This window comes from Micromonospora sp. DT62 (genome assembly GCF_049847285.1).
Taxonomy (GTDB): domain Bacteria; phylum Actinomycetota; class Actinomycetes; order Mycobacteriales; family Micromonosporaceae; genus Micromonospora; species Micromonospora reichwaldensis.
Genome location: NZ_JBNCOB010000002.1, coordinates 1 through 57671, shown reverse-complemented (window position 1 = coordinate 57671; position 57671 = coordinate 1). Strand labels below are relative to the sequence as shown.

Annotated in this window: 40 protein-coding genes and 2 tRNA genes (1 of these 42 running past the window's edge); 28 read left to right on the top strand and 14 right to left on the bottom strand. The window is 72.0% G+C overall.

What is annotated here, in order from left to right; all coding sequences use genetic code 11:
• A protein-coding gene (pepN, locus tag ACPXCB_RS03750) for an aminopeptidase N (RefSeq protein WP_425872226.1) crosses the window boundary here: on the bottom strand, nt 1-543 show its 5' portion. It extends 2010 nt beyond the left edge of the window; the window shows 543 of its 2553 coding nt (coding positions 1-543); its start codon is at nt 541-543; the stop codon falls past the left edge of the window.
• 214 nt (nt 544-757) lie between these two features.
• Here pepN and ACPXCB_RS03745 point away from each other — a divergent pair, with 214 nt between their 5' ends.
• The 4 genes from ACPXCB_RS03745 (at nt 758) to ACPXCB_RS03730 (ending at nt 3769) form a co-directional block, all read left to right on the top strand.
• The gene (locus ACPXCB_RS03745) at nt 758-1381 is read left to right on the top strand and encodes a disulfide bond formation protein DsbA (protein WP_425872224.1); all 624 of its coding nucleotides are present in this window, start codon (nt 758-760) and stop codon (nt 1379-1381) included.
• A 200-nt stretch (nt 1382-1581) separates the two neighbouring features.
• Nucleotides 1582-1935, top strand: coding sequence for a hypothetical protein (locus tag ACPXCB_RS03740; protein WP_425872222.1), 354 nt, complete (start codon nt 1582-1584; stop codon nt 1933-1935).
• Between the two features lie 93 nt (nt 1936-2028).
• A complete protein-coding gene (locus ACPXCB_RS03735; protein ID WP_425872220.1) occupies nt 2029-3228 on the top strand; it encodes a DUF1015 family protein in 1200 nt (399 codons plus the stop codon).
• Between the two features lie 73 nt (nt 3229-3301).
• Nucleotides 3302-3769, top strand: a complete 468-nt coding sequence (locus ACPXCB_RS03730; protein WP_425872218.1) for a ribose-5-phosphate isomerase — start codon at nt 3302-3304, stop codon at nt 3767-3769.
• 152 nt (nt 3770-3921) lie between these two features.
• On the opposite strand, the gene ACPXCB_RS03725 is transcribed toward ACPXCB_RS03730, so the two are convergent.
• Nucleotides 3922-4242: a hypothetical protein gene (locus ACPXCB_RS03725; protein ID WP_425872216.1), complete on the bottom strand. Its 321-nt coding sequence runs from the start codon at nt 4240-4242 to the stop codon at nt 3922-3924.
• 340 nt (nt 4243-4582) lie between these two features.
• Between ACPXCB_RS03725 and ACPXCB_RS03720 the strand changes: the two genes are divergently transcribed.
• Nucleotides 4583-5128 carry a hypothetical protein gene (locus ACPXCB_RS03720; protein ID WP_425872214.1) on the top strand — a complete coding sequence of 182 codons (546 nt, stop codon included), beginning with the start codon at nt 4583-4585 and terminating at the stop codon, nt 5126-5128.
• Between the two features lie 144 nt (nt 5129-5272).
• Here ACPXCB_RS03720 and ACPXCB_RS03715 read toward each other — a convergent pair whose 3' ends face one another.
• Nucleotides 5273-5539 carry a hypothetical protein gene (locus ACPXCB_RS03715; RefSeq protein WP_425872212.1) on the bottom strand — a complete coding sequence of 89 codons (267 nt, stop codon included), beginning with the start codon at nt 5537-5539 and terminating at the stop codon, nt 5273-5275.
• 192 nt (nt 5540-5731) lie between these two features.
• Here ACPXCB_RS03715 and ACPXCB_RS03710 point away from each other — a divergent pair, with 192 nt between their 5' ends.
• Nucleotides 5732-6529 carry a S1 family peptidase gene (locus ACPXCB_RS03710; protein ID WP_132239275.1) on the top strand — a complete coding sequence of 266 codons (798 nt, stop codon included), beginning with the start codon at nt 5732-5734 and terminating at the stop codon, nt 6527-6529.
• Between the two features lie 390 nt (nt 6530-6919).
• Complete coding sequence (locus ACPXCB_RS03705) at nt 6920-7795, top strand: FG-GAP repeat domain-containing protein (RefSeq protein ID WP_425872862.1); 876 nt, start codon at nt 6920-6922, stop codon at nt 7793-7795.
• 889 nt (nt 7796-8684) lie between these two features.
• Here the strand turns inward: ACPXCB_RS03705 and ACPXCB_RS03700 are convergent.
• Nucleotides 8685-21656: an SDR family NAD(P)-dependent oxidoreductase gene (locus ACPXCB_RS03700; RefSeq protein WP_425872210.1), complete on the bottom strand. Its 12972-nt coding sequence runs from the start codon at nt 21654-21656 to the stop codon at nt 8685-8687.
• A gap of 545 nt (nt 21657-22201) precedes the next feature.
• On the opposite strand from ACPXCB_RS03700, the gene ACPXCB_RS03695 reads away from it, so the two are divergent.
• From ACPXCB_RS03695 to ACPXCB_RS03665, 7 genes are all read left to right on the top strand, one after another.
• Nucleotides 22202-22384: a hypothetical protein gene (locus ACPXCB_RS03695; protein WP_425872208.1), complete on the top strand. Its 183-nt coding sequence runs from the start codon at nt 22202-22204 to the stop codon at nt 22382-22384.
• A 36-nt stretch (nt 22385-22420) separates the two neighbouring features.
• Nucleotides 22421-23989, top strand: coding sequence for a fatty acid--CoA ligase (locus tag ACPXCB_RS03690; protein WP_425872206.1), 1569 nt, complete (start codon nt 22421-22423; stop codon nt 23987-23989).
• A 448-nt stretch (nt 23990-24437) separates the two neighbouring features.
• Entirely contained in the window at nt 24438-27563 is a 3126-nt protein-coding gene (locus ACPXCB_RS03685; RefSeq protein ID WP_425872204.1) for a non-ribosomal peptide synthetase, read from the top strand.
• Nucleotides 27564-27607: 44 nt separating this feature from the next.
• Complete coding sequence (locus ACPXCB_RS03680; protein ID WP_425872202.1) at nt 27608-28591, top strand: aldo/keto reductase; 984 nt, start codon at nt 27608-27610, stop codon at nt 28589-28591.
• A gap of 58 nt (nt 28592-28649) precedes the next feature.
• A complete protein-coding gene (locus ACPXCB_RS03675; RefSeq protein WP_425872200.1) occupies nt 28650-29387 on the top strand; it encodes a hypothetical protein in 738 nt (245 codons plus the stop codon).
• Nucleotides 29384-30241 (top strand): family 3 encapsulin nanocompartment shell protein, encoded by an 858-nt coding sequence (locus ACPXCB_RS03670; protein WP_425872198.1) that lies wholly within the window; start codon nt 29384-29386, stop codon nt 30239-30241. The genes ACPXCB_RS03675 and ACPXCB_RS03670 overlap by 4 nt, the downstream gene beginning before the upstream one ends.
• Before the next feature lie 585 nt (nt 30242-30826).
• Nucleotides 30827-31996 carry an MFS transporter gene (locus ACPXCB_RS03665; protein ID WP_425872196.1) on the top strand — a complete coding sequence of 390 codons (1170 nt, stop codon included), beginning with the start codon at nt 30827-30829 and terminating at the stop codon, nt 31994-31996.
• A 55-nt stretch (nt 31997-32051) separates the two neighbouring features.
• Here ACPXCB_RS03665 and ACPXCB_RS03660 read toward each other — a convergent pair whose 3' ends face one another.
• The 4 genes from ACPXCB_RS03660 to ACPXCB_RS03645 form a co-directional block, all read right to left on the bottom strand.
• A complete protein-coding gene (locus ACPXCB_RS03660) occupies nt 32052-33149 on the bottom strand; it encodes an NAD(P)/FAD-dependent oxidoreductase (RefSeq protein ID WP_425872194.1) in 1098 nt (365 codons plus the stop codon).
• A 204-nt stretch (nt 33150-33353) separates the two neighbouring features.
• Nucleotides 33354-34577 carry a S8 family peptidase gene (locus ACPXCB_RS03655; RefSeq protein ID WP_425872192.1) on the bottom strand — a complete coding sequence of 408 codons (1224 nt, stop codon included), beginning with the start codon at nt 34575-34577 and terminating at the stop codon, nt 33354-33356.
• A gap of 118 nt (nt 34578-34695) precedes the next feature.
• Entirely contained in the window at nt 34696-37803 is a 3108-nt protein-coding gene (locus ACPXCB_RS03650) for an Hsp70 family protein (protein ID WP_425872190.1), read from the bottom strand.
• A gap of 106 nt (nt 37804-37909) precedes the next feature.
• On the bottom strand, nt 37910-38776 hold the full coding sequence (locus ACPXCB_RS03645) for a sigma-70 family RNA polymerase sigma factor (protein ID WP_425872188.1): 867 nt from the start codon (nt 38774-38776) through the stop codon (nt 37910-37912).
• Between the two features lie 146 nt (nt 38777-38922).
• On the opposite strand from ACPXCB_RS03645, the gene ACPXCB_RS03640 reads away from it, so the two are divergent.
• The gene (locus ACPXCB_RS03640) at nt 38923-39387 is read left to right on the top strand and encodes a carboxymuconolactone decarboxylase family protein (protein ID WP_393172040.1); all 465 of its coding nucleotides are present in this window, start codon (nt 38923-38925) and stop codon (nt 39385-39387) included.
• Between the two features lie 69 nt (nt 39388-39456).
• On the opposite strand, the gene ACPXCB_RS03635 is transcribed toward ACPXCB_RS03640, so the two are convergent.
• Complete coding sequence (locus tag ACPXCB_RS03635; protein WP_425872185.1) at nt 39457-39876, bottom strand: ASCH domain-containing protein; 420 nt, start codon at nt 39874-39876, stop codon at nt 39457-39459.
• A 119-nt stretch (nt 39877-39995) separates the two neighbouring features.
• On the opposite strand from ACPXCB_RS03635, the gene ACPXCB_RS03630 reads away from it, so the two are divergent.
• Together ACPXCB_RS03630 and ACPXCB_RS03625 are read left to right on the top strand one after the other, a co-directional pair.
• Nucleotides 39996-41018, top strand: a complete 1023-nt coding sequence (locus tag ACPXCB_RS03630; protein WP_425872183.1) for a S66 peptidase family protein — start codon at nt 39996-39998, stop codon at nt 41016-41018.
• Nucleotides 41019-42032: 1014 nt separating this feature from the next.
• Nucleotides 42033-42230: a hypothetical protein gene (locus ACPXCB_RS03625; RefSeq protein ID WP_425872181.1), complete on the top strand. Its 198-nt coding sequence runs from the start codon at nt 42033-42035 to the stop codon at nt 42228-42230.
• Between the two features lie 92 nt (nt 42231-42322).
• Here ACPXCB_RS03625 and ACPXCB_RS03620 read toward each other — a convergent pair whose 3' ends face one another.
• Nucleotides 42323-43720 carry an IS1380 family transposase gene (locus tag ACPXCB_RS03620; protein WP_425872179.1) on the bottom strand — a complete coding sequence of 466 codons (1398 nt, stop codon included), beginning with the start codon at nt 43718-43720 and terminating at the stop codon, nt 42323-42325.
• An 847-nt stretch (nt 43721-44567) separates the two neighbouring features.
• Here ACPXCB_RS03620 and ACPXCB_RS03615 point away from each other — a divergent pair.
• Together ACPXCB_RS03615 and ACPXCB_RS03610 are read left to right on the top strand one after the other, a co-directional pair.
• Nucleotides 44568-45119 carry a RipA family octameric membrane protein gene (locus ACPXCB_RS03615; protein ID WP_425872177.1) on the top strand — a complete coding sequence of 184 codons (552 nt, stop codon included), beginning with the start codon at nt 44568-44570 and terminating at the stop codon, nt 45117-45119.
• Nucleotides 45120-45355: 236 nt separating this feature from the next.
• On the top strand, nt 45356-47623 hold the full coding sequence (locus ACPXCB_RS03610; protein ID WP_425872175.1) for a P-loop ATPase, Sll1717 family: 2268 nt from the start codon (nt 45356-45358) through the stop codon (nt 47621-47623).
• Between the two features lie 101 nt (nt 47624-47724).
• On the opposite strand, the gene ACPXCB_RS03605 is transcribed toward ACPXCB_RS03610, so the two are convergent.
• Together ACPXCB_RS03605 and ACPXCB_RS03600 are read right to left on the bottom strand one after the other, a co-directional pair.
• The gene (locus ACPXCB_RS03605; RefSeq protein ID WP_425872173.1) at nt 47725-48201 is read right to left on the bottom strand and encodes an NUDIX domain-containing protein; all 477 of its coding nucleotides are present in this window, start codon (nt 48199-48201) and stop codon (nt 47725-47727) included.
• Nucleotides 48202-48225: 24 nt separating this feature from the next.
• Nucleotides 48226-49449: a helix-turn-helix domain-containing protein gene (locus ACPXCB_RS03600; RefSeq protein ID WP_425872171.1), complete on the bottom strand. Its 1224-nt coding sequence runs from the start codon at nt 49447-49449 to the stop codon at nt 48226-48228.
• Between the two features lie 383 nt (nt 49450-49832).
• Here ACPXCB_RS03600 and ACPXCB_RS03595 point away from each other — a divergent pair, with 383 nt between their 5' ends.
• The 3 genes from ACPXCB_RS03595 to ACPXCB_RS03585 all read left to right on the top strand — a co-directional run bounded on the left by ACPXCB_RS03595 (nt 49833) and on the right by ACPXCB_RS03585 (nt 50992).
• The gene (locus tag ACPXCB_RS03595) at nt 49833-50090 is read left to right on the top strand and encodes a hypothetical protein (protein WP_425872169.1); all 258 of its coding nucleotides are present in this window, start codon (nt 49833-49835) and stop codon (nt 50088-50090) included.
• 22 nt (nt 50091-50112) lie between these two features.
• The gene (locus tag ACPXCB_RS03590; RefSeq protein ID WP_425872167.1) at nt 50113-50325 is read left to right on the top strand and encodes a hypothetical protein; all 213 of its coding nucleotides are present in this window, start codon (nt 50113-50115) and stop codon (nt 50323-50325) included.
• Nucleotides 50326-50767: 442 nt separating this feature from the next.
• Nucleotides 50768-50992, top strand: coding sequence for a hypothetical protein (locus ACPXCB_RS03585; protein WP_425872165.1), 225 nt, complete (start codon nt 50768-50770; stop codon nt 50990-50992).
• Nucleotides 50993-51045: 53 nt separating this feature from the next.
• On the opposite strand, the gene ACPXCB_RS03580 is transcribed toward ACPXCB_RS03585, so the two are convergent.
• A tRNA-Gly gene (locus ACPXCB_RS03580) sits at nt 51046-51119 on the bottom strand.
• Between the two features lie 180 nt (nt 51120-51299).
• On the opposite strand from ACPXCB_RS03580, the gene ACPXCB_RS03575 reads away from it, so the two are divergent.
• The 6 genes from ACPXCB_RS03575 (at nt 51300) to ACPXCB_RS03550 (ending at nt 56800) form a co-directional block, all read left to right on the top strand.
• Nucleotides 51300-51373: transfer RNA gene (locus ACPXCB_RS03575), tRNA-Pro, on the top strand.
• A gap of 136 nt (nt 51374-51509) precedes the next feature.
• Nucleotides 51510-52856, top strand: coding sequence for a trigger factor (tig, locus tag ACPXCB_RS03570; RefSeq protein WP_425872163.1), 1347 nt, complete (start codon nt 51510-51512; stop codon nt 52854-52856).
• Between the two features lie 169 nt (nt 52857-53025).
• Entirely contained in the window at nt 53026-53667 is a 642-nt protein-coding gene (locus ACPXCB_RS03565; protein ID WP_091628855.1) for an ATP-dependent Clp protease proteolytic subunit, read from the top strand.
• 10 nt (nt 53668-53677) lie between these two features.
• On the top strand, nt 53678-54340 hold the full coding sequence (locus ACPXCB_RS03560; RefSeq protein ID WP_425872161.1) for an ATP-dependent Clp protease proteolytic subunit: 663 nt from the start codon (nt 53678-53680) through the stop codon (nt 54338-54340).
• Nucleotides 54341-54558: 218 nt separating this feature from the next.
• Complete coding sequence (gene clpX, locus ACPXCB_RS03555) at nt 54559-55854, top strand: ATP-dependent Clp protease ATP-binding subunit ClpX (protein ID WP_425872159.1); 1296 nt, start codon at nt 54559-54561, stop codon at nt 55852-55854.
• Nucleotides 55855-56002: 148 nt separating this feature from the next.
• Nucleotides 56003-56800 (top strand): carbon-nitrogen hydrolase family protein, encoded by a 798-nt coding sequence (locus ACPXCB_RS03550; protein WP_425872156.1) that lies wholly within the window; start codon nt 56003-56005, stop codon nt 56798-56800.
• 3 nt (nt 56801-56803) lie between these two features.
• Here the strand turns inward: ACPXCB_RS03550 and ACPXCB_RS03545 are convergent, their stop codons facing one another.
• The gene (locus tag ACPXCB_RS03545; RefSeq protein ID WP_121399376.1) at nt 56804-57031 is read right to left on the bottom strand and encodes a hypothetical protein; all 228 of its coding nucleotides are present in this window, start codon (nt 57029-57031) and stop codon (nt 56804-56806) included.
• Between the last annotated feature and the right edge of the window lie 640 nt (nt 57032-57671).

Below are 57671 nucleotides of genomic sequence, written 5' to 3'. Positions count from 1 at the left end.
CGTCTTCAGCCCTTCGCCCGCCGCCTCCTCCCGCTCCACCGGCATGTTCGAGACCACCTTCCAGTGGTCAGGGACGGTGGCGTGCCAGGTGTAGACGCTCTTCAGGTCGGGCTGGTCGAAGCAGGCGAAGACCCGCTGGGCGTCGGCCGTCTCGAACTGGCTGTAGAGGTAGGTCTCGCCGTCGACCGGGTCGACGGTGCGGTGCAGGCCCTGCCCGCTGTTCGAGTACGCGAAGTCCGCCTCGACGACGAGCGTGTTCTCGCTGCCCAGTCCCGACAGGGTCAGGCCCTTCTCGGCCGACCAGTCGCCCAGGTCCACCGGAGTCCCGTTCAGCGTCGCGGAACGCACCGAGTCGGCGGCCAGCTCGATGAAGGTGCTCGCGCCGGGTTCCGCGCACCGGAACCGCACCTCGGTCCGCGAACGGAAGGTGCGAGCCTCGGCCGCCGCCCGTACGGCGGACGAGAGGTCCAGACTGATGTCGTATCCGGTCACGTCGAGCAGGCGGGCCCGCTCGGTGGCCTCGACCTGCGTCAGGTTGCGCACTCCCGGCACTTTTCGTCTCCATCCCGTTTCGCCACACGCCTTGGTGGCGCCGTCATCGACCGCTCGTGACGGCCGGATTCGAGTCTTCCATGCACGAACACCCTGTGGTGGGCGAGGTCACGCTCTCATTCCGCTGTGGGTCGATACCCGCTGGGGTGAAGATCGCAGGAGGCGCCGGGAGGCCGGCGCACCCCGTTTTTCGAAGGGACCAGCCGTGAGCGAGCGTGCCGCCGTAGACATGTTCTTCGACCCCCTCTGCCCGTGGGCGTGGATCACCTCCCGTTGGCTGCTGGAGGTGGAGCAGGTCCGGGACGTGGATGTCCGGTTCCGTGTGATGAGCCTCTCGGTGCTCAACGAGGGCCGGGACCTGCCCGAGCAGTACCAGGAGCTGATGCGGACCGGCTGGGGCCCGGTGCGGGTCTGCATCGCGGTCGAGCAGCGGTACGGCCAGGACGCCGTCCGGAAGCTCTACACCGCGCTCGGCACCCGGATCCACCTCGGGCAGGAGAAGCTCACGCGGGAGCTGTTCGTCGCCGCGCTGACCGACGTCGGGCTCGACCCGGAGCTGGCCGACGTGGCCGAGGGCACCGCCCACGACGAGGCGCTGCGGGCCAGCCACGAGGCCGGCATGCGTCCGGTCGGCACCGACGTCGGCACCCCGGTGATCCACGCGCCCGGCCCGGACGGCGGCACGGTCGCGTTCTTCGGCCCGGTGGTCACCCCGGCGCCGAAGGGGGAGGCCGCCGGCCGGCTCTGGGACGGCGTCCTGCTGGTCGCCGGCACCCCCGGCTTCTACGAGCTGAAGCGCTCCCGCGACCGCGACCCCATCTTCGACTGACCCGCTTCAGGCTTCGGCCCCACCGTGGGCACCTCCCGGACCGACCAGGGGGTTCGCGTCGTGAACCCCCTGGTCGGCGACGGGTGACGCGGGGCCCGGGGGAGGGTGGGGCGTCACCGGGGTGGCGGCGGGATCGTTGGCCCGGGTGTCCGCCGCAGCGACCCGCAGGGCCGCACCCGCAGCTCGTGGAGGCAGTTCCGATGGCCAAGCACCGTGTGCCCGGTGACGACCCGTCGACCCGGGAGGGGGTGACCGAGCGCCCGGACACGGCGTACTGGTCGGTCGACGACTCCCGCTGGCCGGCGGTCCGTCCCGACCTTCCCGCCCACATGGTGGACCTGCTCGCCCCGCCGATCGTGGTCGGCGTCGCCCGCGTGCCGGTCACCTCCCGGCTCACCCCGCCGGCCGAGCACCGGCCGGTACCGGCCGCGCCGGGCGGGACCCGGCGGATCGTGCCCGCCGTACCGGGCGTGCCGGGCCGGCGACCGGCGGGCGGCCCCACGCCGGGCGGCCGGCACCGCCGGGCTGGGGGACAGTCCGACCGCACCGCCTGACTCCGACGCGCCGCCCCGGTAGCTCTTTCATCTGGTGGACCACGCGCGGGTCCCGCGCTACCGGGACTCGCGTCGCCGGTAGCGTCTTCGCACATGACGGTCGTGCATCCGATCGCCCGGGCCTGGATCACCACTGGCGGCACCGGCGCGCAGAACTACGACGAGTTCGCCGACGACGCGGAGATCACCGCGATCATCGAGGCGAATCCGCACAGTGCCCTCGGCATCGAGATGCCGCACCGGGCGCCGGAGAGCCTGGGCAAGTCCTTCCTCGACGCCCTGCCGGACGCGGTGACCCGGCTCGCCGAGGCCAAGGCCGACGGCAGCTACACGCCGGCCGCGCAGGTCGTGGTCCTCTACCGGATCAGCGCGCCGGGGGAGGAGAACGCGTACGGGCTCTTCGCCATGGTGGACACCGACCAGATCTCCACCCGGGCCGACGAGCCCGGCCTGGTCATCCGCAACGAGGACGTCTTCATCGCGAAGGTGCGGGAGCGGGTGGCGCTCGCCGAGTCCCTGGGGCACCTGCTGTCGCCCGTACTCCTGCTGCAGACCGGGCGCGGCGACGAGCTGCACGCCGCCCTCGCGGCGGCGACCGACGCGGCCGGCGCGCCGGCGGCGACCGACACCGACCAGGCCGGGCGTACCCACGCCATCTGGCTGCTCGGGCCGGGCCCCCGCCAGGACGAGCTGACCGCCCTGGCGGGCGGCGGGGAGCTGGTCGTGGCCGACGGCAACCACCGCAGCCTGGCCGCGCAGACCGGCGGGCTGCCGCGCTTCCTGTCGGTGATCACGACCCCGGCGTCGGTGGCGATCCAGCCCTACAACCGGCTGGTCAGCGAGCTGACCACCACCGCCGACGACCTGCTCGCCCGGCTGCGCGCCGCCGGCGCGGAGATCAGCCCGATCGACGGCCCGGTCGAGGTTCCGGCGGGCGGCGGCACCGTGCACCTTCGCCTCGCCGGCCGGGGGTACGCGGTCACCCTGCCGCACGTCGGCGACAACCGGCTGGAGAACCTGGACCACGCCCTGGTCGAGCGGCTGCTGCTGCGCGACGCGCTCGGGCTCGACCCGGGCGACAAGCGGATCACCTACGTCGGCGGCGACTACCCGGCGAGCTGGCTGACCGGCGAGGTCGACGCGGGCCGGGCCGAGCTGGCGGTGCTGGTCGCCCCGGTGACGGTGGACGACTTCGTCGCGGTCAACCTGGCGCGGGAGAAGATGCCGCGCAAGAGCACCTGGTTCACCCCGAAGGCCCGCGGCGGCCTGGTGGTCGCCGAGCTGTCCCGCTGACCCCTGTGACGAATCCGCCTCCGGGACGCCGCCCGCGCGTCGTCCCGGAGGCGCGCCTGACAGACTGCCCGGTATGCGCGTCTACCTGGGATCCGACCACGCCGGTTTCGAGTTGAAGGTGCACCTGGTCAACCACCTGACCAAGGAGGGGCACGACGTGGTCGACGTCGGCCCGCACGCCTTCGACCCGGACGACGACTACCCGGCCTTCTGCCTGCACACCGGTGACCAGGTGGTGGCTGACGAGGGCAGCCTCGGGGTGGTCATCGGCGGCTCGGGCAACGGCGAGCAGATCGCCGCGAACAAGGTGGCCGGCGTCCGGGCGGCCCTCGCCTGGAGCATCGACACCGCCCAGCTGGCCCGCGAGCACAACGACGCGAACGTCGTCGCGGTCGGCGCCCGCCAGCACACGCTGGACGAGGCCACCGCCATCGTCGAGGCGTTCCTGACGACCCCGTTCTCGGGGAACGAGCGGCACGCCCGCCGGATCGCCCAGGTGGCCGACTACGAGAGCACCCGCCAGCTCCCCACGCTGCCCTGACCGCCTGACCGCCTGACCGCCTGACCGTCCGGTCGTCCCGGGCGGCCGGGCGAGTTCGCGGGCGGCTGGGCGAGTCTTCGGGTGGTGGGATCGCCATAGCTCCCGGGCGGGCCGTGCCCCCCTGCGGGGCGGTTCCCGCCAGGCTCGGGGGGTCAGCGGCGGGGGAGGTCCTCGCGGGGCGTCCAGTTGCGGCGGATGATCACCACGCGTTCCTCGGCCGCGGCCAGGTCCTCGTCCGTGGGGCGGGAGGCGTCGCGGGCCCGCATCGCGGCGGTCACGCTCACCTGGGAGGAGCCGGGGCCGACGAGACCACGCAGGCCGCGGTCGCCCTCGTCACCCGGGCCGCCCCGGCGGGCACGCGGCGGCTCGGGGCCGTCGTGCACCCCGGCGGTCGCCGCGTTGGGGCCCCCCGTCGCGCCCGCGTCACCGCTCGGGTGCCGTATCCGGCGCCGGCGTCGCTCCGTGTCACCCATCAGCCGACCGTACCGTCCCGGCCCGATCGGCGCTGGCTTGCGCGTCCGTCGCCGGCTACCGGGTCCGCTGCCAGCTTGCGGGTCCGGCACCGGCTTGCGGGTCCGGCGCCGGGCTTGCGCGGCTGGCGCCGGCTCGCGCGTCCGGTGCGTGGCGCGGGGGGTGGCCGGTGACCTCGGTCACGACGCCCCGGTCGTCGGCGGCCGCCGGGTCGGCCGGCCCCCGCCGTGGCCAGCGGATCGGGGCCCGCGCCCGGGTGTGGCCTCGGCGACCGGTTTGCCGGCTGGCTACCCTCGGAACGGACGGCGGCCGGTGGTCGCCGTCGTCCAGGGGAGGGACGAGATGGTCGACCAGACGCAGCCGTGGGCCGAGCGGACCGTCGAGGTGCCGCCGCAGCCCGGTGCCGGGGTGCCGCCGCAGCGCGACGCGTACCAGCGGGGGGTGGCCTCGGTCGGGCAGTCCCGTACGACGCGCACCGAGCCGTTCCCCGTCGTCGAGCACGAGCCGACGGGCACCGGGTGGCCGGACGCGCCGGCCCCGCGCCGGCCGCTGAGCTGGCACGTCGAGCAGTTGAAGCGCGGCGGCGAGTGGAGTGCGGCCGGCGCGCTCTTCGCCTTCGTCTGCTGGGGGATCTGGGCCATCTCGGGCGGCGGGAACCTGGGCGGCCCGTTCCTGATCTTCCTGCTGAGCCTGCTGGTGGCTGCCGGCCTCTTCGCGTTGGCCCGGCTGCTCGGCCGGGTGGTGCTGGAGCGGCAGCTGGGCCGGGTGCGGCGCAGCGCGCGCGGGGCGCACCTGGTGACGGCGGTCTTCCTGGCCGGTCTCGGGATCGCCTACCTCCAGCAGACCGAGTGGGTCGTGTCGGCCTGGAACTGGATCAGCAACAACTGACCGTACGCCCGGGCGGGCCGCCTGCGCCGCCCGCCCGCGCGCCCGGTCGCGGCGTCTCGCGACCTCCGGTCGTTCCACCAGGTCGCCGGCCGCTTACCCGGCCGGCCGCGGTTCATCCGCGCCCGGCCGGAGCTGATCCGCAGCTCAGTGCTTCCCGCCGTGGCCCTCCGCGTCGGCCTTCGGCGAGGCCACCCGGGCCGCCGGGTCCTCGACGCCGGGCTCCCCGCCGTCCGGCGCCACCATTCCGTCGTAGTTGTAGAGCGTGCCGTCCTCGCCGTGCTGCTTCGTGGTCCGGATGTAGCGGTGCATCATGCCGTCGATCTCCACCTCGAGCAGGGCGTCGCCGCCCGTGTCGATGGTGCTGCCGTCCCGGGGTCCGCCAACGAGGTGTGCCTTCTTGTTCGTGTCCATGTCCAGGCCCCGTACCCGGGCGGTCCCGGCGCAAAACGGGCGATGCGCGTCCGGCGCGCCTCCTGGCCGGCTGCGGTATGACCGACGCGGGATGTGCCGAGGCATTGCCATCCATCGATAGATCTCCATAGGCTCCCGCCATCGGTTTCCGGCGCGCCGCCTCGGCCCGCCGCGAGGGTTCGGGAGGCTCCCATGGTCCGTTGGCGCACACTCGTCGGCCGGTTGGCCGCCGCGTTGGTGGCGGTCACCGCCGGCTCGTTCGTCCTGGCCGTTCCGGCCTCCGCCAAGCCCGGGCCCGAGGTGACCCCGTACGTCGTGGGCGGGACGCTGGCCGCCCAGGGCGAGTTCCCCTTCATGGTCCGGCTCTCCATGGGCTGCGGCGGTTCCCTCTACAGCCCCCGCCTGGTGCTGACGGCCGCGCACTGCGTCGGCGGGACCGGTACGAACACCAGCATCACCGCCACCCTCGGCGTCGTGGACCTCCAGTCGTCGAGCCGGATCCAGGTGCGCTCGAACTACGTCTACCGGGCGCCCGGCTACAACGGCAACGGCAAGGACTGGGCCCTGATCCGGCTGGCCACGCCGGTCACCACGCTCCCGACGCTGAAGATCGCCACCAGCACCGCGTACGACAACGGCACCTTCACGGTCGCCGGCTGGGGCGCCACCCGCGAGGGCGGCGCGCAGCAGCGCTACCTGCGCAAGGCCAGCGTGCCGTTCGTCAGCGACGCGACCTGCAACTCCTACTACGGCGGCCAGATCATCGCGAACGAGGAGATCTGCGCCGGCTACGCCAGCGGCGGCATCGACACCTGCCAGGGGGACTCGGGCGGCCCGATGTTCCGGCGCGACGCGAGCAACGCCTGGATCCAGGTCGGGATCGTGAGCTGGGGCAACGGCTGCGCCCGCCCCTCCTACCCCGGCGTCTACACCCAGGTGAGCACCTTCGCCCCGGCGATCGCCTCGGCGGCGGCGAGCCTCGGCGGCTGACCCGGAACCAACCCTCGGGGCCCGGCCGGCTCGTCCGGCCGGGCCCCCGCGCGTGCTACCGGCCGGCCCCTGCCCGGCGTCAGCCCGACGCGACGGTCGGCGTGCGGCGGGCCGCTCGGGCCACGGCCTCGACTTCAAGTGACAGAAAACCAAGGTGGCAGAAATTTGCGTACGCCCCATCTTCGATCGGTCCCCCAATGCCCATGGCCGGCGATGGGGCATGGATTAGTGTCGATAGGTTTAGGTTGCTTTGTCGTATGTCGATCTCGCCTGTCGATCGCGGTCTTGCGGGTGGTGAGGGGTGTGGGTAGGGGTTACCACCCCCAACCCCTGTTCGTAATGATCGGACTGTCGTATTTCGGGTGTGCGGGGAGGTAGTTCGTGGCACGCATGGGCGGGAATGGTCACTGCCGTTCGTTCGACGGGAACGGGAGGATGGACATCATGGCCCGTGACGACGACACGGGTGAACTGCTGGTCTTCCCGCACAGCGGCAGCTTCCGTGGTAGCGAGACATACGACGAGCCCGTGCTGATCAGCACCGGCTTCCATCCGTATCGGAACCACGGGATGGTCCGTCCCATCGACGTCAACGGCAACGGCTACGCCGACGTCATCGGCGTGAGCATGACGCACATGAACGAAACGCACGGGATCTTCCTCTATCCGAACAGGGGTGGACTGAACGGTCTCGACACCCTCGGCGAGCCGATCCGCATCTCCGGCGCCCGCGACGACAAGAAGTGGGAGACCCTCGGCATCGCCGACGTGGACCTGGACGGCTGTGACGACATGTTCGGCCGCGAGCAGGACGCGGGCCACGTCGACGCGTTCTTCAACAAGCGCCAGGTCACGCAGAACGAGACGTACGACCGCACCGCGCACCGCCTGGTGACCGTCGACGTCGAGGACTTCCCACTGGCGATGGCCGACTTCACCGGCACCGGGCGGCCCGACCTGCTGGTCCGCCGCGCCAACGGCGACCTCGACCTGTACGAGTTCGCGCACGACACCTCCGGCGAGGGCCCGTGGTGGCGCGGCGAGGGCCAGTGGTTCACGCTCGGCAAGGGCTGGCAGGAGTTCGCGCACGTCACGGTGACCGACATCGACCTCGACGGCCGGCCGGACCTGCTGGCCGTACGCGCCGACGGCACGCTCGTCGTCCACCTGCACAACGGCAAGTTCGATCCGGAGCGGCCCTCGGCCACGTTCTCCGCGCCCGAGGTGCTCGCGACGGGTTGGCAGAAGTACTCGGTGGTGAGCTGACGTAGGCCGCCCGCTGGAGGCCGGCCGCCCGCTGGAGGCCGGCCGGCTCGGTGAGGCCGGCTGCTGTCCGGTGGAGGGCCTTTCGGTGTGCGACGCGCGGACGGGGGCACAGACCGCCCCGACGAGGTGACGGCTGGGTCCCGCGCCCGGCTCCCGGCCACGCGGCGACACCACTGGCCGGCCCGGGCGACATCCCGCACGCGCGGACGACCGGCTGAAGCACCGGTGACCCCAGGACATCCGGAAACGGCTGCCGCGCCTTCCCGTGGGGAGCGCCCGACCGCCCCGCCGCTCGCGTGAGGAGCGCCCCGGCTGCCGCGCCTTCGCGTGGGGAGCGCCCGACCGCCCCGCCGCCGCGTGCGAGCGCCCCGGTGATCAGGACGCCATGGACGTTATCCGGCCGTTTTAGGGTCCATGGCGTCCTGATCACCATTGGCGGGGTCGGCGTTCCTGGATTGCGTCAGTTACCAGCCGGACAATTCGGGCGGGGTGCCGCAGGGCGTCGTCTGCCGTGAAGCGCAGCACCAACCAGCCCGCCGCGCGTAGCGCGTTGAGCCGAGCCACGTGCCGCTGGAAGTGGCTGCGTTTCCGGTGGCGGTCACCCTCGTACTCGATCGACCCACCGGCCCCGGGTACGCCCGGGCGGGTGGGCCTTTTCCGTTCCGGACGGGCCGTTCCCGGCGGGCAGGGTGGCCGTTCCCGTCCGGGCGGGTGGTGGGCCTTCTCCGGTCGGGACTGTTTCCGGCCGCGGCCGGTTGCGGCCCCGGCGGGCGTCTCGTGCGTCCCGCGAACGGACCAGCCCTCCACCCCGGTCGTGCGTCCATTGAACGGACCAGCCCCCCGCCCCCGTCGTGCGTCGGGGTGGGGGGCGGTCGTGGCTCGCCCGGGGTCAGGCGTTGTCCAGCTCGCTGTCCAGGATGTCGAACAGGTCGTCCGCCGTGACCGAGGCGAGGTCCGGGGCCTCGGCCGGGCTGGACTTGTCGCGCCACCTGGTCAGCAGCCGTTGCAGGGCCGCGGCGATGTCCGTCTCCGCCGTCTGCGCCGCGTCCACCAACTCCAGCGTCGCCTCGACCCTGGCGATGCTGTCGACGAGGGTGCGCAGGTTGAGCTGCGCCTGGTTGCCGCCCAGCTCCCCGATCAGGTGCTCCACGAGCGCCGCGGGCGTGGGGTGGTCGAACGTCAGCGTCGCCGGCATCCGCAGGCCGGTGGCCTGGTTGAGCCGGTTGCGCAGCTCCACCGCCGTCAGCGAGTCGAAGCCCAGCTGCTTGAACGCCTGGTCCGCCGCGATGGTCTCCACCGAGTCGTGGGCCAGCACGGCGGCCACGTTCGTGCGTACCAGGGTCAGCAGCACCTCGCGCTGCTCCGGCTCGGCGAGGCCGGCCAGCCGGCTGGACAGCGACGCCGCGCTGCCGGCCGAGGAGGCGCGCCGGGGGCGGGTGAAGGAGCGCAGCGGTGCCGGCGCCGACGTGCTCGTGCGCAGGACACCCACGTCCAACCTGATCGGGACCAGGCACGGCTCGTCGGTCCGGCAGGCCGCGTCGAACAGCGCGAGCCCCTCCTCGACGGTGTGCGCCCGCACGCCGGTGCGCCCGATGCGGGCGAGGTCGGCCTCGGTGAGCCCACCGGTCATCGCGCCACCGCTGCGCCACAGGCCCCAGGCCAGCGACGTCGCGGTGAGGCCGGACGCCCGACGCCGCGCGGCGAGCGCGTCCAGGAAGGCGTTCGCCGCCGCGTAGTTCGCCTGGCCGGCCGTGCCCAGCACCCCGGTCGCCGAGGAGAACAGCACGAACATCTCGACGTCGCCGGCCAGCTCGTGCAGGTTCAGCGCCGCGTCGACCTTCGCCCGCAGCACGGCGTCCACCCGTTCCGGCGTGAGCGACTCGACCGTACCGTCGTCCAGCACGCCCGCGGCGTGCACGACGCCGACCAGGTCGGGCAGGGACGTCAGGAGTTCCGCCAGCGCGGCCCGGTCGGCGGCGTCGCAGGCGGCGACCGTGATCCTGGCGCCCAGCGACTCCAGCTCGGCCGTGAGCTCCGCGGCGCCCGGCGCGGCCGGGCCACGACGGGAGGTCAGCACGAGGTGCCGCGCACCGTGCGCGGTGACCAGGTGGCGGGCCAGTTCCGCGCCCAGGGCTCCGGTGCCGCCGGTGACGAGCACGGTGCCCGCCGGGTCGAACAGGCGGCGGTCCGAGCCGGCCGCGAACGTCGCGAGCCGCGGCACGGTCGACACCCCGTCGCGGACGGCCACCTGTGGTTCCCCGGTCGCGACGGCCGTGCCGACGAGAGCCGGGTCGTCGGTGTCGACGAGGACGAAACGATCGGGATGCTCGGTCTGCGCCGAGCGGACCAGGCCCCAGACCGCCGCGCCCGCCGGGTTCGTGCCGTCGGTCGCACCCTGGGACACGAACACCAGCGGGGAGCGGTCGCCGGGCAGCCACTCCTGGACCGCCGCGAGCGCGTCGTGCACGGCGGCCCGTACCGCCTCGGCGTCCGTGCCGGTCCCGACCTGGAACACGTCGAAGGCGCCGGCGGGGGCCACGGGCGTGGGGACCGGCTGCCACTCCAACCGGTGCAGCCCGTCCGGACCGGCGGTGGAGCGCAGCTGCTCGATCGTCACCGGGCGCGCCACCAGGGACTCGACCGTGGCCACCGGCATGCCGGTGCCGTCGGCGAGCGCCAGGGCGTACGCGTCGCCGGCGGTGGGCGTGATCCGCACCCGCAGGGCCGTCGCCCCGGTGGCCAGCACCCGTACGCCGTGCCAGCTGAACGGCAGGCGCAGCGGACCGTCGGCCCCGGTCGCCAGGGAGATCGGGTGCAGGGCCGCGTCCAGCAGCGCCGGGTGCAGTCCGAAGCGGCCCGCCGGCGCGTCGACGGGGAGCGCGACCTCCGCGAGCAGTTCGTCGCCGCGCCGCCAGGCCGCCACGAGTCCCCGGAATGCGGGCCCGTAGTCGACGCCGAGGTCGGCGATGCGGTCGTACAGCTCCTCGACCGGGGCGGGCACGGCGTCGGCGGGCGGCCACTCACCGGCCCAGGCGGTCTCGGCCTCCCCGGCGGCGTCGAGCAGGCCGCTCGCGTGCTGCGTCCACGGCTCGCCGTCGAGCGCGTCCTCGCGCCGGGAGTGCACCCGCAGCGGCCGGCGCCCGGCCTCGTCGGGTTCCCCGACCTCCACCTGCACCCGTACCGCGCCGTCGGCCGGCAGCACCAGCGGCGCGTGCAGGGTCAGCTCCTCGATGCGGTCGAGGTCGACGTGCTCGGCGGCCCGCCGCGCGAGTTCGACGAACGCGGCACCCGGCAGCAGGACCGTGCCCAGGACGGCGTGGTCGGCGAGCCAGGGCTGTTCGCGCAGGGAGAGCCGGCCGGTGAGCACGCTCCGCTGGGAGTCGGCGAGCGCCAGCACCGCGCCGAGCAGCGGATGGTCCGCCGCCCCGAGCCCGAGCCCGGCGGCGTTCGCCGGCCCCTCGTCGGGGACCAGCCAGTACCGCTGGTGCTGGAACGGGTACGTCGGCAACTCCACCTCGCGGGCGCCCGCCCGGTACGCGCCGGCGTCGGGGCCGGCCCCGGCGGTGAAGAGTTGCCCGACGGCCCTGACGAGGGTCGCGGTCTCGGGTTGTCCCCGGCGGCTGGTGGCGATGGCGGTGGCGTCGCCGGTGGCGGCGGCCGTGGCGAGGACGGTGTCGGGGCCGATCTCGAGGAAGGTGTCGACGTGGTACGTGCCGGCGAGAGCCTCGACGGCCTCGTGGAAGCGGACGGTGTGGCGCAGTTGGGTGACCCAGTGGTCGGGGGTGGAACGCAGCGGTTGGCCGTCGACGGTGGAGATGACGGGAACGGTGGGCTCCCGGTGGGTGATGGAGTCGGCGACGGCTCGGTAGTCGTCGAGGACGGGATCCATCAGGTGGGAGTGGAAGGCGTGGGAGACGGTGAGCCGCTTCGTCCGGTGGCCCTGGGCGGCGAGTGCCTCGGCGGCCGCGAGGGTGGCGGCCTCGTCGCCGGAGAGGACGAGGTCGGTGCCGGTGTTGACGGCGGCGACGCCGACCACGTCGGTGAGGTACGGGGTGACCTGTTCCTCGGTGGCCTGCACGGCGACCATGGCGCCCCCGGTGGGGAGGGCCTGCATGAGCCTGGCGCGGGCGGCGACGAGCCTCGCGGCGTCGGCGAGGTCCCAGACGCCGGCGACGTGGGCGGCGGCGAGTTCGCCGATGGAGTGTCCGGCGAGGTGGTCGGGGCGGATGCCCCAGGATTCGAGGAGCCGGTAGAGGGCGACCTCGAAGGCGAACAGGGCGGGTTGGGTGTAGCCGGTCTGGTGCAGGTCGTCGCTGTCGATGACCTTGCGCAGTGGTTGGTCGAGGTGCGCGTCGAGGGCGGCGCAGACCTCGTCGAAGGCGGTGGCGAAGACGGGGTACGCGGCGGCGAGTTCGGCGCCCATGCCCAGCCGCTGCGCGCCCTGCCCGGTGAACAGGAACGCCAACCTGCCGGCCCCGGGGGCGCCGGTGACCAGGTTGGCGGCCTCCTGGCCGGCGGCCAGCGCGGCGAGGCCGTCGAGGAGTTCCCGCCGGTCGGTCCCGACGACGGCGGCCCGCTGCGTGAACCGGACCCGGGCGGCCAGGGAGCGCGCGACGTCGGCGTCGGACAGTTCGGGGCGGGCCACGAGGTGGTCGTGCAGGCGGCGGGCCTGCTCCCGCAGGGCCTGTTCCGAGCGGGCGGACAGCAGCCACGGCAGGGCCTGCGGCGGCGTGCCGACGTCGGCGCTGTCGGCCTCGGCGGGGGGCTCCTCGATGATCACGTGCGCGTTCGTGCCGCTGACGCCGAACGAGGACACCCCGGCGCGGCGCGGGTGGCCGTTGCGCTGCCACTCGGCCGGCTCGGTCAGCAGCGCGACCGAGCCCGCCGACCAGTCGACCTTCGGGGACGGCTCGTCGACGTGCAGGGTGCGCGGCAGCAGCCCGTGCCGCAGGGCGAGGACCATCTTGATGACCCCGCCGACGCCGGCGGCGGCCTGGGCGTGGCCGATGTTGGACTTGAGCGAGCCGAGCCGGAGCGGCTGTTCGCGGTCCTGGCCGTAGGTGGCGAGGATCGCCTGGGCCTCGATCGGATCGCCCAGGGACGTGCCGGTGCCGTGCGCCTCGATGGCGTCCACCTGGTGCGCCGCCAGCCCGGCGTTGGCCAGCGCCGACCGGATGACCCGCTGCTGCGAGGGCCCGTTGGGGGCGGTGAGGCCGTTGGAGGCGCCGTCCTGGTTGACGGCCGAGCCGCGTACGACCGCCAGGACGCGGTGGCCGTTGCGGCGGGCGTCGGAGAGCCGCTCGACCACCAGTACGCCGACGCCCTCCGCCCAGCCGGTGCCGTCCGCGGCGGCGGCGAACGACTTGCACCGGCCGTCGCGGGCGAGGCCCCGCTGCTTGGAGAACTCGACGTACAGGCTGGGCGTGGACATGACGGTCACGCCGCCGGTCAGCGCGAGGGAGCACTCGCCGGAGCGCAGCGCCTGCACGGCGAGGTGCAGGGCGACCAGCGACGACGAGCAGGCGGTGTCGACGGTGACCGCCGGCCCCTCCAGCCCGAACGTGTACGCCACCCGGCCCGAGGCGACGCTGCCCGCGGTTCCGGTGCCCAGGAACCCCTCGACACCGTCGGGTGCGGCGCTCGCGCCGGCGGCGTAGTCGTGCGTCATGAGGCCGGTGAACACTCCGGTGGGCGAGCCGCGCAGCGCGTCCGGCCGCAGGCCGGCGTTCTCCAGCGCCGCCGAGCAGGTCTCCAGGAAGATCCGCTGCTGCGGGTCCATCGCCAGCGCCTCGCGGGGGCTGATGCCGAAGAACTCCGCGTCGAACCCGGCCGCGTCGAGCAGGAATCCGCCCTGGTCGACGTAGCTGGTGCCGGGGGTGTCCGGGTCGGGGTCGAACAGCGTGTCCAGCGACCAGCCCCGGTCGGTCGGGAAGCCGCTGATGCCCTCCCGGCCGTCGAGCAGCAGCTGCCACAGCTCGTCGGGTGAGGTGACGCCGCCGGGGTAGCGGCAGGCCATGCCGACGATCGCGATCGGCTCGTCGGTGGGGCGGGCGGCGGCCGCCGCCACGACGGGGCGCGGTTCGTCCTCCCGGTCGCCCAGCTCGCCCCGCAGGTACTCGACGAGGGCCTCCGGGGTGGGGTAGTCGAAGGTCAACGTCGCGGGCAGGCGCAGCCCCGTCGCCGTGTTGAGCCGGTTGCGCAGCTCGACGGCCATCAGCGAGTCGAAGCCGAGCTGGCGGAACGGTTCGGCCACGGAGACGGCGTCCGCGTCCGGCTGGGCGAGCACGGTCGCGACCTGCGTACGCACGATGTCGAGCAGCAGCCCGCGCTGCTCCTCCTCGCTGCGCCCGGCCAGCTCGCGGGCCAGCGCGGTGGCGCCCGGCCGGGTCGCGGCCTGCCGCCTGCGCGGCACCCTGGCCAGGCCGTGCAGCGGCGGCGCGGCGTTCGTGGCGGCGCGTACCGCGGCGACGTCGATGGTGACGGGCACCAGGTGCGCCAGGTCCGAGCGGCACGCGGCGTCGAACAGCGCGAGCCCTTCCTCGACGCTGTGCGGGAGGAGACCGCCGCGCGCGATGCGGGCCAGGTCGGTCTCGCCGAGCTGGCTGGTCATCGCGCTGGCCTCGGCCCACAGGCCCCAGGACAGCGAGGTGGCGGCCCGGCCCTCGGCCCGGCGCTGTGCGGCCAGGGCGTCGAGGAACGCGTTCGCCGCCGCGTAGTTCGCCTGCCCCGCGGTGCCGATGACGCTCGCGACGGAGGAGTAGAGCACGAACAGGTCGACGTCGCCGGCCAGCTCGTGCAGGTTGAGCGCGGCGTCGAGCTTGGGTCGCAGGACGGCGTCGAGGCGTTCGGGCGTGAGCGACTCCAGGATGCCGTCGTCGAGCACGCCCGCGGTGTGCACCACGCCCACCAGCGGCCGGGCGAGCCCGTCGAGCAGCGCCGACAGCGCCGCGCGGTCGGCGGTGTCGCACGCGACGACGTCGACAGTGGTGGCGCCGAGGGCGGTCAGCTCCTCGGCCAACGCGGCGGCGCCCGGCGCGTCCAGGCCCCGGCGGGAGGCGAGGACCAGGTGTTCCGCGCCGTGCCGGGTGACCAGGTGGCGGGCGAGCGCGGCGCCGAGCGTACCGGTGCCACCGGTGATCAGGACGGCTCCCGTCGCGTCGAACAGCGCGCCGTCCGGGGTGGCGGCGGTGTGTCGGGCGAGCCGCGGCACGGTCAGCGCACCGTCGCGGATGGCGAGCTGCGGTTCCCCGGTGGCGATCGCGGCGGCGAGGGCGCGCTCCGACTTGTCGGTGCCGTCGGTCTCGACGAGGACGAAACGGTCCGGGTGCTCGGTCTGGGCGGAGCGGACCATCCCCCACGCCGCCGCGCCCGCGAGGTCGCCACCGCGGGTGACCACGGCCAGCCGCGCGGTGCCGGCCGCGGCCCGCTGGAGCGTCGCCAGCGTGTCGTACAGGGACTGTCGTACGGCGTCGGCGGTGTCGCCCGCCTCGACCCGGAACACCTCGACGTCGGGCGTGCCGGTGCCGGTCGGGGCGGCCACGGGCACCCAGTCCGTGCGGTACAGCGCGGCGGTGGGGCCGCTCGCGCCGGCCAGGCCGTCCGTCGTGACCGGCCGGACCGCGACCGCGTCGGCGCTCAGCACCGGGTTGCTGTCGTCGTCGGTGGTGCTCACCCGCAGGGTGTTCTCGCCGGCCGGGGTCAGCCGGACCCGCAGCGCCGAGGCCCCCCGGCGGTGCAGCCGCACCCCCCGCCAGGAGAAGGGCAGCCAGGCCCGGCCCGCCGGGTTCCCGCCGCCGTCGAGGTGCAGCACGAGCGGGTGCATGGCGGCGTCGAGCAGCGCCGGGTGTACGCCGTAGCGCACGGCTGCCGGCTCGTCCTCGGTGCGCAGGGTGGCCCGGGCGAACAGCTCGTCGCCGCGCCGCCACACCTCCTGGACGCCCTGGAAGGCGGGGCCGTAGCAGAATCCGCGCGCCAGCAGCCAGCCGTAGAAGTCGCCGACCTCGACGGGCTCCGCGCCGGGTGGCGGCCACTCCTCCCGCACCGGGGCCGGCGCGGGTGCGTCGGCCAGCGTGCCCGAGGCGTGGCACGTCCACTCCGCGCCCGGCGGCTGCCCGGCCGGCTGGGAGTACACGCCGAACTCGCGGCGGCCCTGCTCGTCGGGGCGGCCGACCCACACCTGGAGGTTGACCCGCTGGTCTTCGGTCAGCGTCAGCGGGGCCTGGAGGGTGAGTTCCTCGATCGTGCCGCTGCCGGTGTGCTCGGCGGCGTGCGCGGCCAGCTCGAGGAACGCGGTGCCGGGCAGCAGGACCGTGTCGAGGACGGCGTGGTCGACCAGCCACGGCTGCTCGCGCAGGGAGAGCCGCCCGGTGAGCACGAGCCGGTCGGTGTCGACGACGCCCAGCACCGCGCCGAGCAGCGGGTGGCGCGCCGCGGTGAGGCCGGCGGTGCCCACGTCGCCCCCGGCCGTCGGCCGCAGCCAGTACGACCTCCGCTGGAACGGGTACGTCGGCAGCGGCACCTCGCGGGCACCGGGGAAGTAGGCGTCGGCGTCGGGGCCGGTCCCGACGGTGAAGAGGTGGCCGACGGCCCGGGCGAGGCTGTGCGTCTCGGGCTGCCCCCGGCGCATGGTGGCGATGCCGGTGGCGTCGCCGGTGGTGGTGGCCAGGACGGTGTCGGGGCCGATCTCGAGGAAGGTCTCGACGCGGCCGGCGGCGGTGAGGGCGGCGACGGCGTCGTGGAAGCGTACGGCCCGGCGGACCTGGGTGACCCAGTGCTCGGGCGTGGAGCGCAGCGGCTGCCCGTCGACCGTGGAGATCAGCCCGATGCGGGGTTCGTGGTGGGTGATGGACGCGGCGACGGCGCGGTAGTCGTCGAGCATCGGGTCCATCAGGTGGGAGTGGGCGCCCAGCGGGATCGGCAGCCGCTTGGTCTTGTGGCCGAGCGCGGCGAGCTGCTCGGCGGCGGCGAGGGTGGCGGCCTCGTCGCCGGAGATGACCAGGTCGGTGGGGGTGTTGATGGCGGCGATGCCGACCTGGTCGCTGAGGTACGGGGTGACCTGCTCCTCGGTGGCCTGCACGGCGACCATCACGCCGCCCAGCGGCAGGGCCGCCATGAGCGTGGCGCGGGCGGCGACGAGCTTCGCGGCGTCGGCGAGTGACCAGACGCCGGCGACGTACGCGGCGGAGAGCTCGCCGAGGGAGTGCCCCGCCACGAAGTCGGGGCGGATGCCCCACGACTCGACGAGCCGGTGGAGGGCGACCTCGAAGGCGAACAGGGCCGGCTGCGTGTACGCGAACCGGTGCAGGTCGTCGCTGCGGATGATCTCGCGTACCGGCTTGTCCAGGTGCCGGTCCAGCTCGGCGCAGGCCTCGTCGAACGCGGCGGCGAAGACGGGGTACGCGGCGGCGAGTTCCGTGCCCATGCCGAGGTACTGGGCGCCCGTACCGGTGAACAGGAACGCCAGCCCGCCGGGGCGGGCGGTGCCGGTGAGCACGTCGGCGGTGCCCTGACCGGCGGCCAGGGCGGCGAGGCCGTCGAGCAGGTCCTGCCGGGTGGTGCCGGTGACCGCGGCCCGGTGGCCGAAGGCGACCCGGGTGGTGACGAGGGACCGGCCGACGTCGGCGACCGACAGCTCGGGCCGGTCGGCGAGGTGGTCGTGCAGGCGGCGGGCCTGCTCCCGTACCGCCTGCTCGGAGCGCGCCGACAGCAGCAACGGCAGCACCGGCGGCGCGGCCGGGGCGTCGGCGGCCGGGGCGTCGGCGGCGGGCGGCTCCTCGATGATCACGTGGGCGTTCGTGCCGCTCATCCCGAACGACGAGACGGCGGCCCGGCGCGGACGCTCGCCGGCGGGCCACGCGACCGGCTCGGTCAGCAGCGACACCGCACCGGCCGACCAGTCCACCTTGCGGCTCGGCTCCGAGACGTGCAGGCTGCGCGGCAGCAGCCCGTTGCGTAGGGCGAGGACCATCTTGATCACGCCGCCGACGCCGGCTGCGGCCTGCGTGTGGCCGATGTTGGACTTGAGCGAGCCGAGCCGGAGCGGCTGTTCGCGGCCCTGGCCGTAGGTGGCGAGGATGGCCTGGGCCTCGATGGGGTCGCCCAGGGACGTGCCGGTGCCGTGCGCCTCGAGCGCGTCCACCTCGCTGGCGGCGAGGCCCGCGTTGGCGAGCGCGGCGCGGATGACCCGCTGCTGCGAGGGCCCGTTGGGGGCGGTGAGGCCGTTGGAGGCGCCGTCCTGGTTGACGGCCGAGCCGCGTACGACCGCCAGGACGCGGTGGCCGTTGCGGCGGGCGTCGGAGAGCCGCTCGACCACCAGCACGCCGACGCCCTCGCCCCAGCCGGTGCCGTCGGCGTCGTCGGAGAACGCCTTGCACCGCCCGTCGGGGGAGAGGCCGTTCTGCCGGGAGAACTCGGTGAAGGTCTCCGTGCCGGCCATCACGGTCACGCCGCCCGCCAGGGCCATAGAACACTCGCCGGAGCGCAGCGCGCGTACGGCCAGGTGCAGGGCGACCAGCGACGCCGAGCAGGCGGTGTCGACGGTCATCGCCTGGCCCTCCAGGCCCAGGGCGTACGCGACCCGGCCGGACGCCACGCTGCTCGCGGTGCCGGTGATGAGGTGGCCGTCGACCCCGTCCTCCTCGCTGTGCCCGAGCCGGCCGTAGTTCTGCACGTGCAGGCCCGTGAAGACGGCGGTGTCGCTGCCGCGCATCGAGGTCGGCGGGATGCCGGCGTGCTCCAGCGCCTCCCACGCGGTCTCCAGGAACACCCGCTGCTGCGGGTCCATCGCCAGCGCCTCGCGGGGGCTGATGCCGAAGAACTCCGCGTCGAACTCGTCCGCGTCGTGCAGGAAGCCGCCGGCGGTCGCGTTGCACGTGCCCGGCCCGTCGCCCGCGAACAGCGCCGCGAGGTCCCAGCCGCGGTTGGTGGGGAACTCGCCGATGACGTCCGTGCCGTCCGCGACCACCCGCCACAGGTCCTCCGGGGAGCTGATGCCGCCCGGGTAGCGGCAGGCCATGCCGACGATCGCGATCGGCTCGCTCTCGTCGTACGACTCGACCGTGGCCGGCGCCGCCTCGACCGTGCCCAGCCCCAGGGCGTCGAGCAGGTGGCTGGCGAGGATGTCCGGCGTCGGGTAGTCGAAGACCAGGCTCGCCGGCAGGCTGAGGCCGGTCGCGGCGCAGAGCCGGTTGCGCAGCTGCACGGCGATGAGCGAGTCGTAGCCGAGCTGCCGGAACGGCGTCTCGCCGTCGATCGTCGCGGGCGCCTGGTCGCCCAGGACCTCGCCGGTCGCGGCCCGTACGAGTTCGCGCAGCAGGCCGAGCCGGTCGTCCGCCGGGGTCGCCAGCAGCCGCTCGGCCAGGGCGTTTCCGGCGCCGTCGGCGCTGGCGTCGGCGGCCAGCACGGGGCGCGCGGCGACGACGCAGGGCTCGCCCGCGGCCAGCGCGGCGTCGAGGAGGGCGTCACGTCGTGCCGCGGGGGGCCGGGCGAAGCCCGGCGCGCTCCACGCCACGGAGACGCCGGGCAGGCCGAGCGCGCGCCGGTGCCGCACCAGCGCGTCGGCGGCGACGGTGGCGGCGACGTCGCGGCCGTCGGTGAGCAGCACGAGGTTGGCCGGGGCGCGCCCGAGCGGCGCGGTGTGCAGCGCCAGCGTCTCCTCGACCGTGAGGTCCACCGCCGCGACGGTGGCGACCGGCCGGTCGCCGAGCACGGCCGCCAGCGTCTCCGGGTCGAACGGCACGTCCGGGTGCACGCAGACCTCGGCGCCGAACGCCGCCAGCTCCGCCGGGGCGCCCGCCGGCACGTCGTCCGGCCCCACCAGGACCAGTTCGCGTACGTCGTGGGCCGCCACGAGGTGGCGGGTGAGCGCCGCGTCGTACGACCGGGCGACGAGTACGACCGTGCCCCGCAGCGGTGCGCCGCCGGGCAGGGCGGGGACGTCCGCGTACCGGGGCACGAGCAGTTCGCCCTCGCGTACGGCCAGCACGTCCTCGCCGGAGGCCACGGCCGCGCGCAGCTCCTCGGCACCGACCCGGTCGGCGTCGACGAGCACGAGCCGGCCGGGACGGCGGAGCTGGTGGGCCCGCGCGAGCGCCCAGGCGGCGGCCTGCCCGGGGGCCGCCGCGTCGTCGCCGTGCAGAGCGCCCCGGGTCAGTACGACCAGGCGCGAGTCCGCCGGGTGGTCCTCGTCGAGCACCCGCGCCAGCAGCTCGGACAGCGCGGTGTGGTCGGGGTAGCTGTCGACGGTGAGGTCGTCGTCGGTGAGGTCGACGGTCAGCTCGGGCGGGCCCACGACCGCCCAGGCGAGCCGACCGGGGTCCGACTCGGCGCCGGGCTCCGGTGCCGGCTCCCAGCGCAGGGCGTGCAGCCGGTCGGGCAGCGACGCGGCCACGCCGATCAGGCGGGCGGGCAGCTCGGGGAGCCGGTGGCGGGCGGGGCTGCCGAGGGCGTTGCGGGGGATCTCCCGCACCAGGTACGTCTCGACCGGCACGGCCGGGGCGGGCAGTCCCGCGCGGCACTGCGCCAGCAGGCCGGCGGCGTCCACGTCGGACCCGACGACGAACGCGACCGGACCGTCGGGCCCGGCGAGGGCTGCCGCGTCGGCCACCCCCGCAACGCCGCGCAGCACCGCGTCGATCCGGTCCAGCCGGACCCGCTCGCCGCCGACCTCGACCGCGTCGGCCAGCCGGCCGGTGACCGTGAGGTGCCCGGAGTCGTCGCGGCGGGCCAGGTCGCCGGTGCGGTACCAACCACCGCGCAGCGCCTCGGCCGTCTCGGCGGCGAGGTCGTGGTAGCCGCCGGCCATCACGTTCGGGCCGCTGACCCAGACTTCACCCTCCTGCCCGGGGCCCAGGTCGGCGCCCGATGCGGGGTCGACCACCCGCACGCTCAGGCCCGGCAGGGGCAGGCAGCGTCGTTCCGCGTCGCCGTTCGGCCAGCTCACCGCGATCAGGCCGGACGTCTCGGTGGTCACGTAGCCGGTGAGCAGCGGCGCGGCGAACGCGGCCTCGAAGGGCCCGCGCAGCGCCGGGTCCACGGGGCCGACGGCCAGCGCGATCCGTACCCCCTGCGGGTCGGGGCCCGGGGCGTCCAGCAGGGCGCGGTGCGTCGCGCCGGTGCCCACCAGCACGGTGCTGCCCTGCGCGGCGAGCGTGGCCCGCAGCTCGTCGGGGGAGAGGCCGCCGGCGAGTCGTACCGAGGCACCCGCCGCGGTGGCGGCGAGGAGCTGCCCGAAGCAGGCGTGCACGGGCAGCATCCACAGCACCCGGTCGTCCGCTGTCCACCCGAGTCCGGCCACGTACGTCGCCGCGGCGGCGGGCCACAGCGCGTTGCGCTGCGTGGACAGCACGCCCTTGCGGCGGCCGGTCGTTCCCGCCGTCCAGGTGAGGAACGCCAGGTCGTCGAGGCCGGCGTCGTCCTGGGGCGGCGACGCCGCGTCCGTCGTCGCCAGCTCCTCGAACGAGTGCCCGTCGCCGTCGTGCCCGCCGTCGACGACGAGGACCGACACGGACACCCGCGCCGCGTTGGCCGCGTCGGTGATGACCGCGTCGGCGCCGGCGTCCTCGACCAGCCGGGCCAGCTCGGCGTCGTCCAGGGCCGGGTCCAGCGGCACCGCGATGCCGCCGGCCCGGACGACGGCGAGGACGCCCTCCACCGCCGTGACCCCGTCGAGCAGGACGACGACGCGGTCCGCCGGCCACACGCCGAGATCGGCGAGGTGGCCGGCGAGCCGCGCCGTCCGTATCTCCAGCTCCGCGTGGGTCACGTTCCGCCGCGAATCGGCGTACGCGACCTGGTTGCCGGACCGGTCGGCGTTGGTCCGGAGCAGTTCGGGCAGGGGCCGGAGCAGATCGGTACGCGGCATGGTTCAACAACCTCTTGTCGGATAGCAGTGGTGATGCGGACCGTGGGTGGGGATGCGCTCAGACCGTGACCGGAAGGGACACCAGGGCGGGCACCAGCGGCGTACGCCTGACCTTCAGCGACTCCCGGGAGGCGGCGAGCTCGATGTCCGGGAAGCGGGTGCACAGCTCCCGGAGGGCGGGTGGGGGAACCGCTTCGGGGCGTCGTACGCCGCGTACGGGCCCGCGAAGTGGTCGTCGTCCATCAGCTGCCGATGCCCGTGCACCGGGCACGTGTCCGCCATGTCGTCCTCGCTGTGATCGCTCGGAAGGAATCGCTGTCGGATGCGGTGCGCCGGGCGGGAGGGACCGCCCGCGCGCTCATGGTGCCTCCAGCCCGTCCACGCTCGGGTAACTGCCGGGACGACGGCCGTTGGTGCGGGTGACGCCTCCGCTCACGAGTACGGGGGTCCGAATCGGGTCCGCGGACCAGTTCTTCCGCTGTTACCGGGTGATGGACACGCGCTGATTACGTTCAGTTCGCACTCGTGCGCAAGGAGGTACGGCGATGGCGACATCGCGGGTCACGAACAGCGCGCCGATCGGGCTGGCGAGCGCGGAGGGCGACATCGTCCAGAACATCGACATGCCCCGGCGTCTCCCGGACGACGACGGCGGCAGCGCCGAGTGCGAGGTGCGGATGGCACCGGTCAGCCCGCCCGGCATGCGTTCCCAGGCCGACGCGGCGTGAGCCGCCCCCACCCGTACGTCCACTGAGGAGGACTTGGTGACCGTTCAGTTGCGCACGCTCGTCGACGTGGCGCGCCGGCACGCCGCCCAGCAGCCGGACGCCGTCGCGATCATCTGCGAGGGCCGGCGCGTCGACTACGCCACCCTGCACCGCGTCAGCAACCAGGTGGCGCGTGGCCTCCAGGCGGCGGGCCTGCGCCCCGGGGACCGCGTCGCCTACCTGGGCAAGGAGTCCGAGCACTTCTACGACCTGCTCTTCGGCGCCGCGAAGACCGGCGTGGTGTTCGTGCCGATCAACTGGCGGCTGGCCGCCGGCGAGGTCGAGCACATCCTGCGCGACTCGGGCGCCGCCCTGCTCTTCGTCGACGCCGACTCGACCCCGGTCGCCGAGAAGCTGGCGCCGGAGCTGCCGATGCTGCGGCAGGTGGTCGCGCTGGACGCCGGCGGCGTGGCCCGCGCCGGCTTCGCGGCCTGGGTGTCGGCGCAGCCGGACGCGAACGTGCTGGCCAAGGTCACGTCCGACACGCCGCTGGCGCAGATGTACACCAGCGGCACGACGGGGCTGCCGAAGGGCGTCGTCCTGGCGCACCGCAGCTTCTTCGCGGTACGCGACGGGCTCGCCTCGGAGAACCTGGACTGGCTCGACCTGCGCGAGAGCGACGTCAGCCTGCTCTGCAACGGCGGCTTCCACATCGGTGGCCTGTCGTGGGCGGCGATGGGTTTCGCCGCGGGCGCCACGAACGTGCTGATGCGCGAGTTCAACACGGCGGGCGCGGTCGAGCTGATCAGATCGCTGCGCGTCACCACCATCCTCGCGGTGCCCTCGATGCTGCGACTGCTGCTCGCGGAGCCCGGCGTCACCAAGGCGGACTTCGCCTCGCTGCGGAAGATCGTCTACGGCAGCGCGCCCATCTCGACGGCGCTGCTGGCCCGCTGCATCGAGGGCTTCGGCTGCGAGTTCGCCCAGATCTACGGCCTGACCGAGACCGGCAACTCCGCCGTCTGCCTGCCCCCGGCCGACCACACCCCGGACGGCGGCAAGATGCAGTCGGCGGGGCTGCCGTACCCGGGCTTCGAGGTCAAGATCATGGACGACAAGGGCGACCCGCTGCCGGCCGGCGAGGTCGGCGAGGTCTGGCTGCGTTCGCCGGGCGTGATGGTGGAGTACTGGAACCTGCCGGAGGCCACGGCGAAGACGCTTGTCGACGGCTGGGTCGTCACCGGGGACGCCGGCTTGCTGGACGAGGACGGCTACCTGTACATCCGGGACCGGATCAAGGACATGATCATCGTCTCGGGGGAGAACGTCTACCCGGTCGAGGTCGAGAACGTCATCAGCCGGCACCCGCTGGTCGCCGAGTCGGCGGTCGTGGGCGTGCCGGACGAGCGCTGGGGCGAGGCCGTCTACGCGTTCGTGGTGCCGGTGGAGGGCCAGCAGCTCACCGAGCGCGACCTGGCGCTTCACCTGCGCGGCCAGCTCGCCGGCTTCAAGCAGCCGCTGCACTACGAGTTCATCGACCGGGTGCCGCGCAACCCCAGCGGCAAGATCCTGCGCCGCGAGCTGCGGGAACGGTTCTGGCAGGGTCACGACCGCCGGGTGAGCTGATCGCGTTGACGGCGGTGATCAGCGAGCGGGACACCCGCGACCCGCTGCACCGGCTCGAGTGGCCCGCGGGCCGCTGGCTACCGTCCGTCATCGCACCTGCTCGTTGCGTGGCGGAGGCGTCCGTCCGCCCCGCCGGTACGCCTCCGTGCATGGACGACGGTCCAGCGTGGAATCTCCGCGTACGCCGGCAGGTGGGCGTAGGACTGCCTGGTGGGAGGCCTGTCCGCCGGACGGGCGGCGCGCGGGGAGCGCGGTCACCACTTCCAAGTGACGGGAATCGATGTAGCAGAAAGTTGCATATTCCCTCCCATCGATCGGCCCTCTAATGTCCATGACCAGCAGGCAGGGCATCGACCGGCGCCGATAACCACCCTTGCTGCGCGTCGGGTCGGATTCGTCCCGTCCGCAGCATGACGACAGGCCTGCGGGCACGGGGACAGGAGGCGTGATGAGGGCGGGCGACACCGGATCCGCGGCGGCGGTTCCCGTCTCCGACGGGCCCACCTGCCGGTGCACCGCCACCCCTGCGGCGGTCGCCGGGAGGGCGTACGACGACCGGCCCTTCCTGGCCGTGCCCGGCATGGTCGAGGAGCGCGTCGACCGGCACCCGCACCGCCGGGCGGTGTCGTTCCGGGGCCGTTCGCTGACGTACCGCGAACTCGACGACCTGGCCAACGGCGTCGCCGCCGCCCTCACCGGGCGGGGCGTCCGGCGGGGCGACGTGGTGCCCGTCCTGCTCGCCGACGGGCTCGAACTGCCCGTCGTCGACCTGGCGTTGATGAAGCTCGGCGCGGCCTTCGTACCCGTCGATCCCGGCTGGCCGGCGGACCGGCTGCACGCCTCGCTGCGGGAGGTGCGGCCCCGGCTCGCGGTGGTACGCGGCACCGGCCCGCGCCCCGACACCGGCGACGTCCCCTGCCTGCCCGTCGACCTCGACGAGATCACCCCGACCCGCCGCCGGCCCGGTGTGCCGATCGGCCCGGCCGACCTGATCTACGGCATCTTCACCTCCGGCACCACCGGCACCCCGAAGTGCGCGCTGAACCGGCACGACGGAATCGCCAACCGGCTGCGGTTCATGACGCGGCACTTCGCGGCGACCGGCGACGAGGTGGTGCTCCAGAACAGCCGGCACACCTTCGACTCGTCGGTGTGGCAGATGTTCTGGCCGCTGACCACCGGTGGCCGCACCGTGGTGCCGGTCGAGGGCGGGTTCCTCGACGTCGAGCGGACCGTCCGGACCATCGCCGACGAGACCGTCACGATGACCGACTTCGTGCCGAGCGTGCTCGGCGCGCTGGTGTCGGTCCTGGACCGGGACCCGGCGGCCCGCCGCGCCGTCGCCTCGCTGCGCCACGTGATCGTCGGCGGCGAGGAGATCGACCCCTGGGCGGTGCACCGGCTGGTCGAACTGGTGCCGGGCGTGGCGGTCACCAACGGCTACGGCCCGACCGAGGCGTCGATCGGAATGATCTTCCACACCGTCGCCCGCAGCGACGGCGACGTCATCCCCATCGGCCGGCCCATCGACAACTGCTACGCCGCCGTCGTGGACGACGAGCTGCGCCCCCTGCCGCCGGGCGAGACCGGCGAGATCGTCATCGGCGGCGTGTGCCTGGGCGAGGGATACCTCGGCGACCCGGCCCGCACCGCCGAGGTGTTCGTGCCCAACCCGCTGCCCGGCATCCCGGGGGCCCGGCTCTACCGCACCGGCGACCTCGGCCGGATCGCCCCCGACGGCCGGCTGCACTTCGCCGGCCGCCGCGACCACCAGCTCAAGGTCAACGGCGTCCGGATCGAGGCGGGCGAGATCGAGACCGCCGCCACCCGGCTGCCCGGCGTACGGCAGGCGAAGGTCCTGCTCGCCCGCGAGCACCGGGGGAAGTCGCTGGCCCTCTTCCTCGCCGCCGACCCCGAGGTGACCGAGCCGCAGGTGCGGGCGCACCTGCGCGGGCTGCTGCCCCGCACCCACGTGCCCCGGCACGTCGTCGTGCGCGACGCGCTGCCGCTGACCGGCAACGGCAAGGTCGACCGGCAGGCGCTGGAGGAATGGCTGGACCGTACGCTCGCCGACCGGACCCGCCCGTCGCCCGCGCCCGCCGAGGCGCGGACGCTTGCCGAGCGGGTGCTGGGGGTGTTCCGGACGGTCCTCGGCCGGCCCGACCTCGACCCCGACACCGACTTCCTCGACGCCGGGGGCGACTCGCTCCAGGCCCTCGACGCGGTCACCGCCCTCGGCGCGGACCAGAGCGTGCGCGTCGGCGTGCAGGACCTGTTCACCCACCGCAGCGCCGCCCGGCTCGCCCGGGCGCTCGCCGTACGGCTGCGCACGGCCGATCCCACCGAGACCGAGGACGAGCTGGTGGAGCGGGACGCCAAGATCCCGGCCAACCTGCCCGTACGCCCCGTCGGCCGGCGCCGGGCGCCGCGTACGGTCCTGGTCACCGGGGCCACCGGCTTCGTCGGCGCGCGCCTGGTGCACGAGCTGCTCGCCACCACCGACGTCCGGGTGCTGTGCCTGGCCCGCGCGGCCGACGACGCCGAGGCCACCGCCCGCGTCGTGGGCGCGCTGGCCGAGCGGGGCCTGTGGCGGCCCGGCCACGACCCGCGCCTGCACGGGTACGCGGCCGACCTCGGCAGCCCGGCCCTCGGCCTGACCCCGCAGGCGTGGGACCGGCTGGCCCACGACTGCGACCTCGTGCTGCACGCCGGGGCGCTGGTCAACTTCCTGTTCGACTACCGGGCCCACCGCGCCGCGAACGTCCTCGGCACCGCGGAGCTGCTGCGGCTGTGCCTGACGGGACGGCCGAAGCCGCTGCACCACGTCTCCACCCTCGGCGTCCTCGACAGCGAGGCCGCCCGCCATCCGCAGCCGCTGCCCGAGACGTACGACCCGGCCCTCGCCGTCCCGCCGACGAGCGGCTACAGCCGGTCGAAGTGGGTGGCGGAGCGGTACCTCGACGACGCCCGGCGGCGCGGCGCGACCGTCACGGTGCTGCGCCTCGGCGAGGTGATGCCCGCGGCCGACGACGGTCACCCCAACCCCCGGGCCCTGACCCACCTGCTGCTGGCGGCCTGCCACCGGCTGCGGATGCGGCCCGACGCGCCCGTGCGCTCCGACTGGACGCCGGTGGACTGGGCCGCCCGGCGGATCGTCGCCACGGTCGTCGACCCGCGTCAGTGGGGCGGCACGCTGCACGTCCTGCACCCGGTGAGCGTCGACTTCACCGACCTGCCGCTGGGCGGCGCGGACGCCCTGCCCCGGGTGAGCTGCGGGCGGTTCGTGGCGGGGCTGCGCGAGGCGGCGGACGGGGGCGACCGCGACGCCGCCGTGCTGCTGGCTCTCTTCCCGCCCGGCGCGGGCGCCGACGAGGAGCGGCTGCGCGCGGTCTTCGCGACGCTGCTCACCGACAACCCCCGGCTCTTCCGGCGCGATGGCTGCGCCGAGCTGGAACGCCGCCGGGGCTTCACCGACCACCGGCTCGGCCCGTCCGTCGGCGCCTACCGCGCCTGGCTGGGCGCGCACGAGGGGCGGGAGGCCGACCGGCTGCTGCTGCCGGCGGGACCAGGGTGAACGGTCGCGCGCGACGCAATTTCCGGCACGGATGAGGGAGTGGAATGCGATACCGCAGGATGGGTCGGCTCGGCTGGCAGGTCAGCGAGGTCGGGTACGGGATGTGGGGCATCGGGGGCGGACCCGGCGGCTTCACCGGCTGGGACTACGACACCGCTCCGGCCTGCCTGGACGACGCGGTGGAACGGGGCTGCAACTTCTTCGACACCGCCTGGGTCTACGGGCGGGGCGTCAGTGAGCAGCTCCTCGGCGGCCTGGTGCGCCGGCACCCGGATCGCCGGCTGTACCTGGCCACCAAGATCCCGCCGAAGAACCGCGAGTGGCCGCCCGGCCCCCAGGACACCCTGGACGACGTCTTCCCGGCCGAGCACATCCGCGAGTTCACCCACCGCAGCCTCGAGAACCTCGGCGTGGACCGGATCGACCTGCTCCAGTTCCACGTCTGGGAGGACCGGTGGGCCGCCGACGGCCGCTGGCAGGAGGCCGTCGCGGACCTCAAGCGGGAGGGCGTGGTCGACGGCGTCGGGATCAGCGTCAACCGGTGGGAGCCGACGAACTGCCACGCCGCCCTCGACACCGGCCTGATCGACGTCGTGCAGGTCATCTACAACGTCTTCGACCAGGCGCCGGAGGACGAGCTGTTCCCGCGCGCCCAGCGCGACGACATCGCGATCATCGCCCGGGTCCCGTTCGACGAGGGGACGCTGACCGGCACGCTGACCGCCGACAGCACCTGGCCGGAGGAGGACTGGCGCAGCACGTACTTCGGGCCGGAGAACCTGCTGCCCAGCGTGGAGCGCGCCGAGCGGCTGGCCGCCGACGTGCCGGCGGGGATGACCATGCCGGAGCTGGCGCTGCGGTTCATCCTGCACCACCCGGCGGTGAGCACGGTGATCCCCGGGATGCGTCGCGCCGAGCACGTCCGCGCCAACCTGGCCGTCAGCGACGGCGTACCGCTGGACGCCGGGCTGCTGGACACGCTGCGCGGCCACCGGTGGGACCGCAAGCCCACGTCGTGGTCGCAGTGAGCGCGCCCCGCCGCGGCGCCGTCCCGGGGCGGCGGGAGACGCGGTACGGGAGGCCGGCATGCCGGTGATCGCCATGTGGGCGCACCCCCGGGCGCTCTCCACCGCGTTCCTGCGCATGATGATCGCCCGCGGCGACGTCACGGTCGTCCACGAGCCCCTGGTCACCCTCGTCGACGAGGGGCACGTCGAGCTGCCCGCCGCCGACGGCGGCACCGTCACCGTGACCGACGCGGCCGAGGTCGTCGCGCACCTGACGGAGCTGGGCCGGGACCGGACCGTCTTCGTCAAGGACACGCTCGAATACCGCTACCGACACCTGTTCGACGACCCCGGGGCGATCGCCGACGTCACGCACACCTTCATCGTCCGGGAACCGGCCCGCGCGATCAGCTCGCACTACGCGATCAAGCCGACGGTGACCTGCCCGGAGATCGGCTACGAGCACCAGTGGGAGCTGTTCGACCTGGTCAGCCGGACCGCGCACCGGCCGCCGGTGGTGATCCGGGCCGAGGACCTGCTGCGGCACCCCGCCGAGACGGTGTCGGCCTGGTGCGAGGCCGTGGGGCTGCCGTTCCTGCCCGAGGCGCTGAACTGGGCGCCGGGGGAGCGCACCGAGTGGCGGCGTACGCGCAAGTGGCACCTCGACGTCGAACGCACCTCGGGCTTCTCGCCGGTCGAGAAGTCCTTCGAGGTGACCGTCGCCAACAACGACACCCTGCGGTCGTACCACGACCACCACCGGCCCTTCTACGAGCGGCTGATCCAACACGCCATCTCCATCGGGGAGGACTCATGACCATCACCACCGCGCCACCCGTGACCGCGTCGTCGACGCTGTCGCCCGGTGAGCTGTTCGCCCGCGCGTACGCCGACGATCCCGCCGGCGCCGAGGTGCGCTTCGACTACACCATCACGGACGCCTTCCAGCCGACCAAGGAACGCCCCCGGGTGACCGTGCGCAACCTGTTCCGCAAGCGGCCGGTCGGCATGGAGCCGGTCCGGTTCTGGTCCGAGGGCCGGCCCGACGCGGGCGAGGCCGCCGCCGTGCACGAGTCGGGCCTGCGCCGGGAGGCCGCCTTCCGGTTCGGCACCGCCTCCGCCGGGGTGCACCCGATCCGCGCCTGGGTGCGCGTCCCCGAGGAACTCGCCGACGACCCGGAGGCGCTGGCCTCCTTCATCGACTACCGGCTGCTGGTCCGCCTCGCCACGGCCGAGAACCAGGCGCTGACCATCGGCGAGGGCGGCCTGCTGCGGCACCCGGAGATCGGGCGGCTGCCGTACCGGCACGACTGGCTCAGCGGCCTGCTCGCCGCCTGCGACGAGATCGAGCAGACCGGGGCCACCCCGCACGCGATGATCGTCAACCCGCGGGACTACTACACCCACCTGCTCGGGAAGGGCTCGTTCCTGACGGACCTGACCCGCAACGGCGTCCAGATCAGCCGTACGCGGATGGTGGCGCCGGGCGAGGCGGTGGTGGGCGACTTCGCGATGGCGGCCCGCCTGCTGGACGCGGGGCGGTCCGCGATCCGCGTCGACACCCCGCCGCCGGGCACCCTGTCCACCGACGGCCCGGCCGTCTGTGCCGAGATCCACGAGGGACTGGCCGTGCACCTGCCGACCCACTTCTTCCACGTCGTACCGGCCTAGCGCCTCGTCATACAGCCTTGGCCGGGTGGATCCGTGCTGCGTGGGACGGTGGTGGCCGCCGAGCCGGGCTGGGGCGGGATTGTGTGTGACGCTGTCGAGCTGAGTCGTCTGCGACATCAGGCGTCGTCGGGGCCATTGTGGCCCCGGACGGCGGTGAATCGTCTGCGACATCAGCTCGACAGCGTCCCACCTGCGGACACTTCCGCCGACGGACACCATGACGGCTAATTGCGAACACGGCGCCTTGAGGTGCGGGGCTGCTGCGCGCGCATCGCCGCGCTCTACGTGCCGATCGCCCCGGGGCTGCTCCGTCAGCAGGCTGCCGCCGGGGCGGGTGCTTCGCGGACCCGGTTGAGGGGTCGTGGACCCAGGTGGTGGTGCAGCCGTCGGCGACGGTCTTGAGTCGCTGATTGGATCGTTCCGCTTCGATGCCGCTATCCTGAGCGCGAGGTGCCCGGTCGGCCCTCGGTCTGCCTGGTCGCTGGTCGATCCACTGAGGACACCGACCTGCACCGGCAGCCGCGACGCCGGGCCACCCCACCGCCCAGCAGGGCCTCACGGAGCACGGGCTAGGAGCGTCACCGCATGACCACGACCGGCGGGAAACTATCGTTCTACCGGCCCATCGTCCCGCTCTTCGCCGCGATCTTCCTGTGCCTGCTCGGCGTGGGCGCGTCCCTGGCGGTGCTGCCGTTCTACGTCCTCGACGAGCTGGACGGCAACCGGGTCGAGGTGGGGGTGGTGATCGCCGCGATCGCGGTCTCCGCCGTGATCGCCCGGCCCATCGCCGGCCGGGTCGGCGACCGGCACGGGTACCGGACGGTGATGCTGGGCGGGGCGGTGGTGTGTGCCGCCGCCGGGGCGGCCTACCTGGCGGCCGGCAACATCGGCGTGCTGGTCGGCGTCCGGGTCCTGCACGGGATCGGTGAGGCGGCCGTCTACACCGCCGGCGCGGCCTGGCTGGTGGCGCTGGTGCCGGCCGACCGGCGGGGCCGCGTCGTCGGCCTGTACGGCATCTACATGTGGCTGGGCATCACGCTGGGCGCCCTGCTCGGCGCGGTGCTGCTGCGTACCTCCGGTTATCCCGCGGTGTGGCTGTTCGCGGTCCTGGCGGCGGCCGTTGGGGCCGCGCTCGTCGCCACCCGACCGCGGCCGCGGCAGGCGAGCCCGGCGGGCCGGGCCGGCATCCTGCCGCGCAGCGCGGTGGCGCCCGGCGTCGCGCTCTCCCTGGCCGGGTTCGGCTACGCCGCGCTGGCTGCGTTCGTGGCCCTGCACATGGCGGAGCGGGGCGTCGAGAACGGCATCGTCGCGTTCAACGCGTTCGGCTTCACCTACGTGGGCGTCCGGCTCGTCGTGGGCGGGCTGCCCGACAAGCTCGGCGCCGGCCGGGTGGCCGTCGGGTCGGCCCTGGTGGAGGCGGTGGGGCTGCTCCTGGTCGCGGTCGCGCCGAACCTGCTGGTCGCGGTCCTCGGCGGGCTGGTCATCGGCGCCGGGCTCTCGCTGCTCTTCCCGGCGCTGGCCCTGTTGGTGATCAACCGCACGGACCCGGCCCACCAGGGGACGGCGCTCGGCGCGTTCACCTCGTTCTGGGACATCGGCCTGGTGGCCGGGGCGCCGCTGGCCGGCCTGGTCGCCAGCATGGCCGGCTACCCGGCGGTCTTCCAGGTGATGCTGCTGGCGGCGCTGCTGTCGGCGGCCCTCTCGGCGTGGACGATGCTGCCCCGCCGCTCCCCGTTGAACCAACACTCCGGCTGACCTCCCACCCGTCCCCATGCCCCGCCGGTCCTGAGGCTGGCGGCGAAGTCGATCTTCAGGGGAGGCGGGACGGGGACAGCGGGGTGGGGTCGACCGGGGGTGGGGCGTCGACCGCCAGCGCGGCGAGCAGGGCACCCGCCGCCGGCGAGGTCTGGACGCCGTAGCCGCCGAGCCCGGCCATCCAGAGGAAACCCGGTGCGTCAGGCGCCGGGCCGATGACGGGCACGTCGTCCGGGGCGGCGGTCCGCAGCCCGGCCCAGGGCTGGTGGACGCGGCGGATGTCCAGCGTGGTCGCCGCCTGCACCCGGTCGGCGCCGATCGCCACGTCGAGGTCGTCGGGGCGGGCGTCGCCCGGCGGCACGGGAGTGGTGTCGCACGGGGAGACCAGCAGGCGCCCCGACTCCGGCTTGAAGTAGAAGGTGCCGTCGACGTCGTTGACCATCGGCCAGTCCCCCGCCGGGACGCCCGCCGGCGCGTCCACCAGGAAGGCGGTGCGCCGCAGGGGCGTCAACCCCAACGGTCGTACGCCGGCCGCCGTCGCGACCTCGTCGGCCCAGGCACCCGCCGCGTTGACGACGACCCGGGCGCTGAACTCGCCGGCGTCCGTGTCCACCTGCCAACCGTCGCCGCCGCGCCGCAGCCGGCGTACCCGCGCGCCGCACACGACCCGGCCGCCGGCCGCCCGGATGCCGCGCAGGTAGCCCTGGTGCAGCGCGGCGACGTCGAGGTCCCGCACAGCCGGCTTCACCATCGCCCGCCGGCACCACTGCGGCCGCACGACGGGGCAGTGCCGGGGCAGGTCGGCGACGTCGATCTCGCGGGCCGGCGGGTCCACCTCGGCCCCGTCGCGCAGCGCCGCCTCGAAGGCGTCCTCGCTGCCCGGTGGGCAGAGGCTGAGCACGCCGCGCGGGGTGAGCAGCGGGTGCTCGGCGAACCCCGGCGGCGGCGCGGTGAGGAAGCCCCGGCTGGCCCGGGTCAGCGCGCGCACCGCCGGCCCGCCGTAGTACTCGGAGAACACGGCGGCCGAGCGGCCGGTGGAGTGCTGGCCGGGAACCTGCTCCATCTCCAGCAGCACCACGGTCCCGTACGCGGCGAGGTGGTGCCCGGCGCTGGCGCCCGCGATTCCGCCGCCGATGACCAAATAGTCGATCATCGATTGAACGGTAGTCGGCGAGCCCGGCGGGGACAAGGGTCGCCGAACATCGATCTTCCCGCCGCAGCCGCAGCCGCAGCCGCAGCCGCAGCCGGAGTTCACGGCCGCGACCGCAGCCGCAGCCCTGGCCCCAGCCGGAGCCGGAGTCCACGGCTGCGGCCGCGGGTGAGCCGTGCGGCCCGCCGGTGCGGCGGGCCGCGTGGGTCAGGGGCCGCAGTAGAGCAGACGGTTCGGCGTGCCGCTGACCACGCCCGTCACCACTCCGGTCGTCGCCCTGCCGACCAGGTGCGCGGCCACCTGCGCCGGGCTCCAGGTCGGATTGGCCGAGAGGGCGAGCGCGGCGCAGCCGGTGACGTGCGCGGCGGCCATCGAGCTGCCGCTGATGGTGGTCACCGCCGCGTCGCCGGTGTGCCAGGTGGAGGTGATGTTGGCGCCGGGGGCGAACAGGTCGATGCAGCTGCCGTGGTTGCCGCTCGGCATCCGGGCGTCGGTGCTGGTGGTGCCCGCCACGGTGAGCGCCGCCGCGACCCGCGCCGGGGAGTAGCCGCAGGCGTTGGCGTTCGAGCTGCCCGCCGTGACGGCGTAGGTGACCCCGGACGAGATCGACCGGTTCACCGCGGCGTCCAGCGCCGTGCTGGCGCCGCCGCCGAGCGCCAGGAGCGCCACCGCCGGCCGCACGGCGTTCGCGGTGACCCAGTCCACCCCGGCGATCACCTGGGAGAAGGTGCCGCTGCCGGCGCAGTTGAGCACCCGTACCGGCCGCAGTCGGATTTCCTTCGCCACCCCGTGCCGGGTGCCGCCGATGGTGCCGGCGAGATGGGTGCCGTGGCCGTTGCAGTCGTCCGCCGGGCCGCCGTCGACGAGGTCGACGCCGCCGCCGGCCCGGACGCCGAAGTCGCCGTGCGTGCTCCGGATGCCGGTGTCGATGACGTACGCGTGCACGTTGTGCGCGGTGTTCGGGTAGGCGTACCGGCCGTCGAGCGGGAGGTTGCGCTGGTCGATGCGGTCCAGGCCCCACGACGGCGGGTTGAGCTGCACGCCCGGCCCGACGAGGGTCACCACCCGGTCCCGCTCCACGTACGCCACGGCCGGGTCGGCGGCGAGCCGCCGGGCGGCCCGCTCCGGCAGGTGCGCCACGAATCCGTTGAGCGCGTGCCCGTAGACGCGGTCGACGGTGGCCCCGTAGCGGTCGGCCAGCCGCCCGGCGGCGTCCGTGACGGTGGCCCGCCGGTCGCCGGCGCGTCCGATCGCGTCGTCCCTGAGCACCACGACGTATCCGTCGGTCACCGCGTTCGGGGCGTCGGCGTGCAGGATCTCGCCGGTGGCCGGGGCGGCCGCCGCGGGGGTGCCCATCGCGGCGACAACCGCGGCGGCGGCGAGTACGCCCACCGTGCGGGCCCGCCATCGCCGGGTACGGGGAAGTGTCATCTGCCGGTCCTCCTCCTGTCGGCTCCGCGCCGGCTCGTGACCGGACGCGGAGCAGCCTGGCCGTTGAGAGGAGGCTATCGGCTATATAGATCCATCTGAATGCCTGTCGGGGTGTCGGCTACCCGGCGAACCGATAGAGCACGAAACCGTACGGGGACTCCGCCCCGGCGCCCCCGCTCTGCCTGCCGGCACCGCAGGCGATCACGCTGGTGTTCCACGAGCAGCTGTCGCTGCGTACGTCCGCCAGCTGGCCCAGCTCGGTCACCTCACCCGAGCCCACCGACAGCCCGGCGACGCTGCGGTCGTCCTCGGCGGAGCTGGGCGGGTCGGCCAGGAGCAGCAGGTTGCCCGCGTCGAGCCGGACCGCCACCCCGCCACGGTCGGAGAGCACGGCGCGACCGTCGGGGTCGAACAGCGTGCCGGCCGACTCCGGGGAGGTCCGCCGGGCGAGCAGGTGCTCGCCGAGGGGCACGAGCCGGGTCGCCCGGGGCGCCTTCCACCGGCTCACCTTCTCCTCGGTGGCCGCCACGACCTCGGTGGTCTCGTCGTCGCCGCCGGTCACCTCCAGCAGGCACGCCCGCCGCTCGCCGCAGGGCACCAGGGCCTCCGGGCGGCGCTTGTCGTCCTCGGCCGTGTACAGCACCTTCGGCTGGGCGTCGCCCGTCAGGTCGTACGCGAGCAGCTGGTAACCGGCGTCGTCGCGGGCCACGTAGAGGCGGTCCTCGTGCGCCACCACCAGGTCGTCGTGGTCGGCCACCCCGGCGCGGGTGCGGACCACCTGGCCGCTGCCCATGTCGACCAGTCGGACGGACCGGTCCGCGCCCACCTGCACGATCCGGTTGACCTCGCCGCGCCAGGGATCGCGCGGGGAGCCGTCGAGGAAGGCCGGGCCGCCCAGGGCCTTGTCGGTGGTGACCGGGTGGACGCTGGTGCGGGCGTTGTCGTACTCGTCGCGCGGGCTGGGCTGCGACCAGACCTCCCCGCCGTCGCCCAGGCGCAGCCCGACGAGCCGCTTCCCCTCGCGGTCCACCTGCACCGCGACGCCGTCGCCGAAGATCACGTCGTCGTTGCCCAGGATCGACCGGCGCCACCGCTGGTCGCCGGAGGCGCCGTCGAGCAGCACGAGGTCCCGGGGGGTGTCGTCGCCGATGGCGTCGGCGAAGACCGCGACCGCGCCGGGCAGGGCGACGATCCCCTTCCACCGGTCGGAGGACACCGCGGTCTGCTTCCGCCACTTCACCGCGCCGGTGCCGGCGTCGACCGCCACCACCTCCAGCCGTCCGTCGCCGAGCGGATACCCGAGATAGGCCCGCTGCCCGAGGACCGCGGTGAACATGTCCGCCGGTCGTTCCGTGCCGGCGGGCACCCGGGTCAGCTGGTCGACGGTCCGGAACTCCAGGGCGGGGTAGCGGTCCCGGGTCAGGTACAGCACCGCCGCCGTCGCCACGCCGGCGAGCGCGAGGACGGCGGCGAGCGAGACCCACAGCGCCCGGCGTCGGGGGAGCGCCAGCCCACTCCGGCCGCCGCCGGGTGACGGCGACACCGGCGTGCCGGAGACGGGTACGCCCGGCCACGCCCCCGCAGGACCACCTTGCGGTACGCCCGGCGGTGCGTACGGTGCCGCGCCTTCGGCCGGTGCGCCCGACGGGCCCGCAGCCGGCGCCCACGGCGGTGCGAACGGTGACGGGCCTGCGCCCGGCGGCGCGAACGGGTCGGCCGGTGACGGTGCGGCGGGCACGGTCGGGGCGGTCGGCGGCCCGGCGACCATGGTCGGCGTCAGCCCGGCGGGCAGGGCCGGCGTGACGCCCTCCGGTCCGGCGACGGCGGTCGGCGTGGGGGCCGGGCCGGCGGGCACTGTCGGCGCACTGCCGTCCTGGCCGCTGGCGCCGTCCCCTTGCGCGGCGGGCGCGTGCGGCGTGCTGCCGGCGGATGCGGGCTGCGCCGGCACGGCGGGCGGTGCTGGTGCGGGGGCCTGTGGTGCCGGCGCGGCGGGATCGGGCTGTGGTACTCCGGCCGGTTGCGCCGGGGCGGGGGGTTGCGCGGGTGCGGCGGCGGGCGCGGCGAAGGCGTCGGCGGCCCGGGCACGTCGGGGCAGGGGCAGGTCGGTCAGCGCCCCCTCGGCCACCGGCAGCTCCGGCTGCTCCAGCACGGTCGGGGCGATGCCCAGCTCGGCGTGCAGCAGCCGGGCCACCATCGGCATCCGGGTGGCACCACCGACCAGGAACAGGCCGGAGAGCTGCTGCGGGTCGAGGCCGGCCGCGCCGATCACGTCCCGGGCCACCGCCACCGCCCGGCCCAGCAGCGGCCCGGCCACCCGCTCCAGGTCGGCCCGGGTGAGCGTGACCGCCGCCTCCACCCCCGGCACGGCCACCGGCGCCGCCGGCACCCGCGACAGCATCTCCTTCGCGCCCCGGACGTTCTCCCAGAGCTCGTGGCGCTCCCGCCACTGGGTCGCGGACTCCGGGCGGGTCAGCCGCTCCCACCGGTCGGGGTGCGCCTCGGCGACCAGCTCGCCGAGCCGGGCCAGCAGGGCCACGTCCACGTCCAGGCCACCGAGGTCGTCCGCGCCGCCCGCGGTGACGACCGTGAACCCGGAGTCGCCCCACGGGTCGGCGCCCTCGTTGCGCAGCACCGCGACGTCCAGCGTTCCGGCGCCGAAGTCGAAGACCGCGATCGTTCCGCCCACCGGCACCGGGCGGCGCAGCACCTGCGTGTAGTAGCGGGCGGCGGCCACCGGTTCCCGCAGCAGCCGGGTGCCCGGCGGCGTGGGACCGGAGAGCGTGTGCTCGGCCGCCGACGGCCAGCCGGCCGTCGCCAGGGCGTCGGCCAGCACCTGGCGGCGGGCGGCGTCCCAGGTCGCCGGGCACGTCAGCACCGCCGGGGGCAGGAACCCGACCGCCTCGACGGCCGCCCGGGCCACCGCGTGCAGCGTCGCGGCCAGCAGTTCGGCCGGCGGATACCGGCGGTCACCCAACACGACGGCGGGCTCGTCGATGCGCCGCTTCGGGTTGGGCTCGTACCGGCCCGGATCGGTGCGGGCGAGCCGCTGGGCGTCCCGGCCGGCGTGCAGCAGCCCGTCCGCGTCGGCGTACACGCCGGAGGGGATGATCGGCTGCCCGTCCACGAGCAGTGGCCGGGTGTGCCCGTCGGGCCGACGCAGCACGGCGACGGTGTGGGACGTGCCGAGGTCGACGCCGAGGGCGTACCCCTCGTGCTGGCCTGCCATCTGCCGTTACCTCCGCGGGACGAGGGGATGCCCGGCCCCGAATCGTACGCAGCAGCCGCACCAGCGCCGATCGCGCCCTGACGTGCGGCTCAGGCAGCGCGGACCCTCACCCGACGACCAGGTCCAGGCCGGCGATCTGCTCGGGGTCGGCGACCACCTCGATGCCGAGGATCCGGTCGGTGACCACGAAGCTGAGCACCAGGCGGGTACGGCCGTCGACGAGCACCACCGCCCCCGGTGCGCCGTCCACGAACGCCGGGACCGCCCCCTGCGCCTTGCCGGAGAAGAAACTGGCGACCGTGGACGAGCCGCGTGCCTCGCCGGCCCCACCCATCCGCACGGCCGCCGCGTCGGAACGCAGGACGACGTGCGGGTCGAGCAGGGTGAGCAGGTCGTCGAAGCGCCCCTCGCGGGACGCGGCGAGGAACGCCTCGACGGTCCCACGCTGCCGGGCCCGGTCGGCCTCCGGCGCCGGCGACCCGCCCTGCACACGCCGGCGGGCCCGGCTGGCGATCTGCCGTACGGCGGCCGGGCTGCGGTCGACCACGGGCGCGAGCTCGTCGAAGGAGACCGCGAACATGTCGTGCAGCACGAACACGAGCCGCTCGGTGGGGCCGAGGGTCCGGAGCACCACGTCCAGCGCGCGCCCGACCGACTCCGTGAGCATCGCCTCCCGCTCGGGGTCGGCCTCGCCGGCGCCGGGCGTGGTCGACTCGTCGGCGGCCACGTCGGCGGGCCGCTCGTGCCGCGCGGCGCTGGAGCCCAGCCGGTCGAGGCAGACCCGCCCGACGGTGGTGGTGAGCCAGCCCGGCAGGTTCTCGATGCCGTCGACGTCGGCGCGGCTGAGCCGCAGCCAGGTGTCCTGGACCGCGTCGTCGGCCTCGGCCCGGGAACCGAGCATCCGCTGGGCCACGGAGCGCAGCCGTTGGCGCTGCTCCTCGAAGCGCTCGGCGAGCAGGTCGGTGTCGCTCACGGCATCGCCATCCCGGCCGACCTCCGGCTCTCGTGTGGCCCGGGTCACATCTGTCACGTCGCCCCTCCGGCTGTCGACAGCCGGGTGACGAAGAGGAAAGCGCTGCGGCGGGGGCGTCGGCAGCGTAACAGGAAGGACGGCACACGATGTCCGTACAGGCCCGTATGCAGAACCCCGCGACCCTGCTTCCCGACGCGGTGAAGGCGATCAATCTGCTCTACAAGGCGGCCCACTCGGCCGGGGTCCCGGGGAGCACCCTGGAGCTGGTCCACCTGCGGGCCAGCCAGATCAACGGGTGCAGCGCCTGCCTCGACTCCGGTGCCCGCAACGCCCGGAAGGCGGGGGAGACCGAGGAGCGGCTGTTCGCGCTGGCCGCCTGGCGGGAGACGCCGTACTTCACCGACGCCGAGCGGGCCGCGCTCGCGCTCGCCGAGTCCGCGACCCGGCTGGCCGACCGGGCCGACCCCGTGCCCGACGAGGTGTGGGACGAGGCCGCCCGGCACTTCGAGGAGAAGGAACTGGCCGCGCTGGTGCTCTGGCTCGCCACCACCAACTTCTTCAACCGGTTGAACGCCACCACCCGCCAGCCCGCCCCCCAGAACTGGGGCTGAGCGGCGACCGACCCGGGCGTACGGCGCGCGCCGCCGCACGCCCGGGTCGCCGCGTACGGCAAGGGGCGCTCAGACGGTGTGCACCAGCCGGAAGCGCTCGAGCAGCACCGCGGTGTCGTCGTCGACGGTGAAGCCCGGGTCACCCAGTTCCGCGCGCACCTCCGCGCTGTGCCAGAACGTCTCGTGCCCGGCCCGCCACTGCGCCACCGACTCGTACCCCTCGCCCTCGTCGAGGGCGTGCTGCAGGTCGACGTCGCCGAGCCGGACCACGCGTACCTCGGTCACCTCGATCACCGCGACCCGCCGGCCCGCCGAGTCGACCACCGCCGAGCGCTCACCCACCTCGGGCATCGGCTCGTCCGTCCGCTCGTAGCCGAGCACGAGGCTGGACGTCGACGTCTTCGCGCCGGACAGGATCGCGGCCACCAGCTGGTCCCGCAACGGCCCGGGGAACGCGAACTCCGCAGGGGAAAGATCATCAAGTTCCACGTCCGAAGGGTACGCGCCAGCGCTGCTCGGGGCGGTGCTTCGGTCAGCGCCCTGACGTACGTTCCGGACCAGGCGGTAAGTGCGTAGCGTGTCGTTGCCCGTGTTGGGACACTGCGCCGGTGACCGGTTCCGCAGTGCCTCAGCTGCTTCGGCCTCGTGCCCTGAGGACCGGAGATCTCGTCGTCATCGCATCGCTGTCCGGGCCGCTCCATGCCGCTTTCGAGCCCGACCTCGAGCAGGCGATGGTCGTGCTCGAGCGGATGGGATTTCGCGTGCGTCGGGCTCCGCTACTCGAGGCAGGGCGGCACCATTGGTGGAGCGCGGCTACGCCGGCGGAGATCGCCAGGGAATTCAATGCTCTTCTGCGTGATCCTGAGGTGCGCGCCATCATCGCGCACGACGGTGGCCAGACGGCGCTGGGCTACCTCGACCTGATCGACGTTGCGGCGATCGCTGCCGACCCCAAGCCGATCCTCTGCTACAGCGACATCTCGCTGCTGCATCTGGTGCTCTACGCACGCACGGGACTCGTCGGGTTCCATGCCGACCTGGCCACGCCTGGACTCGGCGGGGCATGGCAGGTTGCGCCCGCAGCGCGCCGAGCGCAACTTGAAAGGCTCTATTCGACGTTGCTGACCAGTACGGAGGCCATCGGTGCGCTGCCGGCCACCCCATCGTGGGAGTGCTGGCGTGCCGGTCGTGCCGAAGGCCGGCTGATCGGCGGGGTGATCAATCGTATTGTGCTGGCGCAGGCGACGCCCTACGCGCTGCCGCTCGAGTGGTTCGACGGCGCGGTGCTGTTCTGGGAGGAGATGGACGGCCACGCGTCGTACGTGTGGAGCTACCTGCAGGTGTTGCGGCACTGCGGCATCCTCGATCGGATCTCCGGCATGGTCGTGGGCGTCCCGTACGCGATCGACGGGCTCGGGGCGCCCGACGCGTCCCCGACGCTGCCCGAGATGGTCCTCGACGTCCTCGGTGAACGTGACATCCCGGTCCTGGGTAACGTCGAGTTCGGACACGCCGGCCCGAATCTGCCGATGCCGGTCGGCATCCACGTCGGCCTGGATGCCCAGCAGCGGACGTTGTCACTGCTCGAGCCGGCGGTACGGCCGCATACGGCAACGGGACCGGTCGGCTGAGCAACACGGATCGGTCAGGGGCATTGACGAGTCGGCGAAGGTAAGGGACGGCCGGGAACCGGACTGTCGCCCACCGGCACGAGGACCCGCTTCGGGCGGCACGGCCGGCGCTACTGGCCCGCCATGGCACGCAAGATCAGAGAGAGCTGGGACGAGAGCGGCCCAGGCTCGGCGACAATGCCGCTGACCTGGGCCGGTACTGCTGGAGCGGGCGACGAGAATCGAACTCGCACCGTCAGTTTGGAAGATCGTTCTCGGCTGACCTGATCTGTCTGGAACGCCTGGTCAGCGGTGCTGTCGTGCTGCCCGATCATGACCGCTGCTGACCGCCTGGGACACCGGCTACTGGCACGTGGCTGGCACGGCTGAGCGTCGGGCGCGCGGCTCTCCGGCGGCGTACGGCTTACCGCCCCCGGCCGTTCGGGCCGGGGGCGGCTTGCCGTGTCGCCGGCTTTCCGCGCGCCTGGGCCCCGGTACCCGGTGGCAAGCCGCGAAGCGGCGCGGCAGCCGATCGCCCCAGCCCTCCACGGACGCTGACCACCTTGCGATCGCGTCTGACGCTGAGTGCTGTCAGCATCCGACTGCTGCTGGTTAGCTAGCGGTGTCGCATTGTCGTACGCTGCTCGGGCGGATGGGCCGAAGTGAAGATCCGTCGCGGAGGCTACAAGACCTTCGTCGCTTTCATCTGATGTTGACCGCCGTTACCCCTGATCGATTGGTTGATCGGTCGCGTGTGGGACACGCACACGAGGAGTTTTGCTGTGGCTGAAACCCTGACCGGCGGTCCCGTTAGCCAGCCTGAGGAGGTCCAAGTGACACCAGGGGTGCGGGCGCTCATTGAGGCGGCTCGGGTGTCGGAGGCCATGAGTGCGAGGTTCGCGGAGCAGGTGACCCCGGGGGTGCGGGCGCTCATTGAGGCGGCTCGGGTGTCGGAGGCCATGAGTGCGAGGTTCGCGGAGCAGGTGACCCCGGGGGTGCGGGCGCTCATTGAGGCGGCTCGGGTGTCGGAGGCCCATGAGTGCGAGGTTCGCCGAGCAGGTGACCCCCGCGCTGAAGACCTTGGCCCAGGCACACCGGCTCACCCTGAAACAGGTCGACTCCGGCGTCTGGGAACAGCTTGCAACCAGTGCCAATCTCTTCGCCTCCGTTGGCATCGCTAGCCTCGGTCTTTCACTCGAGTGCGGTGTCATAGCCGCTTCTCGATGGATCTGATTCGCGTGATTGCCGCTGTTTTGGTCGCATGCTGAGGACCCGGCGTGGGGCCGGGTTCCTCCGTGTTGCTGGTTGTGGCGTGAAGTCCGGGGTCAGCCGGTAGGTCGGGGTAGCGCGGCGAGTGTGCTGAATGCGCTGGTCAGGGCGTCGGTCCAGGGCCAGTTGGCGGCGATGGCCAGGCGGGTTCGCCGGGCGGTGCGGGTGATCCGCCCCGCGACGTGCAGCAGCCGGTAGCGCAGCTTCTTCGGCTCGGCGGTGGCCAACTCGCCGTCCAGGAGCAGGACCTGGGTCCAGGAGAGCAGGTCGATGCCGGTCAGGGCGAGTTGGAGCCAGGCCTGATTGATCGCGAAGTGCCGGGACGGGAACCGGCCGAAGCCGGTGTTCTTCCCGCAGCGGATCCGGTCCTCGACGCGGGCGTGACCGCGGTGGCGGGCCTCCAAGAACTGGACGCTGCCGCCGCCGGGTGGGGTGTCGGTGGCGACGACTTGATGCCGCCAGCCTTCGATGGTGTCGAACAGCGACAGCTGGGCGCCGGGGTGCGGGCGTTCCCGGCGGACGATGAACCGGGTGCCCTGCGGCCAGCCGGTCGGGTCGAACAGGCCGGTGATCTCGCAGACCTCGGCATGCTCGCGCAGGTCACCGCTGGTGTCCAGGGCGGGAACCCAGCTGGTCGCGGCCCGTATCGCCGCCCGCACGCCTTCGGTGATCGCGGCACCGACGGAGAACCGGATGTCCAGGTGCTGCTCGCGCAAGGATCGGATGTGGGCGAGGAACCCGTGGCTGGAACCGGCCGAATCGGCGCGGAGCAGGATTGGGGTGCCATACCGATGCTGGTCGGGGATCTGGGCGAGGGCTTGGTCGAGCACGGTGATGTGATCGGCGGTGGTGTTCGAGCCGGCCCGGCCTTCGCGCAGCAGTCCGGCGAGGGCTTCGCCGGTGTTGTCCAGGAAGCAGAGCAACGGGTGGAAGCCGAAGGTCTTCTTCCAGGTGCGGGTCGCCGATTCCTTCTCGGAGTGGCAGAGCACGATCGTCGCGTCGATATCCAGGATCAGCCCGTCGACTGGCAGGCCGGCCGCGCAGGCCCGCGGCAGGTCACCGCGGGTGTCAGCATGCTGGGCCCAGGCGACCTCACGGGCTTGGGCCCGAGCGGACCGCAGCACGGCGAGTGTCGCCTCGTCCAACTGCGATAACAGCCGCCAGGCGGTCGGGTCCGAGGCGACCGGCCCGAACAGGTCAGCCTGGTTACGCAGCACCGCCAGGTCGGCGATGGCCTCGCCGCCGTCAGCCAGCATCACCGCCAGATCGACGGCGATCCGACCCGGGTCGTGTCCGCGCTGCCGTTGCCGCAAACCAGCCAGGGCCTGACTGAATGCGCTGGTCAACCCGGTCGCATCAGCAAGGTCGGCGAGCAGCCGGGCACCGGCGTGACCGACCACGCCCCGCCCACCCCCGGTCACCATGATCTTCGGACGCCTTGCGGTAGCCTTCACCCAGCAAGTGCCTTCCGTGACGGGTTAACAGGACTCTCGACAAGCCCTATTTTCCCTGATCAGAAGGCACTTCTTCGTTCTCGGTCCACTCCTTGGACAGCCCTCAACGAAGGGCCGAGGCTAGCGTCCTCCGAGAGGATGCCTCCGGCCTTATTGAACATCCCACTGCGTGGCTGGATGAGGTCGAGGAAGCTGCAAGGGCCGGTGACGAACGGGCCGGAGATGCTCTCCTCCTGGTCCGCTACCTTTTCGGGTGCTTCCTGCTTCTGGCCCAGCGTCTGAACCCCTCAGCCAGGGCGATCGAGAGGGTAGGTGCGTTGGTCGCTCTCTCTGTCCTGATGACCGTCGTGGTGGGGACGACGTACGCCAATAGCCCGAAGACCTTGGAGAAGTGGGACACCTTGCTCGGTACACCCCTTGGAATCCTCGGGGTTTACTTGGCCATCTCTGGCTCTGGCGGCAACCGACCGCGGAGACAGAAGCCCAGCCTGAACAGGCGAGGTAGCAGTAAGCCTCGAAGGAGATTGCTCACCCGGTACCGCCACCGATAGTTGGCGGATCTCCGAGGAGGGCCGGGGATCGGGATGGAACCCTGGGGTCTTCAGATCGTGTCGTCTCTCGGCGTGGCCGGCTCGCCCGGCCGATGCCGGCCGGAGGCCGCCAGCAGGCCGGGGCCGGGCCGGCGCGGCCCGCTTGCGGGCCGCCTTGATCCAAAAGAGGACGTTTCGGCAAGAGTGCCGATCAAATGCCTACTTTGCCGCTGCGGGAGATGACATGACGACATCGCGTCAGGAGATGACACCCCTCGGGTCTGTCCGGTGGACCTAAGACCAGGCATAATTCACGCGTGGCTTTGAAGGACGGTACGCGCACGCGATTCAGGCGTCGGCAGGTGCCGATTTCCCTGATCCGGGACCAGTTGTGGACGAAGGTTGGCGAGGAAGAGTACTCCGCAGCGGGAGAGAAGTACCGCTCCGCGATTCTGGAGCAGTACAAGCTTTACGTCGAGATGGCCGACCGGATTGGTGCCCGTCGCAGCCTGACCAACACCTTCTTCTTAACCGTCAACACCGCGCTTTCTAGCGCATCGGCCATCTTTTCGGCGGATTATTCTGGAAAGGTGTCAACTCTTGCAGTGATCTTGCTCATGCTGCTCGTTCAATGTGGAGCGTGGTTCTGGATTTTGCGCTCATACAGGCAGTTAAGTTCGGCTAAATTCCGAGTAGTCGGCGCCCTGGAGGAGAGGCTGCCGTGCTCCCCTTACTGGCGAGCTGAATGGGTGGGTGTCGGATCTGGCAAGGATCGTTCTCTTTATTGGCCGCTTACTCGCTTAGAGCAGGCCATCCCTTTGGCTTTTGGTGCGGCGTACGTGGCAATCTTCGTTCTAGTAATTACCTGAGCGAAGTTAGCTTTGCCGAACCTCGACGGCTGTCACCTATGCGACAGTGCGGCGCGGCAGGCTGCGCTAGCATCGCTCCCTCGCTCGACATTTGCTGATCTTGCCAAACAATCCAGCATCCTGGTGCTGACTGGAGGAACGTCTTGGAGCGGCTCTTTTTTGGATATAGCGCTAATCCTGCCCTCCTTCGTGAGACGCTTCACACAGCCTCCGCAGCGTTGGAGCGCAGCCAAAGCGTGGCGCAATCGGTTTCCTGGGAAGACTTAATGGTGGACGGAAGGCTTATCGTCCACGAGGTCGAAAACGCGATCGACAATTGCACATTCGGGCTGTTCGAGTTGTCGACACTGAGCGATAACGTCTTATTCGAATTGGGCTTGGCTGTCGGTAAACGTAAGCGTGTGGCGATTCTGCTTGACGGTCAGGACGCACATGCCGCGAAGGCGCTGCGGGACTTGGCGTTATTGGTCACTACTGGTACTACCTCTTATCGCAATGTTGAGGATCTTTGCACTAGGGTCTCTCGCCTGCTTGAGAAGCCGTCGGCGCCTCTTTGGGATGACTTGACCGGAGGAGTGGAGCTGCCTCCTCCGGTGGACCCGAGACTCTTCTACATGCCGAGTTTCAAAGAAGATGAGGCAAGTCAAAAGCTGTCTAGAGTCCTTGATTCATACGGCAAATTTGAGATCATAAACATTGACCTTGACGAGTATGGTGGAACTCCGCTCGCGTGGTTTGTTGAACAAATACACTCGGCTCAGGTCGCGGTCTTCCACCTTACCCCCACTCGCACCCTTCTCTCCGATGTGGTTAATGCGCGGGCATCGCTCCTAGCGGGAATTGCACGGGGCCTCGGGCGGGAAGTCCTCATTGTCATGGAGGATCAGGCAAAGCCGGCAATTGACTACCGGGATCTCGCGCTTCGCTACCGTTATGCGGCAGATTTGGAGAAGCAGGCGAGGGTCTGGCTAGAGAATATCCGCCAACCAGATCGTCGATCGGCGACTCGCGTTCGGAAGCATCTCAATGTCGAACTCGCGGCTCTTCGCTTCGGGAATCACGTAGCGGAGGGTGACAAAGAAGGCCTCGACCACTATTTCGTTGAGACGCGTGACTATCGAGACGTCATTGATGCTGCTGCAACGATCTTCACGGGGAAGAAGGGGACCGGAAAAACGGCCAACATGCTTCAAGCCGCAGAGGCATTGCGAACCGATGTGCGGAATCTCGTTTGCGTGGTTAAGCCGGCAAGCTATGAACTCGAAGCGCTCTTGGAAGTTTTAAGGAGGATCGAGTCCAGGCATTTGGGTGACTATTTGATTGAAGGGCTCTGGAAATATCTTCTATACACCGAGGTGGCGGCTAGAGCGATTGAAGAAGCTGAGAAGCGACCAGCCGGCATTCTCGGCGGATCGCCGATAGATCGGCTCCGCCAGTGCCTCGAAGAGCAGCATCTTGGATCAGATGCTAGCTTTTCAGTTCGGCTCGAAAGACTCGTTAAATCCCTTGACGCACTCTTGTCTAAGGGGGTTAACGAGCATGACGTTGAATTGTCCCGCCAGAAGGTCAACGCAGCCCTTTACGGCGATACCCTGAAAACCTTGCGGAATTTGATCGGTGGCGCACTTTTCGAGCGCAACCGAATAGCGATCCTGGTGGATAACCTTGATAAGGCGTGGCATAGAGGCGCCGACCTGGAGCTTCTCTCCAGGCTGCTCCTCGGCCTACTGACTGTGATCGGTAAAATTGTTGACGAGTTCAAGAAGGAGAGCTCCCGGAAGGCTGCCGTCAACCTGACGCTAACCGTATTTCTGCGCAGTGACATCTATGCCTTTGTTCGTCAGCACGCCCGTGAGCCGGACAAGATTTCTACTGTCGAGATCGAATGGAGGGACCCGGAGCTGCTTGCGCGGGTCCTAGAGGATCGCTTCCTGGCATCGTGGACAAAGAGCCAGAACGCGAACGATTTATGGCAACACGCCTTCGTTCCTCGTGTTAAGGGAATTCCCACGCGGGACTATATGCTTGCACGAGTTCAGCCTCGTCCGCGCGACCTGGTGTTTTTTGCGAATGCGGCTGTACTGCGCGCCAGTAATGCCAAGCATGAAAGAGTGCAGGAGATCGACATTCTCGAGGCCGAGAGTGCCTACAGCAACTTCGCATTTGAAGCTCTGTTGGTGGAGGGTGTCGCGGCGCAAATCGACTTGGAGCCAGTACTGATCGAGTTTGCGGGCGAAGACTCTATTATTTCCGAATCGCGACTGACGCGAATTCTCAAGGCTGGGTCAACTCTGGAGAGCAGGGATCACGTGTTGGCCGTTCTTCGGCGTTTGGGGTTTATCGGAATCGAAACGAGTGAGGCTGTTTTCGACTTCGGTGGCACGGAGGGAGAGATGCGTAGAGCAGATGTCCTGGCCCGCAAATTGACCAAGGGGAGGCGGAAGCCTCGTAGATTTCAAATCCATCCGGCGTATCGCCCTTACCTTGAGATTCGCGACGCCTAAGCTGCAATCCGCCGTTTGAGCTAGTGGCTTCTCTCTTTCATCCCGTTAAGGTCGTCTTACTGTGGGAGGCATCTGCTGACTAAGGGCAGGGCGTTTCTGCCCTATTGCTCAATAGGAGGGGAACCGTGTTCTAGATAGGCGCTCTTGCTCTCTTGCCGAGCCTTCAATGCTTCGTGGATGCGTCGAACGAGACGGGCTGGACAATGCAGCGAGAGTTCTTCATCGTGAATGAACCGCCAATGGCTCAACTCTCCGTCGGGGAAGGTGATTCGTCTCTGGTCGCTACCATCTAGCGATCCTGCATCGAAGACAAAGAGAATCTTGTCACCTTCGTTGGGGGCGGGTGCCCAGTCGACCGCCAGGAGGGGGCCTACTTCGATGACTAGTCCGAGTTCTTCGCGAATCTCGCGAACGCAAGCACTGCGGGGGGACTCTCCAGGCTCCACGTAACCGCCCGGAATATCCCAGTGTTGTTTGTAGGTCGGGCGTACGAGCAGCACTCGGCCTTCGTCGTCGAAGAAGAGGGCGCCTGCGGCGACGCGTGGGGTTGCCATGGGTGGCATCTCGTTGGCCGTCACCAGAGCAGCCTAGAGGGGCTGGGTTCAGTCGAGCACCTTGAGCCGTCGGGCCAGGCTGACCAGTTCGGCCGAGGGCTTGCCGCGCTGTCGGCGGATCCAGGTCAGGGCGAGTTGTCGGCTGAGGAAGTGGTGTCGGACCTGCTCGGGTGCCATCTGTTCGGCGTCGAGTAGTACGGCTTGGGCGTCGTCGATTCGGTTCCACGAGCTGTAGGCGCGGGCGACTTCGAGGGCGTGGCGCACGCGGCGTTCCATCGGCAGACCGGCGGTGTCGAGACGTGGCCCAAGGTCGATGGCGACTTGAAGATCGCCCAACTCGGCGGCGGTGGCGACGCGGTGGATGGCGACGTTGGTCGGGCCGAATGCGGTCCAGAGATGGTTGGCGTCCGCTCCGAGCTGACCGGCGGCCTGGTCGGCAGCGGCGAGGAAGGCGCGGGTGGTGCCGGCGTCGTTGGACCGTGCGGCGGCCATAGAGCCGGACAGGAACAAGGTCCCGTAGACGGAAAGCAGCGCGGGCGTGGCGTGCTTCAGGTGGGGCTCCAGGTAGCCGGCGGCGTCCTCGGTGAGGCGTACCGCTTCGGCGTAGCGCCCGGTGGCATGTAGGGCGTGGCCGACGGAGCGGAACAGGGAACCGGTGACGAGCGGGTCGCCAGTGGGGCGGACTGCGGCCAAGCCGCGGTCGGCGGCGATCCAGGCGAGGTCGCTTTCCCCGAGCTTGGTGAGCTGGGTAGCGGCGAGCTGGTACGTCAGGCCGAGTAGCCGGCGGGCGTGGTCCTGGTCGTCGCCGTCGTGGTGGTCGGCGGCGGCCTGGGCGCGGTGGAGCAGGTCGGGCAGGCGGCCGGTGACGTACCCGAATCGGGAGTCCTGGTAGGCGTCCCAGAGGGCGCCGACATGCTTCTTTAGCGCGGCGACGTTCGACGGCTCCGCGTCCGTGCCGGCGCCAAACGGGGCGATTGCGCGGTAGTTCATCAGGGCGGTGCGCAGGGCGGGCACGGTTTCGGTGCCGCTGTCGGCGGTCCAGTCGAGCAGTGATGGTTCGCCGAGCAGGTCGCCGAGGGAGATGTCCAGGACTTCGGCGAGGGACTTGATGACAGAGAGCCGGTCCAGCTCGATCCGGTTGTTCTCGATCTTACCCAGCCAGTCGGCCGTACGGCCGATGAGTCCGGCTAGGACTTCCTGGGACAGGCCGCGTCGTCTGCGGTACCAGGCGACGCGTTCGCCGATGGTCAGGGTGTTGGTCGTTCCGCGCACCGGTTCAATGTCTCCCCTCGGTCGGCTGCGACCCCGGAAGGATTTTCCGGGTCATTGGGCGGTATGTGCCACAACCTGTCTGCATGACGGGGCTGAACGTATCGAGCAACTGCCAATCCTGCTCGGGCGCGGGCTGGAAGTACACCCTTGCCCGCACCGCCATCCGGGGAATGGGGCGGGGGTCGGAGCGGACTCGTTCGCTTGCCCGTCGGTCCTGCCTGGACTGCGCGGGTTCCGGTCGCGCGGCGACCTGCTGAGGCTGGCCCGGGGTGGGTGCTGGCGTGGGACCGCGACCCGAAGGACGGCCCGTGAATGGCCCGCCCACCCCGGCGCCCCGCAAGCCGGCACCGCCCCGGCCGGGCGTGCCGGCGCCGGGTGACCTGGTGCTGATCGACGGTCGGGCGTCGGTGCAGTTCGGTGGCGATCGCGCGCTGTGGCTGCGGGTTACCTCGGTCTGCGATAAGCCGACGTACCACGGCTGGGTGTGGCTCACCGGCTACGCCATCAACCCGGCCACCGGTAAGGCGCTGGCGCGGCGGGAGGTCTTCGCGCAGATCGCCGGCCTTCAAATCCAGCGACGTACTACCAACAACGCGCCGCCTCGCAATGTGGCGCCGGTGATGAGGAGACGCGGTGTTTGACGTTCGGGTACGACTCGGCGCGGTGCTGACGATCGATGCGACAGATCGTCTCCTGCCGTCGGACGGGCCGGTGACGTTGTGGGTGACCGGGGTTCGGCTGGTGGCCAACCGTCCGCCGCAGGATGAGTGGATCTGGGTCGAGGGATTCAGGCTCGGTCCGTCCGGCCGTCACGGTCGGCAGGCGCAGATCCTGGTACGCGCGAGCAAGCTCCCGCCGGATGGGACGGACCGGTGAGCACCTACCTGTCCAGTGCGGTGCGCGACCAACTCCGGCCGCACAGGCGCAGCTTGACCAGCACACCCCGTCGAGCGCGGACGGGCGCTGCGCCACCTGCGGCGAGGAGGGTCCGTGCCCGCAGCGTCAGGCAGCGTTGCGGGTGTTCGGCCGGTACGGCTGCCTGCCGCGTCGGTGGCCGGGCGCGATTCGTCCGGATCGGTGGGAGCGCCGTCGTCGTGGTCGGGGTGGCTGGTCGCAGCGGTCGGGCGTGTGACGCCGGACGGCTGAGCTGACTTGTTCTGTCATGCAAACTTCCACGACCTCCGGCACACCGGCAACAACCTGGCGGCGGCGACCGGGGCGAGTACCCGGGACCTGATGCACCGGATGGGCCACGCGAGCATGCGGGCGGCCCTCATCTACCAGCACACGACGAGCGGGACCGGAGGTCGCCGACGCCATGGACCGCCGGATCGCGAAGCAGGCGAAGCAGGCGAAGCGGGCGATGGCGTCGGCCAAGGGGAGCAAGGCCAAGGTGACCAAGGGCAAGGCGGCCAAGCAGAAGCCGGCGGCGCGCAAGGCGACCAAGGACGCGAAGCCGAAGCGGCCGGCCCTCGAACCCGCCTTGGACGGCTCGGCCGACGCTACTGGCCCGCCACTGGCACGCGAGATCAGAGAGGGCTGAGACGAGAGCGGCCCAGGCTCGGCGAGAACGCCGCTGACCTGGGCCGGTACTGCTGGAGCGGGCGACGAGAATCGAACTCGCACCGTCAGTTTGGAAGACTGAAGCTCTGCCATTGAGCTACGCCCGCGTGCGCCCCGCCATCGCAGGGCGCGCCGACAGCGTACCGAATGACCCGCGTGCTCCGCGCGGCCGTATCCCCGGCGGGGTGGTGTCGGAGCGCCGGATGTCCGGTTGGTCCCCCTTCGGCGCGTTGAGGGACGCCCCGGGACTTCCGGCGGGTCGCGACGGCATAGACTGCTCGTCGCCACGGGGTGTGGCGCAGCTTGGTAGCGCACTCGCTTTGGGAGCGAGGGGCCGTGGGTTCAAATCCCGCCACCCCGACTGTCGTCCGCGGCCGGTCGCCGGGGTCGCCCTCCGTGCGGTCCCCGGCCGCTGCCGGTTCGTCCGGCCGGCTCGCCTACACTCGATGGGCTAATCACGCCCAGACTAAAACCGAGATCCGTCAAGGAGTACGCCTGTGAAGAGCACCGTCGAGACTCTGAGCCCGACGCGCGTGCGGCTCGCCATCGAGGTGCCGTTCGTCGAGCTCGAGCCGAGCCTCAGGAAGGCGTACCGGGAGATCGGGCAGCAGGTCCAGGTGCCCGGCTTCCGCAAGGGCAAGATTCCTGCGGCCGTGATCGACCAGCGGGTCGGCCGGGGCACCGTCCTCAACGAGGCGGTGCAGGAGGCCATCCCGCAGAACATCCTCGCCGCCGTCCGCGAGCACGACCTGAAGACGCTCGGCCGCCCCGAGGTCGAGATCACCGAGTTCAACGACGGTGACTCGCTGAACTTCACCGCCGAGGTCGACGTCCGCCCGGAGATCACCCTGCCGGACCCGGCCACCATCGAGGTGACCGTCGACGAGCTCCAGATCGACGACAGCGAGATCGACGAGCAGGTGAAGAGCCTGCGCGAGCGGTTCGCCACCCTGAAGACCGTCGAGCGGGCCGCCCAGGAGGGCGACTACGTCCAGATCGACCTGAACGCGACCGTCGACGGCGAGGACGTGCCGGGCGGCTCCGCCAGCAACATCTCCCACGAGGTCGGCAGCAAGCAGCTCCTCCCGGGCCTGGACGAGGCCGTCGTCGGCCTGGCCGCCGGCGAGGACACCAGCTTCACCACCCAGCTCGTCGGCGGCGACTTCGCCGGCCGCGACGCCGAGGTGGCGGTGACCGTCCGCACGGTCAAGGAGAAGGAGCTGCCGGAGCTCAACGACGAGTTCGCCCAGATGGCGAGCGAGTTCGACACCATCGAGGAGCTGCGCGGCGACCTGCGGGAGCGGGTCACCCGGGGCAAGCGGGTCGAGCAGATCTACGCCGCCCGCGACAAGGCGCTGGAGCAGATGGTGGCCGCCGCCGAGGTGCCGGCGCCGGAGGGCATCGTCCGCGAGGAGGTCGAGAGCCGCAAGCAGGCGATGGTCGACCAGCTCGAGCGGATCGGCGCCTCCCTGGAGGAATACCTCGCGGCCGAGGAGAAGACCGAGGAGCAGATCGACGCCGAGCTGACCGAGGCGGCGACCGAGGGCGTCAAGGTCCAGCTGCTGCTGGACACCCTGGCCGACGCCGAGGACGTGCAGGTCTCCGACGACGAGTTCGGCCACGAGATCGTGCACCGGGCCCAGCGCGCCGGGATGGCTCCGCAGCAGTACTACGACCAGCTGGTCCGCTCGGGCGCGGCCGGTGCCGTCTTCGGTGACGTGCGGCGGGGCAAGGCCCTGGCCTCGGTCATGGAGCGCATCAAGATCAAGGACGCGGCGGGCAACGAGGTCACCCTCGACGCGCTGCGCGCCGAGAACGAGGCCGAGCACAACCACGAGCACTGACAGTGCGGGGAGGCCGCCGTCCGCCGCCTGCGGTGGACGGCGGCCGATTCCCTTTTCGGGTACGCCTCGGCGGTACTGCGCTGATAGCGAACACTGCCCGGACCGGCGCTCTGCCATCCGGCTGAGCGGTTAGTGTCGGGTAGGACGGTACGGAGAGCGAAGGGCTGCCATGACCGACATGCACATCCAAGCGAAGCCGCTCCGGGCGATCGATGCCCGCGGTGGCGACACCATTGGCAACCTCGACGACTCGGTCTACAACCGGTTGCTCAAGGAACGCATCATCTTCCTCGGCAGCGAGGTGACCGACCAGGTCGCCAACCGCATCTGCGCGCAGCTCCTGCTGCTCGCCGCGGAGGACCCGGACCGCGACATCAACCTCTGGATCAACTCGCCGGGCGGGTCGGTCTACTCCGGCATGGCGATCTACGACACCATGCAGTTCATCGACAACGACGTCTCGACCGTGGCGATGGGCATGGCGGCGTCCATGGGTCAGCTGCTGCTCTGCGCCGGCACCAAGGGCAAGCGCTACGCCCTGCCGCACGCGCGGATCATGATGCACCAGCCCTCCGGCGGTCTCGGCGGCACCGCGTCCGACATCGCCATCCAGGCGGAGCAGATGCTCTACACCAAGCGGATGTTCCAGGAGCGGGTCGCGCACCACACCGGCCAGAGCCAGGCGCAGATCGAGGCGGACTCCGACCGCGACCGCTGGTTCACCGCCCAGGAGGCCCTGGACTACGGCTTCATCGACAAGGTGATCATCGGGGCCGCCCAGGTTCCGGATGGCGCCGGGACCCTGAGCTGAGGAGCTGACGATGACCGACCTGAGCCTGCCGCCCCAGTTCGCGGCCGTGCACAACCGCTACGTCCTGCCGTCGTTCGTCGAGCGCACGTCGTACGGGGTGAAGGAGTCCAACCCCTACAACAAGCTCTTCGAGGACCGGATCATCTTCCTCGGCGTCCAGGTCGACGACGCCTCGGCCAACGACGTGATGGCGCAGTTGCTGACGCTCGAGGGCACCGACCCGGACCGCGACATCATCATGTACATCAACTCGCCCGGCGGTTCGTTCACCGCCATGACGGCGATCTACGACACCATGCAGTACGTCCGTCCGGACATCTCGACGGTCTGCCTCGGCCAGGCCGCCAGCGCGGCCGCCGTGCTGCTGTCGGCCGGCACCCCGGGCAAGCGGATGGCGCTGCCGAACTCGCGGATCATCATCCACCAGCCGGCCACCGAGGGCGGCTACGGGCAGGGCTCGGACATCGAGATCCAGGCCCGGGAGATCCTGCGGATGCGGACGCAGCTCGAGGAGATGCTCTCCCGGCACTGCAACCGGCCGGTCGAGAAGGTCCGCAAGGACATCGACCGTGACAAGATCATGACGGCCGAGGAGTCCAAGGAGTACGGGCTGGTGGACACCATCCTCACCAGCCGCAAGAAGGGCCTGCTGGCGGCCAACGCCGCCAGCTGAACAGCTCGGGTCGCGGTCGGCCGGGAGTCCGCTCCCGGCCGACCGTCTGACACACCCGATTTGGGGGTCGGAGAAACCTCCGCCAGCGGGTAACGTCGGGTCTGTGCCGCTCCACCGGTCCGCCGGCGGGGTGAAACGAGCGGGTGAAACGAGGCGGACGCTTCCACGTCCGCAGGCGAGGGCCGGGTCTCCGGCCGACGAGTGCAGGGAGAACGTAGGTGGCACGGATCGGTGACGGCGGCGACCTACTGAAATGCTCGTTCTGCGGGAAGTCGCAGAAGCAGGTCAAGAAGCTCATCGCGGGCCCTGGGGTCTACATCTGCGACGAGTGCATCGATCTCTGTAACGAGATCATCGAGGAGGAGTTGGCCGAGTCCGGCGAGGTGAAGTGGGAAGAGCTTCCCAAGCCGATGGAGATCTGCCAGTTCCTCGACACCTACGTCGTCGGGCAGGACCAGGCCAAGAAGGCGCTCGCCGTCGCGGTCTACAACCACTACAAGCGGATCCAGGCCGAGGCGGCCGGCGCGCCGGGCTCCGGCAGTGACGCCGTCGAGCTGGCCAAGTCCAACATCCTGCTGCTCGGCCCGACAGGGTGTGGCAAGACCCACCTGGCGCAGACCCTGGCGCGGATGCTGAACGTGCCGTTCGCCATCGCCGACGCCACCGCGCTCACGGAGGCCGGCTACGTCGGCGAGGATGTGGAGAACATCCTCCTCAAGCTGATCCAGGCCGCCGACTACGACATCAAGCGCGCCGAGACCGGCATCATCTACATCGACGAGGTCGACAAGATCGCCCGTAAGTCGGAGAACCCGTCGATCACGCGGGACGTCTCCGGCGAGGGCGTCCAGCAGGCACTGCTCAAGATGCTGGAGGGCACGGTGGCCAACGTGCCGCCGCAGGGCGGGCGCAAGCATCCCCACCAGGAGTTCATCCAGATCGACACCACCAACGTGCTGTTCATCTGCGGTGGTGCCTTCGCCGGGCTCGACCAGATCATCGAGGCACGCAGGGGCCAGGGCGGCACCGGCTTCGGCGCCCGGCTGCGGTCGGTCTCCGAGCGGTCGACCGACGACATCTTCAGCCAGGTCATGCCGGAGGACATGCTGAAGTTCGGGCTGATCCCCGAGTTCGTCGGCCGGCTCCCCGTCATCACCAACGTGCGCAGCCTCGACCGCGCCGCCCTGGTGCGCATCCTCACCGAGCCGCGCAACGCTCTGGTCCGGCAGTACCAGCGCCTCTTCGAGCTCGACGGCGTCGAGCTGGAGTTCGATGAGCCGGCACTGGAGGCGATCGCCGACCAGGCCATGTTGCGCGGCACCGGCGCCCGCGGGCTGCGGGCCATCATCGAGGAGGTCCTGCTCTCCGCGATGTACGAGGTGCCGAGCAACCCCGACGCCGCCCGGGTGCTGATCACCCGCGAGGTGGTGCTCGAGAACGTCAACCCGACGATCGTTCCCCGCGAGTTCACCGGCCGGCGTGCCCGGCGGGACCGCGAGGAGAAGTCGGCCTGATCCACCACCGCCGCGCCCGACCGCTCCGGTCGGGCGCGGTGTCGTGTCCGGCCCGGCCGACGCCGGTGGACCCGACCAGCCGTGGCCGGGAGCCCCGCCACCTCTTCGACGCTGTCGCCGTGCCCCCTCCGGTCGTACGCTGATGCCCATGCGCGTCGCCGTCTGTCAGCTGAACTCCCGGGAAGACCGTAAGGCGAACCTCGCGGCCGCGGAGGCCCTGCTGGAACGCGCGGCGGCAGCCGGCGCGGACCTGGCGCTCCTGCCGGAGTGCGTCGACTACCTCGGCCCCACTGCGGGTCTCCCCGAACCGGAGCCGGTCGACGGCGAGGTCGGCCAGTTCTTCGCCGGCGTCGCCCGGCGCCTGGGCATGTGGCTGATCGCCGGGTCGATCCACGAACGCGGGCCGGATCCGGCCCGCACCTGGAACACCTCCCTGGTCTTCGACCGCTCCGGCACGCTCGCCGCCAGCTACCGCAAGATCCATCTGTACGACGTGGAGATCCCCGGCCGGGTCTCCTACCTGGAGTCGGCCACCGTGGCCGCGGGCGATCAGCCGGTGGTCGTCGACGTCGAGGGCCTTCGCGTGGGCCTGTCGATCTGCTACGACCTCCGGTTCCCGGAGCTGTACCGGCGGCTCGTGATCGAGGGCGGCGCCCAGTTGCTCGTGGTGCCGGCAGCCTTCACCCTCCACACGGGTAGGGATCACTGGGAGGTGCTGCTGCGCGCGCGGGCGATCGAGAACCAGTGCTTCGTGGCCGCGGCGGGGCAGACCGGCGACCACCAGCCGAGCCGGAGCTGTTACGGACGCAGCATGGTGGTCGACCCGTGGGGGACGGTGCTCACCCAGGTGCCCGACGGCCCGGGCCTGGCCGTCGCCGACCTCGATCTCGACCGGCTGCGGACCATCCGCGCCGAGCTGCCGAGCCTGGCGAACCGCCGCCTCTGACGCTCACCCCTGAAGCAGTACCCCCAGCACGGCGAAGCCGGCGATCGCGGCTGCCGTGACCAGGAGTGCCGTCGTCATGCGGGACCGACCACGGCGGGCCAGCCGAGCCACCGAGACCAGGACGACGAAGACCACGAAGGCGCCGATGACCAGCTGCCAGAACGGCAGCAGCAGTCCCGTCAGCGCGTCCTCGGCGAGCACGGTCACCCGGGTACGCGGGAGGTCAGCCATGACAGACACTCTGGCACGCCGGGACCGCCTTCGGACCCACGCGGTCGTCACGAATGCGCGACCGCGGCGGCCGTTCCGGACCCACAGTGACGAACGCCGATTTGCCTTCTCCGAGCGGGCGGCGTAACTTTCTCTCTGCACGCGGAAGGCCGGACAAACCGGCCGACAAGGGCACCAGGCTCGTGGCGGAGACGCCGGGCGAGGCTGAGGATCCGGGCGGTGCGAGGACACTCCAAGACGGGGTTGCGATCGCGAGGCCGGCCGGGTAGAGTTCGGAAGCCGGCAGGAGCCGGGCGGATGGCCACGAAGTGGCGATCGGCCGGTCTGCGGCTCCCCACGACAGCAACGACCGCCGTGATACGGCGAGCGTCATCGTGGAATCCGGAGCACATCCTTGATCACCTCGGACACGAGGTTGACGACGGGAAGTGAACCGAGTAAGGTAGAGAAGTTGCCCCAAGCGGGTTCCCACAATGTGGGACGCCCGAGTGGTGTGTGGTTGTTCTTTGAGAACTCAACAGGGTGCTTGATAAGCCAGTGCCAATTATGATTTATACCCCGGACTGGCAGACCATTTATGGTTTGTTGGTCTTGGATTCCTTTGGCAACACTTTTTGTTGTCGGGACAGTTTTTCAACAA

Bases quoted from the DNA above. Each gene is read 5' to 3' on its own strand.
- ACPXCB_RS03695 (WP_425872208.1), top strand. From the start codon at position 22,202: ATGGCGACATCGCGGGTCACGAACAGCGCGCCGATCGGGCTGGCGAGC.
- ACPXCB_RS03710 (WP_132239275.1), top strand. From the start codon at position 5,732: ATGGTCCGTTGGCGCACACTCGTCGGCCGGTTGGCCGCCGCGTTGGTG.
- ACPXCB_RS03560 (WP_425872161.1), top strand. From the start codon at position 53,678: ATGACCGACCTGAGCCTGCCGCCCCAGTTCGCGGCCGTGCACAACCGC.
- ACPXCB_RS03545 (WP_121399376.1), bottom strand. From the start codon at position 57,031: ATGGCTGACCTCCCGCGTACCCGGGTGACCGTGCTCGCCGAGGACGCG.
- ACPXCB_RS03680 (WP_425872202.1), top strand. From the start codon at position 27,608: ATGCGATACCGCAGGATGGGTCGGCTCGGCTGGCAGGTCAGCGAGGTC.
- ACPXCB_RS03720 (WP_425872214.1), top strand. From the start codon at position 4,583: ATGGTCGACCAGACGCAGCCGTGGGCCGAGCGGACCGTCGAGGTGCCG.
- ACPXCB_RS03740 (WP_425872222.1), top strand. From the start codon at position 1,582: ATGGCCAAGCACCGTGTGCCCGGTGACGACCCGTCGACCCGGGAGGGG.
- ACPXCB_RS03655 (WP_425872192.1), bottom strand. From the start codon at position 34,577: ATGACACTTCCCCGTACCCGGCGATGGCGGGCCCGCACGGTGGGCGTA.
- ACPXCB_RS03725 (WP_425872216.1), bottom strand. From the start codon at position 4,242: ATGGGTGACACGGAGCGACGCCGGCGCCGGATACGGCACCCGAGCGGT.
- ACPXCB_RS03585 (WP_425872165.1), top strand. From the start codon at position 50,768: ATGGACCGCCGGATCGCGAAGCAGGCGAAGCAGGCGAAGCGGGCGATG.
- ACPXCB_RS03735 (WP_425872220.1), top strand. From the start codon at position 2,029: ATGACGGTCGTGCATCCGATCGCCCGGGCCTGGATCACCACTGGCGGC.
- ACPXCB_RS03660 (WP_425872194.1), bottom strand. From the start codon at position 33,149: ATGATCGACTATTTGGTCATCGGCGGCGGAATCGCGGGCGCCAGCGCC.
- ACPXCB_RS03565 (WP_091628855.1), top strand. From the start codon at position 53,026: ATGACCGACATGCACATCCAAGCGAAGCCGCTCCGGGCGATCGATGCC.
- ACPXCB_RS03650 (WP_425872190.1), bottom strand. From the start codon at position 37,803: ATGGCAGGCCAGCACGAGGGGTACGCCCTCGGCGTCGACCTCGGCACG.
- ACPXCB_RS03705 (WP_425872862.1), top strand. From the start codon at position 6,920: ATGGGCGGGAATGGTCACTGCCGTTCGTTCGACGGGAACGGGAGGATG.
- ACPXCB_RS03625 (WP_425872181.1), top strand. From the start codon at position 42,033: ATGAGTGCGAGGTTCGCCGAGCAGGTGACCCCCGCGCTGAAGACCTTG.
- ACPXCB_RS03685 (WP_425872204.1), top strand. From the start codon at position 24,438: ATGAGGGCGGGCGACACCGGATCCGCGGCGGCGGTTCCCGTCTCCGAC.
- ACPXCB_RS03730 (WP_425872218.1), top strand. From the start codon at position 3,302: ATGCGCGTCTACCTGGGATCCGACCACGCCGGTTTCGAGTTGAAGGTG.
- ACPXCB_RS03675 (WP_425872200.1), top strand. From the start codon at position 28,650: ATGCCGGTGATCGCCATGTGGGCGCACCCCCGGGCGCTCTCCACCGCG.
- ACPXCB_RS03715 (WP_425872212.1), bottom strand. From the start codon at position 5,539: ATGGACACGAACAAGAAGGCACACCTCGTTGGCGGACCCCGGGACGGC.
- ACPXCB_RS03640 (WP_393172040.1), top strand. From the start codon at position 38,923: ATGTCCGTACAGGCCCGTATGCAGAACCCCGCGACCCTGCTTCCCGAC.
- ACPXCB_RS03700 (WP_425872210.1), bottom strand. From the start codon at position 21,656: ATGCCGCGTACCGATCTGCTCCGGCCCCTGCCCGAACTGCTCCGGACC.
- ACPXCB_RS03670 (WP_425872198.1), top strand. From the start codon at position 29,384: ATGACCATCACCACCGCGCCACCCGTGACCGCGTCGTCGACGCTGTCG.
- ACPXCB_RS03550 (WP_425872156.1), top strand. From the start codon at position 56,003: ATGCGCGTCGCCGTCTGTCAGCTGAACTCCCGGGAAGACCGTAAGGCG.
- ACPXCB_RS03665 (WP_425872196.1), top strand. From the start codon at position 30,827: ATGACCACGACCGGCGGGAAACTATCGTTCTACCGGCCCATCGTCCCG.